The sequence below is a fragment of the Enterobacter cloacae complex sp. P18RS genome, assembly GCF_014982105.1.
Classification (GTDB): Bacteria; Pseudomonadota; Gammaproteobacteria; order Enterobacterales; family Enterobacteriaceae; genus Enterobacter; species Enterobacter hormaechei_C.
Map to the genome: position 1 here is coordinate 229,246 of NZ_JADCKV010000006.1, position 55,662 is coordinate 284,907.

Sequence of the window (55,662 nt, forward strand, 5' to 3'; positions counted from 1 at the left end):
GTTAGCGAAACCACGGCTGCCCAGACGCGCTGCGTTACGCATTTCGCCATAAATAGCTGCCAGGTAGATGTTGTTCGCGTCATATTTCAGGCCGGTTGCCCACTGTTCAGCTTTGTCACCTTTACCCCATTCCAGCGTCTGCTGGTTGTTGGTACGGTCAGCTGCACCATAAGCACCCACAATGCCGAAACCGTCGAAATCATAGCTCAGAGAGGTTGCCCAGCCGTCACCGTTGGAACGTACTGCGTCATCACGTTCATTTTTGCCCAGGTACTGAACACCAAAGTTCAGACCGTCAACCAGGCCGAAGAAGTTGCTGTTACGGTAAGTCGCCAGACCACCCGTACGGCCTGCGAAGAAGTTATCGCTCGCGCCGGTGTCGCCGCCGAATTCAGGCAGCATATCGGTGATGCCGATTGCGTCATAGACCAGACCGTAGTTACGACCGTAGTCGAAGGAGCCTGCGTCACCAAATTTCAGACCTGCGAATGCCAGACGGGTTTTGTTGCCGTTCTGTGCATCGCCACCTTCAGAGTTGTTACCCTGGAAGTTGTATTCCCACTGACCGTAGCCAGTCAGCTGATCGTTGATCTGAGTTTCACCTTTGAAGCCCAGACGCGCGTAAGTGTTGTCGCCATCGTTGCCCGCGTAATCAGAGAAGTAATGCAGGCCAACTGCTTTCCCGTAAAGATCTAATTTGTTGCCGTCTTTGTTATAGATTTCAGCAGCGTTTGCTGCACCGGCTACCAGCAGGGCAGGGACTACCACTGCCAGGATATTGCGCTTCATCATTATTTATTACCCTCATTGGTTTTTTTATGACACTCGCCACTGCCGCCAATAAATTCTGTCAATAAATATTTCCGGAACTATTGATGAGAGTTAGGTGTCTTTATGTGTCTGACAGGCATCTTTCCATTCATAGAACCGTTTCGCTACACTGAAAGTGCTACAATCTTCAAGATTCAGTTACCAAAAGAAAATATGTGTAACTAAATATGTATTTTTGGGAACTTTGTGAAGCACCTCAAATTTCAGTGCCGCCTGGCGAATTAAACATCCGCTTTATTCTTATATATATGATTTCCTTATGTTTAATTTAGCTAAAGGCCTTTCGTATAAACAGAAGTTAAACGGCTCATTTTTTCTTATGATCGACAAAAGCCATCCAGATGGCTGTGAAATTGGTTGTTTTTTATGCTATTACGTAAGAATTGTTTTAAGCGCAATAAGAATGGGGTTATTTTTTTGTCTCAGGATATTTCGTGGAAACAAAACGTAACAGGTAGAGGTAATAGCGGGGTTGTGGTTTAAAGACGCTTACTTCTGACTGACGAAAACTGACATTGCAGGATAAAATAATGGCCAGCATTTGCTGGCCATTAATGATTTGGTCGGTTAGAAACTTGCGTTACGCGGTGTGCGTGGGAACGGAATCACATCACGTACGTTCTGAACACCTGTTACGTAAGCAATCAGACGTTCGAAGCCCAGGCCAAAGCCGGAGTGCGGAACGGTGCCGTAGCGACGGAGATCGCGATACCAGCTGTAGTCCGCCGGGTTAAGGCCCATCTCCTGCATACGCGCGTCCAGCACATCCAGGCGCTCTTCACGCTGGGAGCCACCGATGATCTCACCGATGCCCGGCGCCAGGACATCCATCGCGGCAACGGTTTTACCGTCTTCGTTAAGGCGCATATAGAATGCCTTAATGTCTTTCGGATAGTTTTTCACCACAACCGGTGCTTTAAAGTGCTTCTCTGCCAGATAACGTTCGTGCTCGGAGGAGAGATCCACGCCCCAGTAAACCGGGTTTTCGAATTTCTCACCGCATTTTTCCAGGATAGCGACCGCGTCGGTGTAATCCACCTGCGCGAAGTCTGCGGAGACGAAGCGCTCAAGACGGGCGATGGCGTCGTTATCGACACGCTCAGCGAAGAATTTCATGTCGTCTGCGCGCTCTTCGAGAACGGCTTTGAACACGTATTTCAGCATCGCTTCTGCCAGGGCTGCCGCGTCATTCAGATCGGCAAAGGCCACTTCCGGCTCCAGCATCCAGAATTCCGCCAGGTGACGGCTGGTGTTGGAGTTTTCCGCACGGAAGGTTGGGCCGAAGGTGTAGATCTTAGACAGCGCACAGGCGTAGGTTTCGCCGTTGAGCTGGCCGGAAACCGTCAGGAAGGCTTCTTTACCAAAGAAGTCTTTGTCGTAATCGACTTTACCTTCCGGCGTACGCGGCAGGTTTTCCATATCCAGCGTTGAAACGCGGAACATTTCACCTGCGCCTTCGGTATCGGAAGCCGTGATCAGCGGAGTAGAAACCCAGAAGTAACCTTGCTCGTCAAAGAAGCGATGCAGCGCCTGCGCCAGCGTATGACGCACGCGGGCAACCGCACCAATCAGGTTGGTGCGCGGACGCAGGTGCGCGACTTCACGCAGATATTCGATGCTGTGACGCTTCGCAGCCATCGGGTAGGTGTCCGGATCTTCAACCCAGCCGGTCACTTCCACCGAGGTCGCCTGAATTTCGTAGCTCTGACCCTGGCCCGGAGAGGCCACCACAACACCGGTGACGATCACGGAACAGCCGGTTGTCAGGTGCAGAACGTCATCATTGTAATTGGGCAGAGAATTATTAATGACGGCCTGTACAGGATCAAAGCAGGAACCGTCATAGACGGCGAGGAAGGAGATGCCAGCTTTAGAATCTCGGCGAGTACGCACCCATCCGCGCACGGTGACCTCCTGGTCAACGGCGACACGGCCCTGGAGTACGTCGGCTACAGGCACAACGCTCATAATATTCTCTCTGTTAATAGTCGGAAAAAATAAACACTTGTCCGCCCTTATAGGGGGGATATCTATGTTACCTGCCATCCGCTATCAGACAAGTAAATTTCACCGTCTTAAGAGAAGAAATAAGAAATTAATAAGAGAAGGGGAGCCATGAAGGCTCCCCCGAAGCCGTTAGCTGGCTTTTTTAACCTGAGGCAGATCGAAGGCTTTACGTAATGCGCGGACAAACGCTTTGTCATGGCAGATGGTTTTGCCCGGACTGTCGGAGAGCTTCGCGACCGGCTTACCGTTACATTCCACCAGTTTTATGACGATGTTCAGCGGTTTCACCTGAGGAATATCACAGGTTAACCGCGTACCAATCCCGAAACTCAGGTTCACCCGCGATGAGAAATGGCGATAAAGGTCGACGGCTTTCGCCAGGTCAAGGTTATCGGAGAAGACCAGCACCTTACTCATGGGGTCGATGCCCAGTTTTTCGTAATGGGCGATGGCTTTCTCACCCCATTCAACCGGGTCCCCGGAATCATGGCGCAAACCCTGGTAGCGTTCGGCAAACTCAGGGCCAAAGTCGCGCAGGAACGCGTCCATGGTAATGCAGTCGGTAAGGGCAATACCCAGCCGATCCGGGTATTCCTCTAGCCACGCGGCGAGGGCGGCGCGCTGGCTGTTGGCAAGGTCAGGGCTGATCTGCTGGTGCGCCTGGAACCATTCGTGTGCCTGGGTGCCCATAGGCGTTAAATCAAGGCGACGTGCCAGATCGTAGTTACTGGTGCCAACGAACCACGGCTCCTGTTGCAGACGTCTGACAATGGCTTCCTGAACCTCGCGAGAGAAGCGGCGGCGCGTGCCAAAGTCCATCAGACGGAATCGGGACATATCCAGCCCTTCGGTCAGTCTGGAAAACTCAACGAGTTTATTCTCCAGAGCGGCAACCGCCTGCGTCACACCGGTTTCAGGGGAGCGATAGCGGTGGGCCAGCTCGCTGATTACGGCCAGAAGCGGCACTTCCCACATGATCACCTCACGCCACGGGCCGGTCAGACGAATGTCCAGCTTGCCGTTATCATTGGTGACGGTGACCTGTTCCGGGTTATAGCGGAACTCACGCAGCCAGTTCAGATAATCCGCTTTAAAGAAAGGCAGGCCTGAAAGCCACTGATATTCGTCATCGGTGAGCGCCAGATGCTGCATGGCCTCGACCTGTTCACGAATGGAATCTGCGTAGATACCCAGCAAGTCGTCACCCCGGCAGCGAAATTCCGCCGCAACATGGACATCATGATAGTGGTGAAACACGGCTTGCTGCATATGCAGCTTGTACGCGTCGGTATCCAGCAACGTATGCAGAACCGGAGAAGCGAATTGAGTCATAGGTGCGCTGTAGCATCCTCTCACGGGAGCGTTTAGTACAATAAACAACTCCGGAGTATACCCTGTTTAGTGATTTATTGAACCCCGATCACAACATAAGCACACTTTATGGTCGAGAGCATTTCGTGCCCCGTGTTATAAAAATGTAGCTAAAAAGGGCGTTGTGCCTGAAAAGATGAACATTCTGCATAGCGCGTTTTACACAACAGGAATATATTGAATCGTTACTCGACAAACGATGCATAAGGTTTTCTATGACACAACAGCCACAAGCTAAATACCGCCACGACTATCGTGCGCCGGAATACCTGATAAGCGATATCGATCTGACTTTCGACCTGGATGCCACAAAAACCGTGGTGACGGCGATAAGCCAGGTGACGCGCCAGAGCGCGACTGCCGTGCCGCTGCGTCTGGATGGTGAAGACCTGACGTTGGTTTCCCTGCATATTAACGATGAAGCCTGGTCAGACTATAAAGAAGAAGGCAACCAGCTGGTCATCGACAACCTGCCGGAACGCTTTACCCTGCGCATCGTGAATGAAATTAGCCCTGCCGCCAATACCGCGCTGGAAGGACTTTACCAGTCAGGCGTAGCCCTGTGTACCCAGTGTGAAGCCGAAGGTTTCCGCCACATTACCTGGTATCTGGATCGCCCGGACGTCCTGGCGCGCTTTACCACCAAAATTATTGCCGACAAAACGCTGTACCCGTACCTGCTTTCCAACGGCAACCGGATTGCTGAAGGGGAACTGGAGAATGGCCGTCACTGGGTACAGTGGCAGGATCCGTTCCCGAAACCCTGCTATCTGTTTGCGCTGGTGGCGGGAGATTTCGATGTCCTGCGCGACACCTTTAAAACGCGCTCTGGCCGTGAAGTCGCGCTGGAGCTGTTCGTGGACCGTGGCAACCTTGACCGCGCACCGTGGGCAATGACCTCCCTCATCAACTCCATGAAGTGGGATGAAACGCGCTTTGGCCTCGAATATGACCTCGACATCTATATGATCGTTGCGGTCGATTTCTTCAACATGGGCGCGATGGAGAATAAAGGCCTTAACATCTTTAACTCTAAATACGTGCTGGCGCGTACCGATACCGCCACGGATAAAGATTACCTCGATATCGAACGCGTTATCGGCCACGAATATTTCCATAACTGGACCGGGAACCGCGTCACCTGTCGCGACTGGTTCCAGCTGAGCCTGAAAGAGGGCTTAACCGTCTTCCGCGATCAGGAGTTCAGCTCCGATCTGGGATCGCGGGCGGTGAACCGCATCGACAACGTGCGCACCATGCGTGGTCTGCAATTTGCAGAAGATGCCAGCCCAATGGCGCACCCGATCCGCCCGGATAAAGTCATTGAGATGAATAACTTCTACACCCTGACGGTGTATGAAAAAGGCGCTGAAATTATCCGTATGATCCACACCCTGCTGGGTGAAGAGAATTTCCAGAAAGGGATGCAGCTTTACTTTGAGCGTCACGACGGCAGTGCGGCCACCTGCGACGATTTTGTTCAGGCGATGGAAGACGCCTCTAACGTCGATCTGTCTCATTTCCGCCGCTGGTACAGCCAGGCCGGTACGCCGATCGTGACGGTCAAAGACGACTACAACCCGGAAACCGAGCAGTACACGCTGACCATCAGCCAGCGCACGCCGCCAACGGCCGAGCAGGAAGAGAAACATCCGCTGCACATTCCATTCAGCGTTGAGCTGTACGACAACGAAGGCAACGTGATCCCGTTACAGAAGGGCGGCCACCCGGTGCATAACGTGCTGAACGTGACCCAGGCAGAGCAGACCTTTATCTTCGATAACGTCTATTTCCAGCCCGTTCCTGCCCTGCTGTGCGAATTCTCCGCGCCGGTGAAACTCGAATATAAGTGGAGCGATCAGCAGCTGACGTTCCTGATGCGTCACGCGCGCAACGATTTCTCGCGCTGGGATGCGGCACAAAGCCTGCTGGCGACCTACATCAAGCTGAACGTCAACCGTTACCAGCAGGGCCAGCCGCTGACGTTGCCGGTTCATGTGGCAGACGCGTTCCGTGCCATCCTGCTGGATGAGAACATTGACCCGGCGCTGGCGGCTGAAATTTTGACGCTGCCTTCTGCGACTGAAATCGCCGAGCTGTTTGACATCATCGACCCGATTGCCATCGTCGCCGTGCGTGAAGCGCTGACCCGCACGCTGGCGACCGAACTGGCAGATGAGTTCCTCGCCATTTACAACGCCAACAAGCTGGACGCGTATCGGGTGGAACATGCGGATATCGGTAAACGTTCCCTGCGCAATACCTGCCTGCGCTATCTGGCGTTTGGTGAGGCAGAGCTGGCGAACACGCTGGTCAGCAAGCAGTACCACGAAGCCGATAACATGACGGATGCCCTGGCCGCGCTGGCCGCAAGCGTTGCCGCCGAGCTGCCGTGCCGCGATGCGCTGATGCAGGAGTACGACGACAAGTGGTATCAGGATGGTCTGGTGATGGACAAGTGGTTCATCCTTCAGGCCACCAGCCCGGCAGCCGATGTACTCAGCAAAGTACGCAGCCTGCTGAAGCACCGTTCGTTCACCATGAGCAACCCGAACCGCGTCCGCTCTCTGATTGGTGCCTTCGCCAGCAGCAACCCGGCCGCGTTCCATGCCGAAGACGGCAGCGGTTATCAGTTCATGGTTGAAATGCTGACCGAGCTGAACAGCCGTAACCCGCAGGTGGCGTCTCGTCTGATTGAGCCGCTGATCCGCCTGAAACGTTACGATGCGCAGCGTCAGGCGAAAATGCGCGCCGCGCTTGAGCAGCTGAAAGGGCTGGAAAATCTGTCTGGCGATCTGTACGAGAAGATTGCTAAGGCGCTGGCCTGATGTAAAAAAGCCCGGTGGCGCTACGCTTACCGGGCCTACGTGGGGTCGCGGGGCATCGGTTTTCTCCCTCTCCCACAGGGAGAGGGCCGGGGTGAGGGCATCAGGCATTAGCCTTTATCCGCTGAATCTCCGCTTCCCCACGTTTCATCACCCGATCCAGTACTTCGGCTTCCAGCTCCGCCAGTCTGGCCGATCCCACGCGGCGAGGACGTGGAATATCTACCGTCAGATCCAGACCAATTTTGCCCTCTTCTATTAACAGCACCCTGTCTGCCATTGCCACGGCTTCACTGACATCATGCGTCACCAGCAGTACCGTAAAGCCGTGCGTCTGCCAGAGGGTTTCAATCAGATCCTGCATCTCGATCCGCGTCAGGGCATCAAGCGCGCCGAGCGGTTCATCGAGCAGCAACAGGCCGGGACGGTGAATCAGCGCGCGTGCCAGCGCTACGCGCTGCTTTTGTCCACCCGACAGGGCCGCAGGCCACTCTCCCGCGCGATTCTCCAGCCCTACCGCTGCGAGTGCCTGCCGGGCGTCCTCCCGCCAGCTGCCCTTCAGGCCCAGCCCGACGTTATCCATCACCGTTTTCCACGGCAGCAGACGCGCGTCCTGAAACATCATGCGCGTATCATCCTGAATCGTGGCCAGCGGCGTAGTGCCTGCCAGAATGTCACCGCTGTTTGGCGCTTCCAGCCCGGCTAAAAGACGCAGCAGGGTACTCTTGCCGCCACCGCTGCGGCCGACAACGGCCACGAACTGTCCGGCAGGAATATGCAGATCCAGTGCATTCAGAATGGTGTTGTCGCCGTAGCGTTTGGTCACGCCGTTCAGCAGTAACGGTGTTCCCTGGTTCAGTCGTGCAGTATTCATGCTTTCGCCTCCTGAGCGGTGTAGGCCGGGTTCCAGCGCAGCCAGCTACGTTCCAGCCACTGGGCGCTGACGTCCGCAAGTTTGCCGAGCAGGGCATAAAGGATAATGGCAACCACCACCACGTCCGTTTGCAGGAACTCGCGGGCGTTCATCGCCAGATAACCAATGCCGGAGTTAGCCGAAATGGTTTCCGCCACGATCAGGGTTAGCCACATCAGGCCGAGCGCAAAACGCACCCCAACCATAATGGAGGGCAGGGCGCCCGGCAGGATCACATGGGTAAACAGGGCAAAACCTGACAGGCCATAGCTGCGGGCCATCTCCACCAGACCGCGATCGATATTACGGATCCCATGCCAGGTATTGATATAAATCGGGAATAACGTTCCCAGCGCCACGAGGAAAATTTTGGCGCTCTCATCAATGCCAAACCACAGGATAACCAGCGGAATAAGCGCCAGATGCGGCACGTTGCGCAGCATCTGAACGGAGGTATCCAGCAGCCGCTCACCCCAGCGTGACAGGCCGCTGATCAGCCCCAGCGTCAGGCCGATGCTTCCGCCAATCGAAAAGCCAATTACCGCGCGCCAGGAGCTGATGGCAAGATGTTGCCACAGCTCACCGCTGGCGCTTAGCGACCAGAACGCTTCCACAACGCCCTCCGGAGAGGGCAAAATGCGGCTCGACAGCCAGCCAGTTGAAGACGCCAGTTGCCAGACGAGGACAATGCCGACGGGCAGAAACCACGGCGCGGCGCGCAGCAGCCATTTTTGTGCGGTTGCAGACATGGTGGCTCCTTAGCTTTGCGCGACTTTTCTCGGGATAAACGCGTTCGCCACGGCTTCGCCCTGCAACTGAAGCTGACGTGGCTGCGGAATTTCCGGGATAGCGACATCCAGGTGCGGGAACAGCAGTTCACCCACCTTGTACGCCTCCTCCAGATGTGGGTAGCCAGACAGGATAAAGCTGTCGATCCCCAGCGCCGCATATTCATTAATGCGTGCCGCTACGGTTGGACCGTCGCCGACCAGTGCCGTGCCGGCGCCGCCGCGCACCAGACCTACCCCGGCCCACAGGTTCGGGCTGATCTCAAGGTTTTCACGCTTGCCGTTGTGCAGGGAGGCCATCCGATGCTGGCCCACGGAGTCGGTTTTGGCAAACGCTGCCTGTGCTTTAGCGATAGTGTCGTCGTCCAGATGAGCGATCAGACGGTCGGCGGCTTGCCAGGCCTCGTCGTTTGTTTCGCGGACGATCACGTGCAGGCGAATGCCGAAGCGTACCGTACGGCCATGTTCTGCGGCTTTAGCGCGTACCTGAGCAATTTTCTCTTTCACCAGCTCCGGTGGCTCGCCCCAGGTCAGATAGAGATCGACCTGCTCAGCCGCCAGTTCCTGCGCCACGTCCGACGATCCGCCGAAATAGAGAGGAGGGCGCGGCTGCTGTACCGGCGGGAAGTAGAGCTGCGCATCGCGAACGTGGATATGTTTCCCTTCGAAGGTGACAGTTTCCCCTTCCAGCAGACGTCGCCAGACGCGGGTGAACTCTGCGGAGGCTTCATAGCGCTCGGTATGATCGAGAAAGACGCCATCGCCCGCCAGCTCCTGCGGATCGCTGCCCGTCACCAGGTTGAACAGCGCACGGCCGTTGGAAAGCCTGTCCAGCGTTGCCGCCTGACGCGCCGCGACGGTGGGCGACACCACGCTCGGGCGCAAGGCTACCAGGAATTTCAGACGCTGGGTGACGGGGATCATTGACGCGGCAACCAGCCACGCATCCTCACACGAGCGGCCCGTCGGGATCAGTACCCCGGTAAAACCGATGCGGTCTGCCGCCTGGGCGATCTGCTGTAGATAGCCGTGATCGACCGGGCGGGCGCCTTCTTCTGTGCCAAGATAGTGTCCATCACCGTGGGTGGGTAAAAACCAGAAAAGATTCAGACTCATGATTTTTTTCCTTCAATGCCAGCGGGTTGCCAGATGCGTTCGCGAATATTCACCTGCTTTGGAACCAGGCGGTTTTGATAAAAGAGGTCTGCCGTTTGCTGCTGGAGAGCGGCAACGTGGGCGTCAATCGGTGCTATGGTGGTGGGAGGACGGTGGTCAAGATAGGTGGCGATCACCGGTTCAGGCAGGCCCATGGTTTTTGCCAGCAGCGTGATGCTCTGCTGACGCTGGCTTTGGGTCAGCGCATCGGCCTGAGAGAAGGTATCCAGCACCTGCTGAATAAATGCGCCATTTTTCTCAGCGTAAGGACGTGCCGCCAGGTAGAACGAACCGGTCTGCTTCAGGGTGGTGCCGTCTTTCAGCACCCGCACACCGCCCTGCAACAGTGCGGCGGAGTAGTACGGATCCCAGATAGCCCAGGCATCAACATTTTTTTGCTGAAACGCCGCGCGCGCATCGGCAGGCGTCAGGTAAACGGGCTGGATATCGGTGAATTTAAGGCCGGCCTCCTGCAACGCGCGCAGCAGCAGGTTGTGCGAGCTGGAACCTTTCTGGAAAGCAACCTTACGGCCTTTGAGGTCGGCGACGCTTTTGATCTCACTGTTTTCCGGCACCAAAATAACCTCTGCCTTCGGCTTGGCGGGCTCAACGCCAACGTAAACCAGATCCGCCCCGGCAGCCTGCGCAAAGATTGGCGGGATATCGCCGGTGCTGCCTAAATCAATACTCCCGACGTTCAGCGCCTCCAGCATCTGTGGTCCGGCAGGGAACTCGACCCATGAGAATTTGGTCTCCGGGAAACGCTTCTCAAGCAACGCATGGCTTTTCGCCAGCACCATGCTGACGCTGCCTTTCTGATAACCGATACGCAGGCTCTCCGGCGCTTTCTCCGCCGCCTGAGCCAGCGACGCCACTGCCAGCAGACCTGCCAGCCCGATACGGGTAACTGTTTTAAACATGCGCCACTCCTTGTGATTGATGAAATGCTGCCGCGTGGCGATCCCGACGGTTCAGGGCGTGCCAGAAGGTTTCGAGCGCACTGTCGAGGCGGGTTTGCAGATTCGGCGTGAAATGGGGTTTATGCTGGTAGTCGATTATCTGTGAGTCGTCAGCGAAGACGCCATGCAGGATCTCCTGCGCTTTCAGCGCGTTCAGAACCGGCTTGAGGGCATAATCCACCGCCAGTAAATGGGCTACCGTACCGCCTGTGGCCAGCGGCAGGACGACCTTACCGTCCAGCGCGCGTTCGGGCAGCAGATCGAGCAGCGTTTTCAGTGCGCCGGAAAAAGAGGCTTTATAAATCGGTGTCGCGACGACCAGCCCGTCAGCACTCTTAAGTTGTTCGATCAGGGTTTTCAGCGCCGGGCTGTCGAAACGGGCGTAGAGCAGATCTTCAGGCGCGAAATTGTGCAAATTCCAGTGACACACTTCGACATCCAGAGCATAAAGCTTTTCGCGAGCGTATTCCAGCAGTGCGCTGGAGCGAGAGGGGAAGCGGGGGCTTCCGGCCAGGGTAATGACGCGCATGGTTGCTCCTTATAACTAATTGTTTGCTTTTATCTAACATTCATAACAATTTCAGGAGTGTGACATTGCGTGGTTATTCCACTAAATGATTTATCCTCAGGATGAATGCAGAAAAATGCATAAGAAGCGAACCGATAAGTAAACGATTGCGTTTTACGTGGCTTTTTTTGCCACAGGTCAATTCCCTTTCCGGGCGGAATCGCACATAATCCCCTCCCGGTTTGCACACCGGGAATCCAGGAGAGTTCATGTACTACCCCTTCGTTCGTAAAGCCCTTTTCCAGCTCGATCCTGAGCGCGCTCATGAATTTACATTTCAGCAGTTACGCCGTATTACAGGAACGCCTCTGGCCGCGCTGGTGCGTCAAAACGTGCCGGAAAAACCAGTTCAGTGCATGGGCCTGACTTTCAAAAATCCACTGGGCCTGGCGGCCGGTCTGGACAAAAATGGCGAATGCATTGATGCACTCGGTGCGATGGGCTTTGGCTCGATCGAAATCGGGACGGTGACGCCGCGTCCGCAGCCGGGAAATGACAAGCCACGTCTGTTTCGCCTGGTTGAAGCCGAGGGGCTGATCAACCGCATGGGCTTTAATAACCTTGGCGTCGATCATCTGGTTGAGAACGTTAAGAAAGCCCATTTTGATGGCGTGCTGGGTATTAATATTGGCAAAAATAAAGACACGCCGGTCGAGCAGGGTAAAGATGACTATCTGATTTGTATGGAAAAAGTCTATGCCTATGCCGGTTATATTGCGGTGAATATATCTTCGCCTAACACCCCAGGGCTGCGTTCATTACAATATGGCGAAGCGCTCGACGATCTTCTTAGCGCCATTAAAAATAAACAAACGGCGCTACAGGCGATCCACCATAAATATGTTCCGGTCGCGGTTAAGATCGCCCCGGATCTTTCGGCAGAAGAATTGATCCAGGTTGCCGACAGTTTAGTTCGCCATAATATTGATGGTGTGATTGCAACCAATACAACACTCGATCGCTCTCTCGTTCAGGGAATGAAAAACTGTGACGAAGCGGGTGGATTAAGTGGCCGTCCGGTACAATTAAAAAGCACCGAAATTATTCGCGCACTCTCCGCAGAATTAAAAGGTCAGCTGCCGATTATTGGCGTGGGTGGCATTGACTCTGTCATCGCTGCACGTGAGAAGATGGCGGCAGGTGCATCGCTGGTGCAAATTTATTCCGGCTTTATTTTTAAAGGGCCGCCGCTGATTAAAGAAATCGTCACGCATATCTAATCTTTTCTCTTAATCAGACAACCAGGGCTTTATTTCCAGCCCTGGTTGTTTTATATTCCGTCATTGTTGCTTATTTAAACATTATAGTCTTTTATTACTAGTGTTATAAGCGAAGCGGCAAACAGGACATTTTTAGTACAGGACGTTTAGGGGACGGGAGAGAAACATGCGAATTAAACCTGACGATAACTGGCGCTGGTATTTTTGTGACGAGCATGACCGTATGATGCTCGACTTAGCCAATGGCATGTTGTTTCGCTCTCGTTTTGCGCGCCGAATGTTAACGCCAGACGCGTTTGCTCCCTCAGGCTTTTGCGTTGACGACGCTGCACTCTATTTCTCTTTTGAAGAAAAATGCCGCGAGTTCGATCTCTCCAAAGAACAGCGCGCTGAACTGGTACTAAATGCGCTGGTGGCGATCCGTTTCCTGAAACCGCAAATGCCGAAAAGCTGGCATTTTCTCGCCCACGGCATGTGCTGGACCCCGGCTATCGGCGATGCGGCGAGCGTCAATCTGAGCGATACCGAAGAAGAGGTGAATTTGCTGGTGGTTGAACCCGGTGAAAACGCTGCGCTCTGTTTGCTGGCCCAACCCGGCGTGACCATTGCCGGGCGAGTTATGCAGTTAGGTGATGCCATCAAAGTGATGAATGACAGGCTGAAGCCACAGCTGCGCGTTGATTCCTTCAGCCTTGAACAGGCAGTTTAAGCTTCCAGCTGTACGGATGTTTTCGGGACACAGCTACAGCACAGGATCGTGCCGTCACTGCCAATCGCAGATTTCTTCAGGGCACTTACTTCACCATCGACCAGTTTAATGCGACAGCATCCGCAAATCCCCGCGCGACAGGAATACGGTACGCGGATACCTGCCTGCTCCAGCTGTTCCAGTAGCACCTGCTGATTGTTACCACGGATAACCTTGCCTTCCCAGTGAATATCCACCGCGGAAGCGACGTTGGTGACAACGTCAACCATCTCTTCTTCCTGACCTGCGCCGTACACCCTGGCAGGCCCGCGGGTGAGAATTTCGACCTCGTCGCCCACGCGGATCACGCCGCTGGAGCGGGGGATCAGGTTCTGGCCGAAGTCGACATCGCCGTTATCCTGCGCGGTACGAAATGACTGCAAGGTTTTCAGCGGTTCGCCGGAAGGGTGTTTCTGACCTTTCTCCGGGCTGACGGTGGTAAAAATACAGCGGCTGCACGGCTTCACGACATCAAAAATAACGCTGCCGATGCGGATCACTTTCCAGGTATCTTCATCCCAGGCATTCGCTCCGGTCACCACCAGATTCGGGCGAAACTGCTCCATCTGCACGCTGGCTTTGCAACGATTTTGTAAATCACGCAGCGAGGCCTCGCTGGTCAGCAGGAAGGGAAAACCATCCGCGAAGGAGAGAGGAACCGCATCGTGGCGCTTCACGCGACGGGTCAGCGCAGGCCCAACCCAGCGCAGCTGAACGTCACGGGAGAAAAAGCCGCTCAGCCACTGGTTAATGTTATCCGGCGCGATACGCGCGGTAAAATGATTGCCCCACACTTCCGTTGGCGCATCAAGCGGCGCAAAATCAGCAAAGCGGATCACGACGCTTGAACCGTCCGGCGCAGTCAAATGCAGCCCGTCATGAAGCGGGGAAGGGGTAAAGCGAACCATCTGCGGGAACTGACGTGCGGTGATAAACGTACCGTCAGGCTCGGTGACCATAAAAATACGATCGAAGGCGAATCCGCTCATATCGGCCAGCGCGTGAGAGACGCCGATGCCGCGCATGGATTTCACCGGATGAATAAAAAGCCTGGATAACGTCGCCACTGCACACTCCCGCTAAAGAAAATAAGCCTTCAACTTTATGACATACACGCCATATTAGCTATAATGCGCGACAATTTTCTATGAGTAAAAGTGACGATATGAATTCTCTGTTTGCCAGTACGGCCCGTGGGCTGGAAGAGCTGTTAAAAACTGAACTGGAAGCCCTGGGCGCGAAAGAGTGCCGGGTGGTTCAGGGTGGTGTCCATTTTGAGGGCGACACGCGGCTTATTTACCAGAGCCTGATGTGGAGCCGTCTGGCGTCGCGCATCATGCTGCCGATGAAAGAGTGCAAGGTCTACAGCGATCTTGATCTCTACACCGGCGTACAGATGATCGACTGGACAGAGATCTTCACCCCGGACGCTACCTTTGCGGTGCATTTCAACGGCGTCAACGATGAGATCCGCAACAGCCAGTACGGTGCCCTGCGCGTTAAGGATGCCATTGTGGACTGCTTCACGCGTCGCAATAAAGAACGTCCGAACGTTGACCGTGAAAACCCGGATCTGCGTATCAACGTCTGGCTGAACGGCGATACGGCCAGTATTTCCCTGGATCTGAGTGGCGCAGGCCTGCATCTGCGCGGCTATCGCGATCGCACCGGGATGGCGCCGATCAAAGAAACGCTGGCTGCCGCTATCGTGATGCGCTCCGGATGGCAGCCAGGTACGCCGCTGCTCGATCCGATGTGCGGTTCCGGTACGCTGCTGATTGAAGCCGCGATGCTGGCCACCGACCGTGCGCCAGGGCTGCACCGCGGCCACTGGGGCTTCAAAGGCTGGGCGCAGCACGATGAAGCCATCTGGAAAGAGGTCAAAGACGATGCGCAGACCCGCGCCCGTAAAGGGCTGGCGGAGTACACCTCTCACTTTTACGGTTCGGACAGCGACGCACGGGTGATTGAACGCGCGCGCAGCAACGCCCGTCGTGCCGGTATCGGCGAGCTGGTGACCTTCGAGGTGAAGGACGTGGCGAATCTGACCAATCCGCTGCCAAAAGGCCCGTACGGTACGGTGATCAGCAACCCGCCGTATGGTGAGCGTCTGGACAGCGAGCCGGCGCTGATTGCACTGCACAGCCTGCTGGGCCGCAACATGAAAGCGCATTTCGGCGGCTGGAACCTCTCCCTGTTTAGCGCCTCGCCGGAGCTGCTGAGCTGCCTGCAATTGCGTGCCGATCGCCAGTTCAAAGCGAAAAACGGCCCGCTGGACTGCGTGCAGAAAAACTACCATCTGGCAGAGGTAGCGGCGGATAGCAAACCGTCAGGCGTGGCGGAAGATTACGCCAACCGCCTGCGCAAAAACCTGAAGAAATTTGAGAAGTGGGCGAAGCAAGAAGGCATCGAATGTTATCGCCTGTACGACGCTGACCTGCCCGAGTACAACGTGGCGGTTGACCGCTATGCGGACTGGGTGGTGGTTCAGGAATACGCCCCGCCGAAAACTATCGATGCGCAAAAAGCGCGTCAGCGTATGCTGGATGTGATTGCGGCCACCATCGCCGTACTCGGCATTTCGCCAAACAAGCTGGTGCTGAAAACCCGTGAGCGTCAGAAAGGTAAAAATCAGTATCAGAAGTTGGGCGAGAAAGGCGACTTCCTCGAAGTGGGCGAATATAACGCGCGCCTGTGGGTTAACTTGACCGACTACCTTGATACCGGCCTGTTCCTCGATCACCGTATCGCCCGCCGCATGCTGGGCCAGATGAGCAAGGGGAAAGACTTCCTGAACCTGTTCTCCTATACCGGCAGCGCCAGCGTTCATGCGGGGCTTGGCGGCGCGCGTAGCACCACCACGGTAGATATGTCCCGGACTTATCTGGAGTGGGCAGAGCGCAACCTGCGTCTTAACGGCTTAACCGGCCGTCAGCATCGCCTGTTACAGGCCGACGTGCTGGGCTGGCTGCGCGATACCGACGAGCAGTTTGACCTGATCTTTATCGATCCGCCGACCTTCTCTAACTCCAAGCGTATGGAGGATAGCTTTGATGTTCAACGCGATCACCTGCGCCTGATGACCGACCTGAAGCGTCTGCTGCGTAAAGGCGGCACCATTATGTTCTCGAATAACAAGCGCGGATTCCGCATGGATCACGACGGCCTGGCCGAACTGGGACTGAAAGCACAAGAAATCAGCCAAAAAACGCTGTCTCAGGACTTTGCCCGTAACCGTCAAATCCACAACTGCTGGCTGATCTCCGCGGTCTGAAAGGAAAAATAAATGTCTTTAATTAGTATGCACGGCGCGTGGCTCTCTTTCAGCGACTCACCGCTTCTCGATAATGCAGAGCTGCATATCGAAGATAACGAGCGCGTCTGTCTGGTGGGCCGTAACGGCGCAGGTAAATCGACGCTGATGAAAATCCTCAACCGTGAGCAGGGGCTGGATGACGGCCGTATTGTTTACGAGCAGGATCTGATCGTCTCTCGTCTGCAACAGGATCCGCCGCGTAACGTCACCGGCAGCGTGTACGATTTTGTGGCCGAAGGGATTTCAGAGCAGGCGGAATACCTCAAGCGTTACCACGAGATTTCGCATCTGGTGATGACGGACCCGAGCGACAAGAATCTCAACGAGCTGGCAAAAGTGCAGGAGATGCTCGATCACCACGGCCTGTGGCAGCTGGAAAACCGCATTAACGAAGTGCTGGCCCAGCTTGGCCTGGAAGCGGATATGGAGCTGTCGGCGCTCTCCGGCGGCTGGCTGCGTAAAGCGGCGCTGGGTCGTGCCCTGGTGAGCGGGCCTAAGGTGCTGCTGCTGGACGAACCGACGAACCACCTGGATATCGAAGCGATTGACTGGCTGGAAGGGTTCCTGAAAACCTTTAACGGTACCATTATCTTCATCTCCCACGACCGTTCGTTCATCCGCAACATGGCCACGCGCATTGTCGATCTCGATCGCGGCAAGCTGGTGACCTATCCGGGCGATTACGATACCTATCTGCTGGAGAAAGAAGAAAACCTGCGCGTGGAAGAGCTGCAAAACGCCGAGTTCGACCGCAAGCTGGCCCAGGAAGAAGTATGGATCCGTCAGGGCATTAAAGCGCGTCGTACCCGTAACGAAGGGCGCGTTCGCGCCCTGAAGGCGATGCGCCGCGAACGTAGCGAACGCCGCGAAGTCATGGGTAGCGCCAAAATGCAGGTGGAAGAGGCGTCCCGCTCGGGCAAGATTGTCTTCGAAATGGAGAACGTGAATTATTCGGTTGACGGCAAAGTGCTGGTGAACGATTTCTCCGCTCAGGTTCAGCGCGGCGACAAAATTGCGCTGATCGGCCCGAACGGGTGCGGTAAAACCACGCTGCTGAAACTGATGCTCGGTCAGCTCCAGGCTGACAGCGGTCGTATCCACTGCGGTACCAAACTGGAAGTGGCGTACTTCGACCAGCACCGCGCCGAGCTGGATCCAGACCGTACGGTGATGGATAACCTCGCCGAGGGTAAACAGGAGGTCATGGTTAATGGCAAGCCGCGTCACGTGCTGGGCTACCTTCAGGACTTCCTGTTCCACCCGAAACGCGCTATGACGCCGGTGCGCGCGCTGTCCGGGGGAGAACGTAACCGTCTTTTGCTGGCGCGTCTGTTCCTGAAACCCAGTAACTTATTGATTCTCGATGAACCGACTAACGATCTGGATGTCGAAACGCTGGAACTGCTGGAAGAGTTGATTGATGGTTATCAGGGAACCGTAATGCTGGTCAGCCACGATCGTCAGTTTGTCGATAACACCGTGACCGAGTGCTGGATCTTCGAAGGCAAAGGGCGCATCGGGCAATATGTGGGCGGCTATCATGACGCGCGTGGACAGCAATCGCAGTCGCTGGCGCAAAAACAGGCGAAGACCAAAAATGTCGCTGAACCTGTTGTTGCAAAGGCAGAAACTGTCAAAAAGTCTCCTGCTAAAATGAGTTATAACTTGCAGCGCGAGCTGGAAGGGCTGCCGCAGCGTCTGGAAGAGCTGGAAGCTGCACTGGAAGCACTGCAAATCCAGGTCGCTGATGCGTCATTCTTTACGCAGCCTCACGACTATACTCAGAAAGTATTGGCTGAACTCTCCCAGGCTGAACAGGCGCTGGAAGAGGCATTTGAGCGCTGGGAGTACCTTGAGTCTCTGAAAAACGGCGCATAAACAGGGATAATCTATGTGTGACCAGCACCATGCCGATCGGCATATATTATGCTCGCAATGCGATATGCTCGTGGCGTTGCCAGAGCTTGGTCACGGACATAAGGCTGCCTGCCCGCGCTGCGGCGCTACGCTGACGACCGAGTGGGACGCGCCAAGGCAGCGTCCTACGGCTTATGCGCTGGCAGCCTTATTCATGTTACTGCTCTCCAATCTCTTCCCTTTCATCTATATGAAAGTGGGCGGGATGACCAGCCAGGTGGATTTACTGGAAATACCAGGCGTGATGTTCTCGGAAGATTACGCCAGCCTTGGCACCTTCTTTCTTCTTTTCGTGCAGATCGTCCCGGCTTTTTGCCTGGTCGTCATTCTGCTGCTGGTCAACCGCGTCAGGATGCCCACTGTCCTTAAAATCAAACTCGCGCGGATCCTGTTCCAGTTGAAAAGCTGGGGGATGGCGGAAATTTTTCTCGCGGGTATCCTGGTCAGCTTCGTGAAGCTGATGGCCTACGGCGATGTGGGGATTGGCAGCAGCTTTATTCCGTGGTGTCTGTACTGCGTGCTACAACTGCGCGCGTTCCAGTGCGTGGACCGACGCTGGGCCTGGGACGATATTGCCCCGGCGCCGACGCTCTCGCAGACGGTAAAGGTGGGCGTACCGGGTATCCGTCAGGGGCTTCGCTCCTGCTCGTGCTGCACCGCCGTGCTGCCTGCGGATGTCGAGGTGTGTCCGCGCTGTGAAACAAAAGGTCACGTTCGGCGTAAAAATAGCCTGCAATGGACCATGGCGCTGCTGGTGACCTCTGTCATGCTCTATCTGCCCGCCAATATCTTGCCGATCATGATCACCGATCTGCTCGGCGACAGAATGCCCTCGACCATACTGGCCGGGGTGATTTTGCTGTGGAGCGAGGGGTCATACCCTGTTGCAGGCGTCATATTCCTCGCCAGTATTATGGTTCCGACCTTAAAGATGATTGCCATTGCCTGGCTTTGCTGGGATGCAAAAGGGCACGGTAAGCGAGACAGCGAGCGTATGCATCTGATTTATGAGGTCGTGGAATTTGTTGGCCGCTGGTCGATGATTGACGTGTTCGTGATTGCGGTTCTCTCAGCGCTGGTGCGTATGGGGGGGCTGATGAGTATTTATCCCGCTATGGGAGCGCTGATGTTTGCGTTGGTCGTCATTATGACCATGTTTGCGGCCATGACCTTCGACCCTCGTTTATCGTGGGATCGTGAGCCCGATTCAAGCCATGAGGAAGAGTAAGAGCATGGAAAATAAGAGTGGAGAGGCTAAAGTGCAGAAGGTCAGAAACTGGTCGCCGGTGTGGATTTTCCCCATCGTGACCGCGCTGATCGGTGCATGGATCCTGTTTTATCATTACAGCCATCAGGGACCGGAAGTCACGCTAATTACCACCAATGCAGAGGGGATTGAGGGCGGAAAAACCACCATCAAGAGCCGCAGCGTGGATGTGGGTGTCGTGGAAAGCGCGACCCTGACGGATGATTTAACCCATGTTGAAATCAAGGCCCGCCTGAATGCCGGCATGGAAAAACTGCTCCATGAAGATTCTGTTTTTTGGGTAGTGAAACCGCAGGTCGGGAGAGAAGGCATCAGCGGCTTAGGGACGCTATTGTCCGGGGCTTATATTGAACTCCAGCCCGGCAACAAAGGCGCCCAGCCAGCAAACTATCAGCTGCTGGATTCACCGCCGCTTGCGCCACCGGATGCAAAAGGGATCCGCGTTATTCTGGACAGCAAAAAAGCGGGCCAGCTCTCGCCGGGCGATCCGGTGCTGTTCCGTGGATATCGCGTCGGTTCGGTTGAAACAAGCACCTTCGATCCGCAAAAACGGACCATCAGCTATCAGCTTTTTATCAATGCGCCTAATGATCGCCTGGTGACCAGCAACGTTCGCTTCTGGAAAGACAGCGGGATCGCGGTGGATCTGACCTCTGCGGGGATGCGCGTTGAGATGGGTTCACTCACCACGCTGTTTGGTGGGGGCGTCAGTTTTGATGTGCCGGAAGGTATCGATCTGGGACAACCGGTGGCGGAGAAAACCGCCTTCAGGCTGTTTGACGATCAAAAAAGCATTCAGGATGCGCTCTATACCGATCACATCGACTACCTGATGTTCTTTAAGGACTCTGTACGCGGCTTGCAGCCTGGGGCGCCAGTTGAGTTCCGCGGTATCCGTCTGGGGACCGTGGGACAAGTGCCTTACTTTGTTCCGGGACTCAAGCAGATGCTTGATGATGATTATCGTATTCCGGTGCTGATCCGCATTGAGCCTGAGCGTTTGATTAACCAGATAGGCGAGGACCAGGATATTGGGGAGCATATCAGCGATCTGATGAATCGCGGTCTGCGTGGCTCGCTGAAAACTGGCAACCTGGTCACAGGGGCGTTATATGTCGATATGGACTTCTATCCAAAAGCGCCACCAATGACGGGGATCCGTGAATTTGGCGGCTACAAAATCATTCCTACGGTCAGCAGTGGCCTGGCGCAGATCCAACAGCGCCTGATGGAAACACTGGATAAGATCAACAATCTGCCGCTGAATCCAATGCTTGAGGCCGCGACGGGATCACTGCATCAGAGCCAGGCGACGATGCAACGTCTGCAAACCACGCTGGATAATATCAACAAGATCACCGCCAACCAGTCCATGCAGCAGCTGCCGCAGGATATGCAGAAAACGTTGCGCGAACTGAATCGCAGTATGCAGGGCTTCCAGCCGGGCTCAGCGGCTTACAACAAGATGGTGGCGGATATGCAACGTCTTGATCAGGTTTTACGCGAGCTACAGCCCGTTCTGAAAACGCTCAATGAAAAGAGCAACGCGCTGGTGTTTGAAGCGAAAGACAAAAAGGATCCTGAGCCTAAGAGGGCGAAACAATGAAAAAATGGCTAATCATCGCAGGCGCACTGGTATTAACGGCCTGTAGCTCTGGAAGCGATAACAAAAGCTACTACCAGTTGCCGTTAAGCGCGCAATCCGGTGCGCAGAGTAGCAGCTCGCAGGGCAGCCGTCTGCTGTGGGTTGAACAGGTTGCCGTGCCAGATTATCTGGCGGGCAACGGGGTGGTCTACCAGACCAGCGATGTGCAGTACGTTATCGCCAACAATAACCTGTGGGCCAGCCCTCTGGATCAGCAGCTACGCAATACGCTGGTGGCGAATCTGAGCAGCCAGCTTCCTGGTTGGGTAGTCGCCTCGCAGCCTCTGGGAAGCGATCAGGACACTCTGAATGTTAACGTGACGGGATTCCATGGCCGCTATGATGGTGCGGTTGTTATCAGCGGGGAGTGGCTCTTGAATCATCAGGGCCAGCTGATTAAGCGTCCTTTCCATCTGGAACTGAAGCAGCAGAAAGATGGCTATGACGAAATGGTGAAAGTGCTTGCGCAGGGGTGGGCACAGGAGTCGGCTGCTATCGCAAGAGAGATTTCCCGGCTGCCATAAGTAAAATTCATCGACGAAAGCCGCACTCAGCTTCTTGCTGATTGCGGCTTTTTTTTCGTTTTATGTTCAGTTTGTTACTTGTCCCGCGTCACATTTTTTGTACAAACGATCTTCCATGTAGCTCACAAATATGACACCCGTATGAATTTTGAACGTTGACGCTGACGCCGATTCGGGGTATTCGTTAACTGTGCTTGCACATATTGCAATCACTGTTTTCTTTCCACCAGACAAAAGAATGAGGGAAACGAGGCATGAAGAGACAGAAACGAGATCGCCTGGAAAGGGCTCATCAACGTGGTTATCAGGCTGGCATCGCCGGACGTTCAAAAGAAATGTGTCCCTATCAGGCACTGAATCAAAGGTCCCAATGGCTAGGGGGCTGGCGAGAAGCCATCGGAGACAGGGCAGTACTTGCTTGATACCGTCTCTTTAAAAAGAAACCTCCGCAATGCGGAGGTTTCGCCTTTCTGGAAGGGGCTAAATGCCGTTATCAGAAAGCGGAGGTATCCTGGAACAGACCCACTTTCAGGTCGTTCGCAGTATAGATAAGACGACCATCTACCAGCACTTCACCGTCCGCCAGGCCCATAATCAGGCGGCGGTTAACGATGCGTTTGAAATGGATACGGTAGGTGACTTTCTTCGCGGTAGGCAGAACCTGACCTGTGAATTTCACTTCGCCTACGCCCAGCGCACGGCCTTTACCTTCACCGCCAAGCCAGCCCAGATAGAAGCCAACCAGCTGCCACATGGCATCGAGGCCCAGGCAGCCAGGCATTACCGGATCGCCAATAAAGTGGCAACCGAAGAACCACAGGTCCGGGTTGATATCGAGTTCTGCTTCTACGTAACCCTTATCAAAGTTGCCGCCGGTTTCGGTCATTTTCACGACACGGTCCATCATCAGCATATTTGGGGCCGGTAACTGCGGGCCTTTCGCACCAAACAGTTCACCGCGACCAGAGGCAAGAAGGTCTTCTTTAGTATAGGATTCGCGTTTATCTACCATGTTCTCAGTAAGCCTTATTTTAGTGAAGGACGCAGGATAGCTAACACGTGTACGCTGAACAAGTCCGATCAGTTAGCACTAAACCAACTTAACCAGCGTAACGGCCACGGATAACGATGACGAGGATCCTGCTGTGTCGCCTGAGCTATACGTTCCTGAATGGTCTGCATCAGGGTTGTCTGGCCTTCGCCGTCCCAGACCAGGTTTGTCAGTAAGGGTAGAGCATCCTCAACCCCTTCGATGGCCCAGACGGCGAATTGTTCCTGCTCTACCGCATCCAGAATCGCCTGGCTCAGGCTCAAATGGCGAGCGTTAGGTGCCGGAATAATCACGCCCTGTTTGCCGTTTAAACCGCGCTGCTGGCAGATAGCGAAAAAGCCTTCGATTTTCTCATTCAGTCCACCCACCGGTTGGGCACGACCAAACTGATCCACGGAACCGGTAATCGCAATATTCTGATTAATCGGTACGTCTGCAAGCGCGCTGATCACGGCGCACAGCTCCGCCATCGAGGCGCTATCGCCGTCGACTTCACTGTAGGACTGTTCAAAGGTCAACGAGGCAGAGAAGGGGATCTGCTGCTCCAACTGAAGTTCAGACATCAGGAATGCCTGCATGATCATCATGCCTTTGGCATGAATGTTTCCGCCCAGTTCGGCCTTGCGTTCGATATCGGTAAATTCGCCGTCGCCAATGTGCACGACACAGCTGATACGGGAAGGCTCGCCAAAGGCGCGTGGGTGTCCGGGGAACTCGATGACGGACAAGGCGTTGATTTGCCCGATACGTTCGCCTTCGGTCTCCACCAGAATCTGTTCCAGCAGAATTTCATCCTGCATACGGTCAGCAAGATAACCTTCACGCCATTCACGCTGGGCCAGCATCTGGCTAAGCTGCTCGCCGGTAAACGGACCGTTGCCGCTGATAACGCCCACTTCACGCAGCTGTTTACCGATCCAGAGCGGGCAGAGCGGCAGGGTTTCCTGATCGCCAGTGTAGCGTACGGCCTCGCGGATTAAGCCCGGCCACGCATCCTCGGCAGGCGAGGGCAGCGCGAAACGTTCCGCCACGGCCATAACCCACTGACACCACTGCGCCATGTCATCGGCATCGGCGATCTGAATATTGTCTTCAAATTCACTGTAAACCGCCTGCTCCGCGAGTTCTGGCTCCATTTCCTGGAAATCAGCCAGAGATTCACGGTCACCCGTCAGCACGACGGTCAGCGACAGCGGCATAGACGGAATGGAAACAGGCAGCGGACGTGAATCATCGTAGCCTACCCAGTCAAAACGTTGCTGCGTCACCACCGTTTTCAGGCGCATCCACAGCAGAGGCTGTGCAAGCAGGGTGCGAAGGGAGATGAGCAACACACCACCGTTCGCGCGGTGTACCAGACCGGGTTGCAGTGACACATCGCCATTGAACTGACGAAGGCAGCCGAACAGCTGTTCTGCTTCCACCCAGTTGGCGGTGATCACTTCGCCTTTTGCAGCGAATTGTCCGTCTGCCTGCGTGGCAGGTTCGAAGGTCACGTCACGTCCGGCAATATGGTACTGGCCACCAAAAACGGCATTCGTTTTTGGATGCAACTGGCGCATGGCATCACCGAGAAGCGTCAGATACTCGGCTTCTTCCGGGGCTTTGAGCAGCATGAAAGGAGATGTAGCCCATGGGGATGACATCTGCTCCAGCGCGTAATGCAAACGCGGTTGTGTATCGCTAAGTATGAATTCGTGTTCTTTTGTGAGGTCTGGCTGTGCAAACAGCTCCTGATAGCTCTCGGTATCCGGAACCAGGTCACGCCATGCAAGTTTCGTAATGGTCAAAGTTGATGTTTTTTAGTCAGAAGTAAAACCGTGGAGTATACCGTAAGCGGCGCACTCTGCCCAATCAGGATTCGGGTTTTCGTCATGCGGATCGCCTGCGGCGTTTCACAGGATATGATTTCTTTTCAGCAGATTGCCAAAAAACTGATATTCTGAACTGAGTTACACGGTAACACTGAGATCGCAATGAAATATCAACAACTGGAAAACCTCGAAAGCGGCTGGAAATGGAAGTACCTGGTCAAAAAGCACCGTGAAGGGGAGCTGATCACCTGCTACATCGAAGCCAGCGCGGCACAAGAAGCTGTGGATATGTTGCTGACCCTCGAAAACGAACCGGTACAGGTCAACGGCTGGATTGAGAAACACATTAATCCGGCCTTGTTAAACCGGATGAAGCAAACTATCCGTGCTCGTCGTAAACGGCATTTCAATGCCGAGCATCAGCACACCCGTAAGAAATCGATCGACCTGGAGTTCATGGTCTGGCAGCGTCTGGCCGGGCTTGCGCAGCGGCGCGGAAAAACCCTGTCGGAAACGGTGGTGCAGCTGATTGAAGATGCCGAGCACAAAGAGAAGTATGCCAGCCAGATGTCGACGCTGAAGAACGATCTACAGGCACTGTTAGGTAAAAAATAAGCTTTTTACTTTTCTTCAGATAATAAAAAACCCCGCATCGCGGGGTTTTTTTATAAGACGATAACTTATGCCGCAGGCTGAGTTACAACGTCTTTGATACCTTTAACTTCGATCTCTACGCGACGATCTGGTGCCAGGCAGTCGATCAGTGCAGCGCGTGGTTTCACGTTGTCACAGGTAGAACCGGTAACTGGGTTAGATTCGCCCATACCACGTGGGGAGATCTTGTTAGCTGGGATACCTTTAGATACCAGGTAATCAACTACAGACTGAGCACGTTTCTCAGACAGACCCTGGTTGTAAGCGTCAGAACCGATACGGTCGGTGAAGCCCAGAACCACTACAGAACCGTCTTTAGGATCCAGGTTGCTCAGCTGGGTGTACAGCTGATCCAGTGCCTGCTGACCTTCTGGTTTCAGGGTAGCTTTGTTGAAGTTGAACAGAACGTCAGACTTCAGAGTGAAGTGCTTGGTCTGTACTTCTGGAGCTGGAGCCGGAGCTGGAGCTACGACTGGCGCATCTTCCTGCTGACCGAAACGGTAAGAAACACCAACGCTCAGCATGCCGTTGTCTGGACGAACGCCAACGGTAGCACCGTCACCGATGTTGTTAACCCACTGGTATTCCAGACGGGTAGCGATGTCACGGGTCATTGCCCACTCAACGCCACCAGCGAATACTGGGGAAACACCAGTGTCGTGGTCGTCACCAGCGATGCTGTTGCTGGAGTCTGCACGCCATACCATGCCGCCCAGACGGGTGTACACGTCCAGATCGTCAGTCACTGGGTAACCCAGTTTAGCGGTCAGCTGTACGCCTTGAGCTTTGAAAGCGCCATTTACGTTGTCGCCTTTGTAAGGCATACGACCTAACCAGTCGTAACCCATTTCAAAGCCAACATACGGGTTAACCTGATAGCCACCGAACGCACCTGCACCCAGCTGGCTCTCGTGAGTAGGGCCATCGTTGTTCAGGCTGCTGTTGTACCAACCGGTGTCATGGAACTGAGACCAGCCCAGTTTACCACCTGCATACCAGGTATTATCTTTCGGAGCGGCCTGCGCTACGGTAGCGAAGCCAGCCAGTGCCACTGCAATCGCGATAGCTGTCTTTTTCATTTTTTGCGCCTCGTTATCATCCAAAATTTGCCATGAATATCTCCATCGGAGGAATCACGGTTAAATCCTTCACCGGGGGGCGTGGTCAAATATAAACCTACCGATATCTTCGGCTTAGGCCGAGCACCCCTGGCGATGTAAAGTCTACAACGTAGCTGAAAACTTACAAGTGTGAAGTCCGTCAGGCATATGAAAAAAAAAGTTCCGTATACCTAATATTTAACAATTTTTGAACGAATTTTGTGCAGTAAAATTAACGAGAACCGCGTCAGACAAGCCTTGCCGCAGTTTTGGCGCGTTGAACTTTTTTTGCATACTGCGGTCGAAAAAAATTCCAGGAAAACTCTTAAAATGACTCAATGGTACACATTTGAGTGAATTTTTAGCCCGGGATGTTGTCCTCTGCGATAGGAATCTCCACGAACCGGCCGCATGATGAAACCCATCGCGTTACCTTCTTCAGCCGCTTCAGTCAGACGCAAATGTTCCTCTTGCGACAGATCTTCAGGCAACCATCCAATCACGACGCTATAGTTCCCGGTACGTAATGCCCGGACCATCGACTCGACCGTATCGCAAGGGGAGAGTTGATTAATCTGCATCACCTTCGCTAACGGCAGGCCAGCCGACTGAACCCATTCACGACTTAATTTTTGCTGTGGCGTCAGCCAGAGCTGCCAGCGAGACTGTTGCCCGAGCTGCTGCAAAAGCGGCAGGAGTAAGAGTTGTGTTAACAGCGGCTGGTCTTCACGGTAAACCACTTCACTGATAAGCCCTGTCGATACACGCCCGATAGAATTCTGCGCAGCATTGCCTGCGGCAGAAGTGGAAGGTGTTAAGTGATTTGCATAGCCTGAAGTGTACATATTCATTCCAGCCCTGTAGTTACTGTATGGATATACAGTAACCCCTGTGTGCATAAAGATCAACCTCATTTTCGGAAAGCGACTCGCAAATTTCATCCATTCCTGGTGAACCTGAAAAAATCATCTTGCCCAACGGCAATAAGTTGCCTATTTTCCTGCTAACGGATCCGTTAGTAAGAAATATCGTGTTTACTGTATGATTTTTAATGGAATTATCATGAAAAAGATATCTTATGATCGGATTTATCAATCTCAGGAATACCTCTCTCCGCTGGGCGAAATTCACCATCGCGCCCTGTTTGGCGGTTATACCCTGGCCGTGGATGAAGCGGTGTTCGCGATGGTGTCTGACGGCGAGCTGTACCTTCGCGCCTGTGAGCAAAGTGCAAAATACTGTGTAAAAAACGCCTCCTCTTTTCTGACCCTGATGAAACGAGGACGGCCAGTGCTGCTTAATTACTACCGTGTGGATGAAGGTCTGTGGCAAAACAGGGAAAAGCTGCTTCAGCTCTCCTCGTTTGCGCTCGATGCCGCCAGGAAAGAGCGCTACCAGCGCCATCAGCGTAATCGGCTTAAGGATCTGCCGAACCTGACCTTTCAGATTGAGGTCCTGCTTATGGAGGCGGGCATTACCAATGAAGAGACGCTACGACAGTTGGGGGCGAAGACGAGCTGGCTGAAAATGCGCTCTAAGAATAAAGCGCTGAGTATCCGGGTATTGTTCGCGCTTGAAGGCGCCATCGAAGGGTTACATGAAGCGGCACTCCCGGCGGATATTCGCCGGGAGCTTATGGAGTGGTTTAATGCGCTGCCTGAGTCGCAGGGCCATCATTCCGCCAGGTAGCGATCTTCTGTCGCAGCCTACAAATTTCCGGCAGCAAAGCGATAAGCAGGCCAATTTGCTGTAGGACCAGCGGAGCTTTGTTGTCGGTGCCAGGATCAAGGTGAGCGATACGTTGCACCAGTTCATCCAGTGCCTGGTGAACCCGTGGCTCATCCGCAGGTTGATGATGAAGCGCATCATCAACGTAGCAAACGGCGTCGTCCAGCAGCGCCAGGATGCCCGGATTTGTCAGTTTCTCACGGTGGGCGCCAAGGGTAGAGATATAGCTGGTGAACGTGTGGTTCAGACACAGCAGGCGGAAGGCTGTCTCCCGGATTTCTGCCGTGGCGCGCGGCTCAGTTGACATATTCGAGACAACGGAAGCCAGCTCTGCGTCCGTGTTATGCGCATCGCGACGGGCAATCCGATAGGCCAGACGGTTATCGCGACCCTGATGGTATTGCTCAAGAATAGCATCCAGATAGCGGCAGTTAGCGTTCATCGCTCTGTCGGACACGCGCGGTAAGTTACGAAAACGCCAGTCCGGCCAGATAAAGCTCACCGCCGCCCAGGCAATGGCGCAGCCGATTAGCGTGTCGATAACGCGAGGAAGGGCCACTTCAAAGCCTTCACCCAGCAGATTGAAGCAGAGCAGCACCAGCAGCGTGATGAACATCGTGGCGTGGGCGTACTGCACATTGCGGAAGGCGAAAAACAGTACACCGGTAATCACAATCAGGATCAGTTGCCCTTCTACGGATGGCACAAAGTAGAGCACCGGCAGCCCGATGGCGACCCCGACTAATGTCCCGACAATACGCAGCGCGAGCCGATGGCGGGTAGCGTTATAGTTCGGCTGGCAGACAAACAGGCTGGTCAGCAGGATCCAGTAACCGTGGTGCAATCCTGTTATCTGGATAAACGCGTAGCCGACGCACAGAACCAGCGACATCCTTACCGCATGGCGAAAGAGGGCGGATTCCGGCGTAAAATGACGGCTCAGGCGCAGCCACATATCGCTGAAACCGTTGAGACTGTCGTCGGCAAGCTGGTTGTCGGCGTCATTGCCCGGCATTGCCATCGCCTGTTCAGACTCAATGGTGGCGAGCTGAGCATCGATGGCTCTCAGGTTGTTGAGCAAGAATCCCAGGGCTTTGAACTGTTCCGGCGATGTCCCACTGGCCTGAACGCGATCGAGGGCCGCATCCAGATGACTGAATGCGCGTTCAAAGCGAGGATCGTGCTGATAGGGCGTGCGCAGCAGTATTGAGCGCGCAAGTTGCTGGCAGGCCTGAGACTGCATCGACAGCAGGCGCTGGAAACGGAACATCACGTCGCTGTAGCGGAATTTCTCGCGCAGGTCAGCGTACTGCACATGCGAGGAGCTGGCGCGCTCGTGAATATCCTGGGCGACAAAGTAGTAGTGCAGTGTGCGCCGGGTACCGCGCTGACCGCGATCGCCGCGCAGACGGGTGAGCAGAGACGCTTTGGTCTGATTCAGCGTGGCGACCAGCTGGCCATTTGCCAGCGCCAGATCGTACAGGGGCGCCTGGCTGTCCTCTTCAATATCCGGATCAAACAGCCGGGATTTCAGCTCCAGATAGTGGGCCAGCTGTTCGTAACTGCGGGCAATGTTGTCCTGTAAGGCACGAACCGGAAAAATAAGATGTCCGGTTAAGGTCAGCAGGTTATACCAGATAGCGCCCAACAGCAGCAGGACCGGTTGCTGATACCACTGATCGTAAAGAGAGACTCCCAGCATGGTGTAAATGGCAATCAGCAGGGCGCCAAACGCGATAGTGGCGTAGCGTTGCCCGAGGCCGCCGAGCAAAATGAAGCCGCTGGTGGACACCGTCAGCCCTAAGGCAAACAGCCAGGGCCAGGGGAAAAGCAGCTCAACGGAGGCGGAAGCAATAAAGAAGCAGACCAGCGTAATGACCAGATTACGCAAACGACCGGCCAGGCGGTCGTCGAGATCCGCCAGCGCGCCGGCCACCACCCCAAGCGTGAGGGGGATGGTGAGCTTCACATCATTTAGCCACCACGGCAGAGCGACGGTGCCGCAGAGGGCGATAAAGATCCTGACGTTATACAGCCAGTTACTGTTCCACGTATAGCGACGAAGCAGGGGGCTTAGCATGAGTGCGGCCAGTCCTTATTACTGAAAACGGCGACGGGCGTTGGCTTCACGCGCGGCTTGCGCGACTTCGACCGGGACAACACGGCGTCCTACCGGCCACAGGGCGATGGTAGCAATTTTGAAATTAGCGATGCCAACCGGAATGCCTATAATCGTGATGCACTGGGCGATACCGGCGAAGATATGCATCAGACACAACCACCAGCCAAAGAAGATCAGCCATAAAATATTCAGCAGCGTGCCGCCGGTATTCATGAAGGCATTTTTTCTTTCCGGCTCCAGCTCATCCACGTGTACGGCTTCATTTCCATAAGGAACGAGGGACAGTTTGGTGATTTCCCAGCAGGAGCGCGTCAGCGGAAGGGTGAAGATGAGCACGATGCTCACCAGAGTGGCAAAAAGCCAGGAAAGGGTGGTGGCAAAACCGCCAAGGACAAAATTCAACACATTCAGAACGGTACGCATAAACCCTCATTTCCTTCGATATGATTAACGCCCGGTGATTGTAACGTTTTTTTGGGCTGGAGCACCTTAAAACTGGCAGTTAAACTGTCTGACAAATTATGACCTCGTGGATCCGGCAGGATATGGAACTGAAAGCAACTTCAATGGGCAAACGCCTGGCGCAGCACCCTTACGACAAGATTGTCCTGCTCAATGCAGGAGTGAAAGTCTCCGGTGAACGCCACGAATACCTTATTCCGTTTAATCAGCTACTGGCCATTCATTGTAAACGAGGGCTGGTATGGGGGGAGCTGGAGTTCGTCCTGCCGGAAGACAAAGTGGTGCGACTCCACGGGACCGAGTGGGCGGAAACCCAACGCTTCCACCATCATCTGAACACGCGCTGGCAGCAGTGGAGCCAGGAGATGAGCGTGATTGCCGCACAGGTTCTGCAACAGGTGCTGGACGATATCGCGCTAAGCAATACGCAGCAGAAGTGGCTGACGCGCCAGCAAACCGCCGGGCTTCAGCAAAAAATCGCCCAGGCGCTGACGGCATTGCCTTTACCGGTGGCGCGGCTTGAGGAATTTGAGAACTGCCGCGACGCGTGGCGGAAGTGCCAGGCCTGGCTGAGCGATATCGAGAAAAGCCGTCTGGCGCATAACCAGGCCTGGACTGAGGCGATGCTTACGCAATATGCCGACTTCTTCAGTACAGTGGAGTCATCGCCCCTCAATCCTGCCCAGGCGCGCGCCGTGGTGAATGGCGAACAGTCTTTATTGGTGCTGGCAGGTGCCGGGAGCGGCAAAACGTCGGTGCTGGTGGCGCGCGCGGGTTGGCTTCTGACAACGGGCGAGGCGGTTGCAGACCAGATTTTGCTGCTGGCCTTTGGTCGCAAGGCTGCGCAGGAGATGGATGAGCGCATTCAGGCGCGTTTGCATACCCAGGATATCTCGGCGCGCACGTTCCACTCCCTCGCTTTACACATCATTCAACAGGGCAGCAAAAAAGTTCCTGTTGTCAGCAAGCTGGAGAACGACGCTCAGGCTCGCCAGGCGCTGTTTATCAAGGCATGGCGTCAGCAGTGCAGTGAAAAAAAGGCGCAGGCGAAAGGCTGGCGTCAGTGGCTTGAAGAGGAACTCAACTGGGAGGTGCCGGAGGGCAGCTTCTGGCAGGATGAAAAGCTGGCGCGCCGGCTTGGCTCTCGTCTCGACCGGTGGGTAAGCCTGATGCGCATGCACGGCGGCTCTCAGGCGGAGATGATAGAAAGCGCACCGGAGTCGATCCGCGCTGTGTTTTCTAAACGGGTTAAGCTGATGGCGCCGATGCTGAAAGCGTGGAAAACCGCGCTGAAAGACGAAAACGCGGTCGATTTTTCGGGGCTGATCCATCAGGCCATTATCATTCTGGAGAAAGGGCGCTTCGTCAGCCCGTGGAAACACATTCTGGTGGATGAGTTTCAGGATATCTCGCCGCAGCGCGCTGCGCTGCTTTCGGCGCTGCGGGCGCAGAATAAACACACGTCGCTGTTTGCCGTGGGCGATGACTGGCAGGCTATCTACCGTTTCAGCGGGGCGCAACTATCCCTCACGACGGCCTTCCACCACTATTTTGGGGAAGGCGATCGCAGCGATCTGGACACCACCTACCGCTTCAACTCGCGGATTGGCGAAATAGCCAACCGTTTTATTCAGCAGAACCCGCACCAGCTGTCGAAACCGCTTAACAGCCTGACGTCGGGGGATAAAAAGGCCGTCACGCTGCTGGCGGACGATCAGCTGGAACCGCTGCTGGATAAACTGAGCGGCTATGCGAAACCGGATGAGCGCATTCTGGTGCTGGCGCGTTATCACCACCTCAAGCCGACGGCGCTGGAAAAAGCGGCGACGCGCTGGCCAAAACTTCAGCTCGATTTTATGACCATTCACGCCAGTAAAGGGCAGCAGGCCGACTACGTGATTGTGGTGGGGCTAAAAGAGGGGAGCGACGGTTTCCCTGCACCGGCGCGGGAATCCGTGATGGAAGAGGCGTTATTACCTGTTCCGGAAGATTTCCCGGATGCAGAGGAGCGGCGTTTACTGTACGTGGCGATAACCCGCGCGCGCCATCGCGTGTGGCTCTTGTTCAACAAAGAGGAGCCGTCGGTGTTTGTCGATATTTTGAAAAGTATTGACGTGCCGGTGGCGAGAAAGCCGTAACGCGCCGGGCAAATTCTATAGGCCCGGTAAGCGCAGCGCCACCGGGCAAAAAACTACTTCAGTCTCTCCGCAAGATAACGCTGATAATCCGGGATCAAAATCTCCACCGGATCGTTAAACTGCGGCGATTCAATGATGAAATCTGCCGTTGAAAGATTGGTGGCTACCGGAATGTTCCACACCGTCGCCAGACGCAGCAGCGCTTTAACGTCCGGATCATGCGGAACCGCGTTCAGCGGATCCCAGAAGAAAATCAGAACGTCAATTTTACCTTCTGAAATCTGAGCACCTACCTGCTGGTCACCCCCCATCGGGCCGCTCAGCATGGCATTCACTTCCAGACCGGTTTCGCGGTGGATCAGGTTGCCGGTTGTTCCCGTGGCAGAAAGGGCATGATGCTGTAAAAGAGGCTGATGGCGACGAACCCAGTTAAGCAGCATTTGTTTACAGTGATCGTGCGCAACCAGAGCAATGTGCTTGCGCGCCGGAAGTGTGCGTGTTGTCAGTTCCATAATCTTATCCGTGAGGTTACCTCGCTACACGATGACGGGAACTGGCTGATGCTGCAAGAGAAAGGACGAAAAAATGTGGCTTACGACGAAGGTTGTTGCTTCGCCCATTGCAGAAAACGGGCGCGCGTGTCCGGATCGGCATTCTGGAACCAGAACTTGAGGCGTTGCTCAGTAAGGGTCTGCGACTGAGGGGGGAGTACATCCAGCTCCGATACGCCCGAAAGCAGGGTACTGTCATCCGCCATCATGGTGGCGAACTGGGGCAGCGAGGCGCGCCTGCTGGCCCTGTTGTAGGTCTCGGTGTCCGCTTCATAGTCTGTTCCCTTTGACCTTTTTGTCAGCGCCAGAATATCCAGTTTTACCGGGATGGGCATGGAGTCCCCGTCCACCAGTTCAATGCGCGGCGAGGCATCAAATGCCAGTGACTCCTTTTCTGTCTCAAGGCGCGGGAGACGAAAATTGACCTGGCTGATAAGCTGGGTATTAAAGCTGGCCACCAGCGGAGGAGAAATGTACACCTGCTGTTCGTTGTCGGCGAGGCGAATGGTCTTTTCCACCCGAAAAACCACCTGATGAGGGCCGTTATCCAGCTCGATACTGTCTGCACCCCGCAGCAGGGAGCTGGAGACTTTTTTCCCGTCCAGCACCAGCAGGTCAATGTCGGTTGAGAGTCTGAGGGTGGTTGCGAAAACACAAACCGGCATGATTAACGCAACCATAGCCCAGGCAATGCCGGTTTTCATAGCAGACTCCTGTAGACAAACTACCCGGTAAGAATGTATCAAAAGTTTTCGACAAACACGTTTACTAACATATAGACATATTCTGCCGTTTTGCCCTCATACTTCTGTATGGGATGCGTGGTTGAGATGTCCGCTTTGACGTACACTTTGAAAAAAGCCAGGAGGAAGAGCATGAAAGAGAACGACATTGTCGAGATTCTGACGTCCACGCGCACTATCGCGCTGGTCGGCGCGAGCGATAAACCGGATCGCCCAAGCTATCGGGTCATGAAATACCTTCTGGATCAGGGTTATCACGTGATCCCGGTCTCGCCGAAGGTGGCGGGGAAAACGCTGCTGGGCCAGCATGGCTATGCGACGCTCGCGGACGTGCCGGAAAAGGTGGATATGGTGGACGTTTTTCGTAATTCAGAGGCGGCCTGGGGCGTGGCGCAGGAGGCGATTGCCATCGGCGCGAAAACGCTGTGGATGCAGCTGGGCGTGATTAATGAGCAGGCGGCCGTGCTGGCGCGCGATGCCGGGCTGAAGGTGGTGATGGATCGCTGTCCGGCAATCGATATTCCCCGTCTGGGGCTGGCAAAATAAAAAAAGCCCGTTTGACGGGCTTTTTTACACCTTCAGTTGCGCAGTCTTGGTGCCTGTAACTGTTTGCGGATGGTCTGAGCAAGCTCGTCCATAGTGGGTTGTTCCGGATGCTCATCCTGTAGTTCACCACTCAGCTGCGCTTCGGCAAGATAGGTATGGACAGGCTGACCATCGTCGCCCTCCATAACCACATGATACCAGGGCGCGGCGCGAAGCTCTGCGTCAACGGCCAGATCGTCTGCTGACGGTTCATCAAGGGAATACTCCGGGTCGATATCCACGACCACACCCAAATATCCAAGCAAGGTGTGGCGGACCTGCTGGCCGATACCGAATTTGCTGGCAATCATAGTCACCTCCCGGGAAACATTACATACACACTATGTGCGGGCAATATTTCTCTTTTCAAGTTACATGACGCGACAGGCAAACCCTTTCAGATACAGCCCTTCCGGGTAGGTAGCGATCACCGGGTGATCGGCGGCCTGACGGAACTGCTCTATAAATTGTACATCACGACCCGCATCTATTGCGGCATCGGCGATGATTTTTTGGAATAAATCTGTCGTCATCAGGCCAGAGCAGGAGAATGTCAGCAGCACGCCGCCCGGGTTCAGCAGCTGGATCGCCAGCATGTTGATGTCTTTATAGCCACGGCAGGCGCCCATCAGCTGGCTTTTGTTTTCAACAAACTTCGGCGGGTCCATCACGATGACGTCAAATTTCTCGCCCTGGTCGCGGTATTTACGCAGCAGTTTGAATACGTCGTCGCGCACAAACTCCGCTTTGCTCAGATCCAGCTTATTCAGCTCAACGTTCTGCTTCGCCACGTCCAGCGCTTCCTGTGAGGTGTCGACGCTCACCACCTGAGCACAGCCGCCCATCAGGGCAGAGACCGCAAAGCCGCCGGTATAAGAGAAGCAGTTCAGCACGCGTTTATCGGCAACGTACTGGCGCGTTGCCAGACGGCTGTCACGCTGGTCGAGGTAATAACCGGTCTTATGGCCGCCCTGGATATCCACCAGCAGCTTCATGCCATGCTCTTCAATAGGCAGCAGGGCAGGCGGCAGTTCGCCGGTGACCGGGCCTTGCGTCAGCTCCATGCCCTCTTTTTTACGTACCGCCACGTCGCTGCGGTCGTAAATGGCACATTCCGGGAACAGGGTTTGCAGGGCGCTAATCAGCGCGGCACGCTGGTATTCCGCCCCGGCGCTCAGCAGCTGCAACACCAGAAAATTGCCGAAGCGGTCAATGGTCACGCCCGGCAGCCCGTCGGACTCTCCGGCAATCAGACGATAGCTGTCCAGCCCGTCACGCTTTGCCAGCCACTCGCGCCACTGCTGCGCCTGTTGCAAACGACGGACAAAGAAGTCGATATCGATGGTTTCTTCTTTATCGAACGTCCAGACGCGCGCGCGGATCTGAGATGCTGGCGAGTATGCGCCGCGTGCTAACCATTTCCCCTGATGGTCAACAATATCGATGGTTTCACCGAGGCTGGCTTTACCTTCCATGCGGGCAACCGCGCCGGAAAAGACCCAGGGATGACGGCGCAGTAATGACTTCTCGCGCCCTTTGGCTAACACTAAACGTACACTCATAATTTGCTATTCTGTCGATTCGAATGAAATGGCCGCCATTTTCCCGACTTCAGTGAGGAAATGCAACGCGCCAGTCGGATAAGGAGAAGGATGATGTCAAATGTTTGCACCATTGCCTGGGTTCATGGCCTTGTACAGGGCGTCGGATTCCGCTACAGCACCCAGCGCGAAGCCCTTCAGCTCGGGCTGACAGGGTATGCGCGTAACATGGATGATGGCAGCGTGGAGGTTGTGGCCTGCGGTGAGGCGGATCGGGTTGAGAAGCTGGTGGCGTGGCTGAAAGCGGGCGGACCGCGCAGCGCGCGGGTTGATAAGGTGCTAACGGAACCGCATCAACCCGACCGGGAATACGCTAACTTCAGTATTCGCTATTAAATGCATTTTACCGGCTTTGGCAGGCCGGCGATTTTAGTCGCCTGTTTAGCCGGGCCTTTCGGAAACAGGCGATACAGATAACGGCTGTTGCCTTTCTCTTCGCCAAATTTATTCGCCATGGCTTTGACCAGCATGCGGATAGCCGGCGAGGTGTTGAATTCAAGGTAAAATTCTCGCACGAAGCGCACCACTTCCCAGTGTTCCGGGGAGAGGGTGATTCCTTCGTTTTCCGCAATTTTCTCCGCCAGCGCTTCGCTCCACTGGCTGCTCTCTTTCAGATAACCGTCGTTATCGGTTTCGATCTCTTTGCCTTCAAAACTCAACATATTCATTCACACGTTAGTCAAAAACCGCCTCAGTCTACCAAAAAAACAAAGCCCCGCATAAGCGGGGCCCTGTTCACAGCACGGTGAGTTAATCGCGGCTGGCGAAGCCCAGGATGCTCAGCAGGCTGACAAAAATGTTGTACAGCGACACATACAGGCTCACAGTGGCGCGGATATAGTTCGTCTCACCGCCGTGAATGATGTTGCTGGTTTCATACAGGATTGCGCCGGATGAAATCAGGATAAACACCGCGCTGATTGCCAGATGCAGCGCAGGCAATTGCAGGAAGATGTTCGCCAGCATACCGACCAGCACAATCACGATACCTGCCATCAGCATACCGCCAAGGAAGGACATGTCCTTACGGGTGGTCAGCACGTAGGCCGAGCAGCAGAAGAACACCAGCGCGGTACCGCCCAGCGCCATACCAATCACGTCGCCCATTCCGGCAGACAGATAGGCATTCAGGATTGGCCCCAGAATGTAGCCCAGGAAGCCGGTAAAGGCGAACGCGGAGAGAATACCCACCGGTTTATCCGCGGTTTTGTAGGTCAGGAACATCAGACCGTACATACCCACCAGCGTGAGGATCAGGCCCGGAGAAGGCAGCATCAGTACGGTGCTGGCCGTCGCGGTGATCGCCGAAAACGCCAGCGTCAGGCTGAGCATGAAATAGGTATTGCGCAGCACCTTATGGGTGCTGAGTAGCGATGTGCGGTCGCGTGAAGAAGTAATTATACGATCCATGAGTCACTCTCTTATGACAGATGTAATTAGCGCAAAGAATAGGAAACGGCGCGGCAGACGCAAAGTGGTTTTACCCATCTTTACTCAGCCCCTTAGGGATTATGCTGGTTTTTTATTCTGGCAAAGCCTTTGTACTCAGAATGAAGTGCGGTTTGTAGGGCGTATTCAGATCAACCTCTTATAGGTCACTGAAAAATATTGCGTTATTTCCCTAAGGCCGCTAAGAGTTATTTCCGGATCGTCATAAAAACAGACAATAAGGCGAAGGAAATGAAACCACAAACACGCACGCACTTTACACTCTCTTTGTTAACCGCAGGGATCCTGTGCGCCAGCACGGCAACCTGGGCGGCTAACGTGCCGGCAGGAACCCAGCTGGCAGATAAGCAGGAACTGGTCAGGAACAACGGCAGTGAACCCGCCTCGCTCGACCCGCATAAAGTCGAAAGCGATGTCGAATTCAATATTATCAGCGATTTATTCGACGGGCTGGTCAGCGTCTCTCCGGCAGGTGAAATCCAGCCGCGCCTGGCGGAGAAATGGGAAAATAAAGACAACACCGTCTGGACGTTCCATCTGCGTCCGGGCATTACCTGGAGCGATGGAACCCCCATCACCGCGGAAGATATTGTCTGGAGCTGGCAGCGACTGGTCGACCCGAAAACCGCCTCTCCGTATGCCAGCTATCCCGGCAGTATGCGTATCGTCAACGGCACTGATATCGCAGAAGGCAAAAAAGCGCCCGAGTCGCTGGGGGTGAAAGCCATCAATGACAGCAAGCTGGAAGTGACGCTCACGCAACCCAACGCCGCTTTCCTGGCGATGCTGGCTCACCCGTCTCTGGTGCCGATAGATAAAGTCCTGGTGGGCCGTTTCGGTGATAAGTGGACCAAACCGGAGCACTTTGTCAGCAGCGGGGCCTATAAACTGTCACAGTGGGTGGTTAACGAACGCATTGTGGCGGTGCGTAACCCGAAATACTGGGATAATGAACATACCGTCATCAACAAGGTGACCTATCTGCCCATTTCCTCTGAAGCTGCTGACGTCAACCGCTACAAAGCGGGCGAAATCGACATTGTTTACACGGTGCCGATCAACCAGTTTGCTCAGCTGAAGAAAACGCTGGGGAGCGAGCTGGACGTTTCACCGCAGCTTGCCACCTATTATTATCAGTTCAACACCACCCGGCCGCCGTTCAACGACGCCCGCGTGCGCAAGGCGCTGAACCTGGCGCTGGATAAAGACATCATCGCCGGGAAAGTATTAGGGCAGGGCCAGCGCCCGGCATGGCTGATCAGCCAGCCGGATATTGGCGGCGTCAAGCTCCAGAACCCGGATTACGCCAGCTGGCCGATGGATAAACGCATTGCCGAGGCGAAAAAGCTGCTGGCCGAAGCCGGATTTAACGACAGCCATCCGCTCAGCTTTAATCTCCTCTATAACACCTCGGAATCGCACCAGCGTATTGCCATTGCCGCCAGCTCAATGTGGAAGAAGAACCTCGGCGTGGAGGCGAAGCTGCAAAATCAGGAGTGGAAAACCATGCTTGATACCATGCACACCCATAACTTTGACGCGGTACGCTACGCCTGGATTGCAGATTACGACGATGCGGCAACCTTCCTGAACAACTTCCGTACCGGGGACAGCCAAAACACCACTCAATACAGCAATCCGGACTACGATCGGGCACTGGTGAACGCGGCGAAATCGAAAACGGCGGAGGAGCGCGGTAAATTCTACCAGCAGGCAGAAGATCTGCTGGGACGGGATGTACCGGCGATCCCGGTCTATCATTACGTGCGCACGCACCTGGTGAAACCGTGGGTAGGGGGCTTCACGCCAGACAAGCTCGGGTACTACTACACCAAAGATATGTACATCAAAAAGCACTAACGATCCGCGGTGGATATTATGCTGCCAAAACGGCCAATCTGTCGTCTATTCAACCGATTAAACGCATTTTGGCTATTTTTAAAGCGAACGAATGCGCGCACTCTTTACAGCGCGCGGTGAGGTGTTTATAGTTCGCCTCACTTAGGAAGCGTGGCCGAGCGGTTGAAGGCACCGGTCTTGAAAACCGGCGACCCGAAAGGGTTCTAGAGTTCGAATCTCTACGCTTCCGCCAAATTCGAAACCCCTGCGATAGCAATATCGCAGGGGTTTTTGTTTTTGCGCCAGTCTTCCGTCATGCCACCATGTTGTAGCTTATCGTGATCCCGGCGTCGGCCTTGCAGACCTGAGCTTTTACGCACCAGGTGTCCTCGATGTTTGCCGGCGTCAGAACCGCTTCGGGCGCGCCCGTGGCGGCGATCTGCCCGGCCTTCAGGAGGATCAGACGCTGGCAATAATTGGCCGCAAGATTGAGATCGTGCAGTGCAACCACCACCGTAAGCGGCAGCTGTGAAACGAGCCGCATCAGCTCCAGCTGGTGCTGAATGTCCAGGTGGTTTGTCGGTTCATCGAGCAACAGCACCTGCGGCTGCTGGGCCAGCGCGCGGGCTATCTGGCTTCGCTGGCGCTCTCCGCCAGACAAAGAGTGCCATCGCCGCTGGCGTAAGCGGCATAACTGCATCAGGCCAATCGCCTGCTCAACCGCAGCCTCATCGTCGCGCGAGGTTCTCTGGAATGTTTTCCGGTAGGGCGTACGCCCCAGTCTGACAATGTCCTCAACGGTCAGTTCTCCGTCGACCTCAGCATGTTGCGGGACAAACGCCATGTGCTGCGCGCGTTTTTTCAGCGGCATCATGCCGAGCGTTGTGCCATTAAGCGCCACGCGTTCGCTGAGTCGTGGAAACAGCCCGGCGAGACAGCGCAGCAGCGTCGACTTGCCCGAGCCGTTTGGCCCTAACAGGCCGATAATCTGCCCGGATGGCAGGTCGAGATCGATATCCTTAAGCACCGTCTGCGCTTGTCGGGTTACGGTTAACCCGGCCACAGTAATATTCATGGATGCTCCTTTCGGTTTTGATAAAGCAACGCCACAAAGACGGGGGCGCCTACCAGCGCAGTCACCACCCCGATGGGCAGAACCTGGTGCACAATCAGCGTGCGTGAGACGATATCGGCGAGGATCATAAAGTGGGCGCCGATAAGAAACGTCAGCGGGATAGATAGACGATGGCCCGGCCCACATAGCATGCGCGTTACATGGGGAATGACCAGCCCGACAAACCCCACTGCGCCCGTGGCGCTCACCAGCGTTGCGGTAACAATGGCACAGGTCAGCAATAAGACAATACGCACGGCGGTAACCGGGATCCCCAGCGTGGTGGAGACCTCATCCCCGAAGGTGAAGGTGTCCAGCGCCCGTGAAAAGAGCAATACCACCAGTAAACCCGCCAGCGTAACGGCCAGCGCCAGCAGCGCGTCAGGCCAGCGCACGCCGCTCAGACTCCCCAGCAGCCAGAACATGACGCTACGGGACTGCTCGGCATTGGCGGACGTGCTGACGACGTACGCGGTCATGGCGTTGAAGAGCTGGGTGCCCGCAATACCAGCCAGTAAAATGCGCGACGGGCTTTCGCTCATCCCGTTTGTAATCACCATGATGAGCGCAAAGGCGGCGCACGAGCCGACAAACGCACCGCTGCTCACGCCAATTACGCTCCCCCCGATGCCGAGAAGCATCACGCAGACGGCCCCCAGCGATGCGCCCGCGGAAATCCCCAGCAGATAAGGCTCAGCCAGAGGGTTACGCAGGATCGACTGCAACACCAGCCCGCACAACGCCAGGCCGCCGCCGTTGCACGCGGCCATTACTGCCCGGCTCATGCGATATTGCCAGACGATACCTTCCTCCGTTTGCGGCAACGCATAAGAGGTCAAACCCAGTCCGTTGAGGATCGCTTTCCCGGTACTGGCATACGACACCGGCATATCACCGATACTGGCGGCAAAGACCAGCATCAGCGGCAGCGCCATGGCACCTGCTGCCAGTAAACCCTGCTGGCGGCGGTCAAAAGCGAAATGACTCATTGTTCATCCCGGAAAGTAGCCAGCCGATCGCTGATAAGCTCAACCGCATCGACGTTACGCAATGAAGGGTTTAACGACATCGCTGGCACCACGATGATGTGGTTGTTCCTGACCGCAGGCATGTTCTTTGTCACCGGGTCACTGCGCAAGAACGCTTTTTTTACCTCTACGTCATCGGCAGGGTAGAGCCTGCGGGACATCCCGGCGATAACAATCACGTCCGGCTGCGATCGGGCTATATGTTCCCACGTTACAGAGGGCCATTCGTCGTGAGAGTCAATAATGTTCTTCAACCCCAGCGTGCGGCTGATCCAGCCAGGCGCGCCGTAATTCCCGGCCACCCAGGGATCGCCATTCAGACGGCTGCTGGAGAACCAGAATACAACGCTAAACGGTTTCGCGGAGGCGCGCGCCTGGGCCTTTTTAATACGCTCCGCCAGCGCACGATTGAGCTGCTCACCTCGCGCGGAAACATCAAAAATCGTCGCCAGATCTGTCACTTCCCGTGTAATTTCCGCCAGTGAAAACGGCGCGCTACGTGCTCCGTCTGCGTTTGAGGTTTCCGTTACCGTTTTATCCGTGCAGTCGGCAGGGGAGATCCACGTATTAATCCCCAGCGACGCAAACTGCTCACGGGTTCCCACTTCTCCCTGCGGACCAATGTGCCAGTGATACTGTGCGAGAACGAGTTCAGGTTTCTGCCCTGCCACGGCCTCAAAGGAGGGGGAATTATCCGCAAGCCTGGGGAGGTTTTTCCCGGCATCCTCCAGCGGGGCCGGGAGCTTGCCGAACCAGACTGACGTCGCGGCGATCGTTTTCTCCAGCCCCAGTGCGAGCAGTAATTCTGTTTCATGCTGACCCACGGTCACGACGCGCTGAGGAGCCTGCGTAAAGGTCTGCTTAACGCCGCAATTTTCAATCGTGAGGGGCCAGGTGGTTGCGGCGAAAGCGGCAGGCGCCATGGAGAGCAGTGAAGCCAGAAATAACCCATTTTTAAGTAACATAGAACGCAATCCGAAATTGTTATGTTATAACATAATACATATATTGTGACTGAGAGCAACACGCTCACCGTCGCTTGTTGCAGAAACGAAAGGCTGGACTATTCTCAACATACCCACCTGGCATTCGCGGGTTGCCTGAAAAATAACAAGATTTCTGACCTGGGGTAGTAAGGATGAAAAAGATCCTGCTCGCGTTTGCGTTCTGTTTTGCCGCCCTGAGCGCCTTCTCATCGTATGCCGCAGAGCCCCGCCAGGCGCCTACGGAGCAGGAGCGCGCCCGAACGGTCTACATCTTCCATCAGCCCATCGTCATGCTCCAGGCGAAATTTGGCCTGACCACGCCGGAAGAACGCGTTTTACGCATCCGCAACACCCTGCGCAATTTTACCGAGGCGGATGTGCGTGAGCCGCTCAGCATCGTTCCCGTGACCCGCTATAACCAGCAGGGACGGCTGATAGTGATGAACGGGAAACCTGTGATGCTGCTGACGGAAGGGGATTTGGACGAAGGGGACGATCTTACCCTCGATCAGGCCGCACAGCGCGTGCTGGCGCGCATGGAAGCGCAGAGAATGGCGCTGCGCGATCAATACGATACCGGCTGGCTGGCGCTGTCGACGGTAAAAACTGCCGCTGGCCTGCTGGGGCTGTTGCTGCTCTGCTATGGCGCGTGGCGTTCCTGGCGCTGGTTCCGGCGCGTCTACCGTCGGCGTATTGTGGAGAATCGCAGCCGGGTGCCGCAAAGCTGGCGGCGGTACATTGGCGCAATTGAGATTCGGCTTTACGCCTTGCTGATGTTCCTGCTGGGGTTGATCGGCTTTTACGTCTGGCTGAGCTGGGCATTCAGTCTGTTTCCGTGGACGCGGGTGTGGGGCACGTCGCTGGGAGACTGGACGCTTCGCGTGGTGCAGCAAATCGCCCTGGCGATTGTCTCGGCCTTGCCGGGGCTGACGATTGTGCTGATCATTTTCCTCATTACCGCATTTATTCTGAAGCTTCTCAGGATGGTGCTCAATCAGGTGGAGGCTGGTCGTCTGCAACTTCCCGGCGTACATCCGGAAACCGTGGGGGCTACCCGTAAGCTCATTTCCGTTGCCGTCTGGCTATTTGCTCTCTCCGCCGCCTGGCCGTTTCTTCCCGGTGCAAACTCGCTGGCGTTTAAAGGTATTAGCGTCTTCTTTGGCCTGATGTTAACGCTGGGCTCGGCAGGGGTGATGAACCATGCCATGAGCGGTCTGGTCCTGATTTACTCCCGCGCTCTGCGCAAAGGCGATGTCATTCGGGTGGCGGATAACGAAGGCAAGGTCAGTGAAATTGGCATGCTGGCGACCAAAATTATTACCCGGGAAAATTATGTCGTTACCGTGCCCAACGCGGTGGTGGTGAGCGGTAAGATCACCAATCTGAGCGCGCTACAGCCCGATGGCAGCCTCAATCTGACGGTCAGCGTCACGATCGGTTATGACACCCCATGGCGTCAGGTGCATGCCATGCTGGAGCTGGCCGCGAAACGGGCAAAAGGGATTGACCTTTCCGAGCCGCCGCTGGTACGCCAGTTAGGGTTAATGGACTGGTATATCGCTTACGAATTGCAGGTCCGTCTGCTGCCCGAACAGTCCCTCGCGGTTGCCCGCAATGAACTGCATAGCCAGATACAGGATGTGTTTAACGAATTTAACGTGCAGATCATGTCCCCGAATTTTGTTATGCAGCCAGAGGGCAGCGTAATGGTTGCCAAAGAGAACTGGTATACCGCGCCAGCCAAACCCCCTCAGGTCGAAACGTGACGGCCCGGTTTTTTGTGGCAAGGCAAAATGTTACAGCTTTTAATCGACGATCGCCGATTTTACACGGGTCATCGCCAGAATGTTTTTTGAGCGCATATTTAATTTCTCGAGGATCCTCACGCGGTAGGTGCTGGTCGTTTTTTGTGACAGTTGCAGCTTTTTCGCGATCTCATGGTTTTCCAAATGAAACAGCTTCAGCACGTCATATTCGCGTCGCGTAAAGGAGTGTGTTCTGAGCGCCCGGTAAAAGCGCATCAGCTGCTGAAAAGGGTGAGCAGTAAAATGCATCGACGAATAGATAATATTATCGATTCTCACCGCGCGGTTGGCTTCTATCTCATGCATCAGGACAATGTAATCACGCTTAACTTTTTTGACCTGCCGAATGGTTTTATTGCGTAACTTATCCTGTTCAATCGCAATGATAAAATCCATCGCCTGATCGACCCCATCAAGATTGTGAATATCCGCGTCATCGCGAATCAAATGGGTTGATGTCAGGGAGCTTGATACACCATGGCAAAGGTAATAGTTATCACTGATAAATAAAAAATTCATAATCGTCGTTAAATAAAGTCATGGCTAATCTCTTATCGCAGTGATCTACGGTTAATGGGTGTTGTGCGAAAAAGAGTCTAAATGACCACCCGCGAATCTAATAAACGTTATGAATGTAAAAATAAATGTTTACATTTTAGCCAGTCGATGGCGAAGAAATCAGCGGGACGGAAGGGGAGGACGGAAGACGTGTAATGTTATGCAAATTCGTGCTTTACATCATGCTCAGAGATGTTTATAGTGCGCCTCACTTTGGAAGCGTGGCCGAGCGGTTGAAGGCACCGGTCTTGAAAACCGGCGACCCGAAAGGGTTCTAGAGTTCGAATCTCTACGCTTCCGCCAAATTCGAAAACCCTGCGATAGCAATATCGCAGGGTTTTTTCGTTATTCCAGCCCCAGCGTATACTGCGCGATTTTGAAGTAGATAATCAGCCCGGTGCCGTCGATTAGCGTGGCGATAAACGGTGCGGAGACCACCGCCGGATCGATTTTGCAGCGTTTCAGTACCATCGGGATCACCGACGAGACGATGGCGCTCCACAGCGTAATGCAGACCAGCGTCAGGCTGACGATGAGCGTGATTTCCATCCCAATACCCATCATCCAGGCGCGAACGCAGCCCGCCAGACCCAGCGTGGCGGCAATCATTAACGAGGTGCTGATCTCTTTGCGCAGCACGCGACCCACATCGCGAAGGTGGACTTCACCCAGCGCCATGGCGCGCACCAGCGTCGAGGTGATCTGCGTCCCGCTGTTTCCGCCGGTGCCAATCAGCAGCGGAATAAAGAACGCCAGCGCGATGGCAGATTCCAGCGCCTCTTCAAAATGCTGGATCACCGAACTGGTATACGCTTCCGCAACAAACAGCAGCAGCAGCCAGACGGAGCGTTTCTTCCACAGGCTGAAGGCGCTGGTTTCCAGATAGGGCTTCTCCAGCGGCAGCGTCGCCCCCTGAAGCTGGGCATCTTCAGTAACATCATCTTCCAGCAGATGGGCGATTTCACGCTCGGTAAGGCAGCCCACCAGCTTGCCGTGGGTCACCACCGGCACTACATCCGCACCCGCGTGCGCCAGCAGCCCGGCGACATCCGCCCGCTCATCTTCCGGTTTGAGCTGAATAAAATCCGATATCATCAACCCCTTAACAGGCTGCACGGTGTCCGTGGCCTGCAATAATTTGCGTACGGCGATTAAACCTGCGAGGCGACCGTTATCTTCGATAAAAATATGCGACGGAATATCATCATCTTTTAATTTTTCAAAGAACTGCTCGCGTGCCAGAGCTACGCATAATGAAATATCGATAACGATAAAATCGGTATTCATATATTGCGCGATGGCGCTGTCATTAAAAGCCAGGTTTTGGTTGTGAATAGCGTAAGACATAGTAAATTCCCTTTGAATAATAAAATCTCTCAGGGGCGAGCAAGACAGGGCATGTCGGAAAGGAGATCCCCACGTCCTGGGTTCAGCACTGTACACCGTATCCCACAAGGGAAGTTATACTGACAAAGCCTTGATTCGACAGTGCCTGTTTTACCCTGTGCCGGTTCTCTCGAACCCACCAGAGCGATAACGTGTATTTGTACAGGAGCCTCGCCATAACGAGATCGTTGTAAAACGAGAGGGATAATACGCCTGTTTAAATTTAGTGCTCAGAAAATTAAATAATGTTTAAGAACGGTTTAGGTAAATCTTATTAATAAAATGTTGAGGGTTTATTTAAGGTTATTCATTTTAAATGGAGAATTAAATTATTAACGGTGGAGGGGAAAATGGCATGGGTTGATAACCTGCTGAATCATTTTGCGCTGTATCCGGCACATCTGTTTGTGCTGTTATTCGTGATGGTGCTGAGCAAATCGACGGTGCTGATCTCCTCCGTGCTGCCGCCTGCGTCGGTGATGCTGCTGGCGGGTATTACCGTCAGCCAGGGGAGCATGCATCCTGCGCTGACGTGGCTCGCCGTAGTGATGGGGGCAACGGCAGGTTCGATGCTGAATTACCATATCGGCCAACTGATGGGGCATACCCGGATGGTCACGCGCTTCACCTCAAAGCATGCCAATAAGTTCCTGCGGGTCCAGCATCAGTTGCAAAAGAACGGGGTCATCGTGCTTTTTACGTCGCGCTTCCTGGCGGTATTGCGTTACATCGTCCCGCTGGCGGCCGGGATGCTCAGGCTGAACGCCGTCAAGGTCTACGCCGTCAGCCTGCTTTCCGCCTGTGCGTGGGCGGCGCTGTATGTCGGCGCGGTCACCGGCATCAGCGCCTTTTGAATTACAGGCTCCCCATTCCGCCGTCCACCAGCAGTTCCGTTCCCACCGTGTAGCTCGACTCGTCGGAGGCCAGATAAAGCGCGGCTTTTGCCAGCTCGGTCGTCGAGCCCATTCTGCCCAGCGGCACCAGCTTAATGACCTCTGCCATCATCGCGTTAAGCGCCTCGTCGCTTAAGCCCGTTTTCGTAAACGCCGGGGTTTCCACCGGACCGGGACTCAGACCGTTGACGCGGATCCCGCGCGGCAGCAGCTCCGCCGACAGTGTACGCGCCAGCGACAGCAGGGCGGCCTTGCTCGCGGCATACGCGCTGCTGGTGGGCAGGCCGATGCGCGCGCTCACGGAGCCGCAGAGGATCACCGAGGATGGGTTATTCAGCAGCGGCAGCAGCGCCTGAATTAAAAAGAACGGTCCCTTCAGGTTGATGTTCATCAGACGGTCCCAGGCCTCTTCCTGCCAGACTTCCAGCGGCGCGTGCGTTACGTCTCCGGCGTTGAGAAAGACCGCATCCAGGCGTGGCCAGCGGGCGGTGAGGGTCTCCGCCAGCGCTTTTTGCGACGAAATATCGCCTGCGTCGGTTGGGATCACCCAGGCCTTATCGCCCAGAATGCGCTCTGCTTCGGCGAGGGTATCCGGGTTGCGTCCGGTCACGGCGACGCGCGCCCCTTCGGCGATAAACGCCTGCGCGGTGGCGAGACCGATACCGCTGGTGCCGCCGGTAATCAACGTATACTTATCGGTTAAACGACCCATGTTCTTCTCCTGAAATGTCTCTGGAGAAAGCACTATAGAAACGTTAGTATCGAAAGGAAACCAGGTACCAAATGGATACTAACGAGGCAAGAGGTGTGAAATGGCAGAGCTGCTGGAAGCGTGCTGCGAAAAAAAATCTGAGGCGTATACCTGCCCGATGACGCAGTTTGTGAATCTGATTTCCGGTAAGTGGGCGATCCCCATTCTCTATCGCCTGATTGTGTTCAATACGCCCGTTCGCTTTGGCGATCTGCTGCGGGCCGCTGCCCCTATCACCCAGAAAGAGCTGACAAAGCAGCTGCGCCTGTTTGAGCAGCGCGGGCTGGTGACGCGAACGGTCTACCCGGAGATCCCGCCGCGCGTGGAGTATCAGATCACCGAGCTGGGGCTAACCCTTCAGGACGCACTCTCGCCGCTGGCCGCCTGGATGAGCGAATACGGCGACCAGCTTCAGCGTTAGGCTACTGTTTTACGTAGCGCGGATCCCCGCTTCATCGGTGAGATAGGCCACCAGAATATCGACTGCGACCCCGTAGCGCGCGTCGCGAACAATCAGCAGCGACCACCAGTCGCCGATAATATCCAGCGAACGGGCGACGGGGCAGGTGCTCTCTTCAAGGCGGGTACGTTTCACAGCGAATTCTCCGGTGGGGTATGGTTTTTTTATAAAACTCATCGGCACACGCCGTAAGCACGTTAATCATCAGTTTGAGAAATGCTTCCCGAAAAACCTGTCACGGATCTGTCACACTCAGGGCGACATTAAAAACGTGTGAGGAATTAGGGATGAGAAAAGCACTACTCGCAGTTGCCGTGGCAGGTACCCTTTCCGTGACCTTTGGCGCACAGGCGCAGGACACGCCGGACGGCTATCAGCTGGAACAGGTGCTCATCATGAGCCGCCACAACCTGCGCGCGCCGCTTGCCAATAACGGCAGCGTGCTGGAGCAGTCCACGCCGAAGCAGTGGCCGGAGTGGGACGTCCCGGGTGGACAGCTCACCACCAAAGGCGGCGTACTGGAAGTGTATATGGGTCACTATATGCGCGAGTGGCTGGCAGAGCAGGGGATGGTGAAGACGGGTGAATGCCCGCCAGCGGATGCCGTCTATGCCTACGCCAACAGCCTCCAGCGCACCGTGGCGACCGCGCAGTTCTTTATCACCGGCGCGTTCCCCGGGTGCGATGTTCCTGTGCATCACCAGGAAAAAATGGGCACCATGGACCCCACCTTCAATCCGGTCATTACCGATAACTCCCCTGAGTTTCGCGAGAAAGCGCTGAAAGCGATGGAGACGGAACGGCAGAAAATGCAGCTGGATGAAAGCTACAAACTGCTGGAACAGCTGACAAACTACAGCGACTCGCCGTCCTGCAAGGAGAAAAAAGTCTGCTCCCTGACGGAGGCGAAAGATACGTTCAGCGCCGATTATGAAAAAGAGCCGGGCGTCTCCGGGCCGCTGAAGGTGGGTAACTCGCTGGTGGATGCGTTCACGCTACAGTATTACGAAGGCTTCCCGACAGACCTGGTGGCCTGGGGGGAAATCAAAACCGATCAGCAGTGGCGCGTGCTGTCGAAGCTGAAAAACGGCTATCAGGACTCGCTGTTTACGTCGACGGAGGTGGCGCAGAACGTGGCTAAACCGCTGGTGAAGTACATTGATAAAGCGCTGGTGACCGACCAGGCAAAAGCGCCAAAAATCACCCTGCTGGTGGGGCACGACTCTAACATCGCCTCGCTGCTGACCGCGCTGGACTTCAGGCCTTATCAGCTGCACGACCAGCAGGAAAGAACCCCGATTGGTGGTAAAATTGTCTTCCAGCGCTGGCATGACAAAAACACTAATCAGGAGCTGATGAAAATTGAGTATGTCTACCAGAGTTCAGAGCAACTGCGTAACGCCAGCGTACTGTCGCTGCAATCCCCTGCGCAGCGCGTGACGCTGGAACTGAAGGGCTGTCCGGTGGATGGCAACGGCTTCTGTCCTGTCGATAAATTCAATGCGGTGATGAACAACGCGGCGAAATAGAAGATAACCCCCCGCGCGGGCGGGGGGAACGTTCAGACGTTTTTACGTTCGATGGTTTGCTCGCCCCAGAACAGCGAATCTTTGTCGGTTTTTTCAAAGGCGCGAACCAGTACTTCATCGTTGCCTTCTTCCCAAATCTGCTCAGCCAGCTTTTCGTCATAATTGGCGACTTCAAAGATGGCTTCGGCAATCTCCGGAGAGGTATTGCGTAAACTTGCCCATTCGCCCACGTGGTGAGCTTTGGATTCTTGAGTTGGCATACTTGTCCTCCTGTTGGGTTAGCCGTTCAGTTTTTTGGCAAGACCCGCGACGTATTCACCCTGATAGCGGGCGATTGAAAGTTCTTCATTGCTTGGCTGACGTGAACCATCGCCACCGGCAATGGTGGTCGCACCATACGGTGTCCCGCCACGAACCTGGGAAACATCGAACAGTTCCTGCGCGCCGTAGCCAATCGGCACAATCACCATCCCATGATGGGCAAGAGTAGTCCAGGTGGAGGTGATCGTCTGCTCCTGGCCGCCGCCCGTGCCAGTAGAGCTGAACACGCTGGCCAGCTTGCCGTATAACGCGCCGGAGGCCCAGAGCCCGCCCGTCTGGTCGAGGAAGGTGCGCATCTGGCCGGACATATTGCCGAAGCGGGTCGGGGTGCCGAAGATAATGGCATCATAGTCCGCGAGCTCCTGCGGGGTGGCGACCGGGGCGTTTTGTGTTTTCCCCCCGGCTTTGGAGAAGGCTTCCGCCTGCATGGTTTCCGGTACGCGTTTAACCACGACCTCAACGCCGTCTACTCTGTTTGCGCCTTCTGCTACTGCGTGAGCCATGGTTTCAATGTGTCCATACATGGAATAATAGAGCACCAGAACTTTTGCCATTTTGCATCACTCCTCGTTGGTTTTTCTTACAGCGGATCGCTGCGTTCCTTTAAAGATATGACATCACAGCCAGACTGCAAAAATGAACGGCATTTCTTTGATATATAACAATATCTTTTGGTTACGCGCCTTGTAGCAAAATGAAACAACTTTCGCGGCGCGGATTTTTCAAAATATAAGAATGGCTTATGAATAACTTCCCCGATATTTCATACGAAAGGCTGAGATCATGTTGCAGAATATTACCTCTCGCTTGCCGGATAGCCGCATTACACTAAGCTTAGTTTCACGCGGCACAGATAAAGGCACTGTCCTTGAGCCGCGAGGTGAAAGAATCCTCTTTTACTGAATGCAATATGATGTCTAATGTTTCACACTCTGGAGGTTAGAGATGGCAAACCATCGTGGTGGTTCAGGTAATTTCGCTGAAGACCGTGAAAGAGCATCAGAAGCAGGTCGTAAAGGTGGCCAGTCTAGCGGGGGCAACTTCAAAAATGACCCTCAGCGCGCATCAGAGGCTGGTAAAAAAGGGGGTAAAAATAGCCACGGCAGCAATAAGTAGTACGCCGGGTTAACGCCCTGCCGCCGGGTTTCCCGGCGGTTTTTTTATGTCAGCTACATTGAACTGTCATCAAAGGCATCGCACACTACAGGATTAATTCTTCGTGCTGGTGTCCCATGTCCGTTTCCCGTTTTACCTTCTCCATTAAGCCTCAGGAAGCGATCCTGATTTTGATCACCATGTTCTGGGGCGGAACCTTTCTTGCCGTTCAGTACGCGGTCACGATGAGCGATCCGTTTTTCTTTGTAGGGCTGCGCTTTGCAACCGCGGCGATTGCCGTGGCGCTTATTTCGCTGAAAACCCTGCGCGGATTGACCCTGAGAGAGCTTAAGGCGGGTGTCGCCATTGGTGTGGCGATTGCCATGGGCTACAGCCTGCAAACGTGGGGGCTCCAGTCTATCTCCAGCAGTAAATCCGCCTTCATCACCGCCATGTACGTACCGCTGGTGCCGCTGTTGCAGTGGCTGTGCCTCGGCAGAATGCCGGGCCTGATGTCGTGCATTGGCATCGTGCTGGCGTTCATCGGCCTTATTTTATTAGCCGGGCCGGAAAATAATCTGCTGGCGCTGGGGCCGGGGGAGATCATCACTCTGGTGGGGGCCGTCGCCATTGCGGCAGAAATTATCCTGATTAGCGCCTGGGCAGGAAAAGTGGACGTCAAGCGGGTGACGGTGGTGCAGCTTACCACCGCGTCGCTGGTGGCGTTCGCGACGATGGTGCCGGCAGGGGAGTCCGTCCCGCCGATGTCTACCGGGCTTATCGTCGTGGCGCTGGGGCTGGGCATTTTCAGCGCCATTATCCAGGTCACCATGAACTGGGCGCAGCGCAGCGTATCCCCAACTCGGGCGACGGTCATTTATACCGGTGAACCGGTATGGGCGGGTATTTTCGGGCGACTCGCCGGGGAACGTCTGCCCCTGCTGGCGCTGGTGGGCGCGGCGTTTATTATCGCCGGGGTGCTGGTGAGCGAGTTGAAGTTAAAAAAACGACGTAAGGCGACTGCCGGATTGAGCGCTGAACAAGGGGCAGATAGCTAATAACGCGCAGCCTGCCCGTTTAGCCCGGCGGCGCTTCGCTTGCGCGGGCCTACTTGCCAATTGTAGGCCGGGTAAGCGTAGCGTCACCCGGCAAGAAAGCGGCACGTATTTCAGGTGGAGGGGGTGATGGCTTTTCCTTGCGGTACATCCCTTTTCCGGCGGCTCAGCAGGGCATTGAGCAGGATCGCGCCGAAGGTCGCCGTGCCAATCCCGCCCACCGTAAACCCGCCCAGCGTCAGGGCGAAATCACCCGCCCCCAACACCAGCGTTACCGCCACCATGATCAGGTTACCGTTCTGGCTCAGATCAACATGATTCTGCACCCAGATACGTGCCCCTGCCACGGCAATCAGACCAAATACCACAATCGAGGCGCCGCCAATCACGGGGGCCGGGATGGTGTGGATCAATGCGCCGAATTTTGGGGAAAAGCCGAGCAGCATCGCCATCACCGCCGCCGCCACGAAGACCAGCGTCGAGTAGACTTTGGTCACTGCCATCACGCCGATGTTTTCCGCGTAGGTGGTCACGCCGCTGCCGCCGACCGAGCCGGAGAGCATGGTCGCCAGACCGTCTCCCACAAACGCCCGCCCCATATACGGATCCATATTGCGCCCGGTCATTCCCGCTACGGCTTTCAGGTGGCCCAGGTTTTCAGCCACCAGAATCACCGCGACAGGCGCGATGAGCATCATCGCCTGAGCGTTAAAGGTGGGTGAGGTTATCTGCGGCAGGCCGAACCAGGCGGCCTGGTGAATCAGTGTGAAATCAACCGGTTTGCCGAGACCGAACACGTTCGCCAGCAGCGCGTAGACCAGACAGGCCGCAATCAGCCCGACCAGGATCAGCAGCCGTTGGATCATGCCGCGCGTAAAGACCGCCACCACGCCGATGCACAGCACCGTTATCACCGCCATCCAGCTTTCAAATGGTGAGCCGGATACGCTCTTCACCGCAATCGGCGCGAGGTTCAGGCCTATCGCCATCACCACCGCCCCGGTGACGACGGGGGGCATCATCCGCTCGATCCAGCGCGTGCCGACTTTCATCACCACCAGACCGGTCAGGGTGTAGACCAGCCCACAGGCGATAATGCCGCCGAGGGCCACGCTCAGGTTGGGGTTAATACCTTGACCGTTAAACCCGGTCGCTGCAATGACCACCCCCACGAAGGCGGCGCTGGAGCCCAGATAGCTGGGCACACGCCCGCCGGTGACAAAAAAGAACAGCAGGGTACCCATACCCGACATCAAAATGGCGAGGTTAGGATCCAGCCCCATCAGCATGGGCATCAGCACCGTCGCACCAAACATCGCGACCGCATGCTGCACGCCCATCACCATTGTCTGCCCGAGCGGGAGCCTTTCATCCGGCGCGACCACGCCTTCTTCTGTGGAGGTCGATTTCAACTGCCAGTGGGGAAGTCCGAACATGATCTGTCTCCTGAATGCGGATTAACAGGCGGGTCGCATAAGTGCGTGATAGCCGCGGTCGAACCACACCAGCCCTTGCGGCGCCGGGTGGCGTACGATGGATACGATGTCGCAAAACAGAATGTCGTGAGTGCCAACGCTCACCACCTGGCTGATGCGGCAGTCGAACGAGGCCAGCGCATTTTCCAGACGCGGGCAGCCCGTGTCGCCTGTCTGCCAGCGGGCAGCGGCAAAGCGGTCCGCCATCGGCGTTTTCCCGCCAAACAGGTTGGATAAAGGCTCCTGTCCGGCACTCAGCGTGTTAACGCACAGGGTGCGGTTCTCGCTGAAAATCGGCCAGACCGACGCGCCGCGGTTCAGGCACACCAGCAGGGTAGGCGGGGAATCCGTGACGCTGCATACCGCGCTGGCGGTGAAGCCCGCCAGGCCTGCCGGGCCGTCGGTGGTAATGATATTGACCGCTGCGCCGACGCAGGCCATAGCGTCGCGAAAGGTTTGTTTATCCGGTGTCATCACGTTCGCTCCTTACGCCAGCCCGCAGGCATCGTCAAAGGCCAGACGCGGCAGGCGTCCGTAAAGTTTGGTCGTATCGCCATAGCCGATGTTAATCAGCAGATTGCTTTTGAGTAGCGTGCCCGTGAAAAAGGCCGCGTCCACTTTTTCCCGGTCAAAACCCGACATCGGCCCGGTGTCCAGCCCGAGCGCGCGGCAGGCGAAAATCAGGTACGCGGCCTGCATTGATCTGTTGCGAAAGGCGGTCTCTTCCGCCAGCGCGGGGCTGGAGGTAAACCAGCTTCTGGCATCGCCGTGTGGGAACAGTTCAGGCAGGCGCTCATAAAACTCGCTGTCCCAGGCGACAATCGCCGTGACCGGGGCAGTGAGCGTTTTCTCAAGGTTGCCGCTGGAGAGCGCCGGGCGCAGCTTCTCTTTTCCTTCCGGGCTTCGCACAAACACAATGCGCGCCGGGGAGCAGTTGGCGGACGTCGGCCCCCATTTCATCAGGTCATAAATCTCGCGCAGCGTCTCGTCACTGACCGGTATATCCAGCCAGCCGTTATGGGTACGTGCGCCGGTAAACAGCGTTTCCAGCGCGGCGGGCGTGATGGCTTCGCTCATTCAAGCTCCTTACAAAGCGGGTTCTGGGTTGTGCAGCAGGCTGGCAAGCCCGTTCAGCAGCAGAGTGTTAAAGATGTCCGGCGCGGTCACATTGCAGGCATGCCCGCCCTGGCGCATGACCGTTTTGCGGGCGTGCGGGAGGGCGGCGTGCAGTTCAGCGGAGCAGACGGACGGCACCAGCAGATCGTCGGTGGAACAGATAATCTGTACGGGGCAGCGAACGCGTGCAGCGTGGCGG

54 protein-coding genes, 2 tRNA genes, 1 pseudogene and 1 riboswitch (2 of these 58 cut by a window edge) are annotated in these 55,662 nt (G+C 55.3%); of the genes and pseudogenes, 23 read left to right on the plus strand and 34 right to left on the minus strand.

The window, feature by feature from the left end; translation table 11 throughout:
- From ompF to pncB, 3 genes are all read right to left on the minus strand, one after another.
- Positions 1 to 792, minus strand: partial view of a porin OmpF gene (gene ompF / locus INF61_RS03400; RefSeq protein ID WP_017384819.1) — the 5' portion only. Its footprint begins 267 nt before the window's first position; 792 of the gene's 1,059 nt are visible here — the first part of the coding sequence; the start codon lies at positions 790 to 792; its stop codon lies off the left edge, out of view.
- A gap of 606 nt (positions 793 to 1,398) precedes the next feature.
- Positions 1,399 to 2,799 (minus strand): asparagine--tRNA ligase, encoded by a 1,401-nt coding sequence (gene asnS / locus INF61_RS03405; protein ID WP_015570955.1) that lies wholly within the window; start codon positions 2,797 to 2,799, stop codon positions 1,399 to 1,401.
- A gap of 168 nt (positions 2,800 to 2,967) precedes the next feature.
- Positions 2,968 to 4,170: a nicotinate phosphoribosyltransferase gene (gene pncB, locus INF61_RS03410; protein ID WP_015570954.1), complete on the minus strand. Its 1,203-nt coding sequence runs from the start codon at positions 4,168 to 4,170 to the stop codon at positions 2,968 to 2,970.
- 254 nt (positions 4,171 to 4,424) lie between these two features.
- On the opposite strand from pncB, the gene pepN reads away from it, so the two are divergent.
- Positions 4,425 to 7,037 carry an aminopeptidase N gene (gene pepN, locus INF61_RS03415; protein WP_193547524.1) on the plus strand — a complete coding sequence of 871 codons (2,613 nt, stop codon included), beginning with the start codon at positions 4,425 to 4,427 and terminating at the stop codon, positions 7,035 to 7,037.
- Between the two features lie 100 nt (positions 7,038 to 7,137).
- Here pepN and ssuB read toward each other — a convergent pair whose 3' ends face one another.
- The 5 genes from ssuB to ssuE are packed head-to-tail and all read right to left on the minus strand — an operon-like array spanning position 7,138 to position 11,378.
- Positions 7,138 to 7,908 carry an aliphatic sulfonates ABC transporter ATP-binding protein gene (ssuB, locus tag INF61_RS03420; protein ID WP_015570909.1) on the minus strand — a complete coding sequence of 257 codons (771 nt, stop codon included), beginning with the start codon at positions 7,906 to 7,908 and terminating at the stop codon, positions 7,138 to 7,140.
- Positions 7,905 to 8,696, minus strand: coding sequence for an aliphatic sulfonate ABC transporter permease SsuC (ssuC, locus tag INF61_RS03425; protein ID WP_003858185.1), 792 nt, complete (start codon positions 8,694 to 8,696; stop codon positions 7,905 to 7,907). The genes ssuB and ssuC overlap by 4 nt, the downstream gene beginning before the upstream one ends.
- Positions 8,697 to 8,705: 9 nt before the next feature.
- A complete protein-coding gene (ssuD, locus tag INF61_RS03430) occupies positions 8,706 to 9,851 on the minus strand; it encodes an FMNH2-dependent alkanesulfonate monooxygenase (RefSeq protein ID WP_017384817.1) in 1,146 nt (381 codons plus the stop codon).
- On the minus strand, positions 9,848 to 10,810 hold the full coding sequence (locus INF61_RS03435; protein WP_033487277.1) for a sulfonate ABC transporter substrate-binding protein: 963 nt from the start codon (positions 10,808 to 10,810) through the stop codon (positions 9,848 to 9,850). Before INF61_RS03435 ends, ssuD begins: the two co-directional genes overlap by 4 nt.
- Positions 10,803 to 11,378 (minus strand): NADPH-dependent FMN reductase, encoded by a 576-nt coding sequence (ssuE, locus tag INF61_RS03440; RefSeq protein WP_193547525.1) that lies wholly within the window; start codon positions 11,376 to 11,378, stop codon positions 10,803 to 10,805. Before ssuE ends, INF61_RS03435 begins: the two co-directional genes overlap by 8 nt.
- 248 nt (positions 11,379 to 11,626) lie before the next feature.
- On the opposite strand from ssuE, the gene pyrD reads away from it, so the two are divergent.
- Positions 11,627 to 12,637 (plus strand): quinone-dependent dihydroorotate dehydrogenase, encoded by a 1,011-nt coding sequence (gene pyrD, locus INF61_RS03445; protein ID WP_015570907.1) that lies wholly within the window; start codon positions 11,627 to 11,629, stop codon positions 12,635 to 12,637.
- A gap of 166 nt (positions 12,638 to 12,803) precedes the next feature.
- Positions 12,804 to 13,346, plus strand: a complete 543-nt coding sequence (gene zapC, locus INF61_RS03450; protein ID WP_015570906.1) for a cell division protein ZapC — start codon at positions 12,804 to 12,806, stop codon at positions 13,344 to 13,346.
- Here zapC and INF61_RS03455 read toward each other — a convergent pair.
- Positions 13,343 to 14,452, minus strand: a complete 1,110-nt coding sequence (locus INF61_RS03455; RefSeq protein ID WP_017384813.1) for a YcbX family protein — start codon at positions 14,450 to 14,452, stop codon at positions 13,343 to 13,345. The two genes, zapC and INF61_RS03455, sit on opposite strands and share 4 nt — an antisense overlap.
- Positions 14,453 to 14,550: 98 nt before the next feature.
- Here INF61_RS03455 and rlmKL point away from each other — a divergent pair, with 98 nt between their 5' ends.
- The 6 genes from rlmKL (at position 14,551) to rmf (ending at position 22,476) form a co-directional block, all read left to right on the plus strand.
- A complete protein-coding gene (rlmKL, locus tag INF61_RS03460; RefSeq protein ID WP_045338054.1) occupies positions 14,551 to 16,659 on the plus strand; it encodes a bifunctional 23S rRNA (guanine(2069)-N(7))-methyltransferase RlmK/23S rRNA (guanine(2445)-N(2))-methyltransferase RlmL in 2,109 nt (702 codons plus the stop codon).
- A gap of 12 nt (positions 16,660 to 16,671) precedes the next feature.
- A complete protein-coding gene (locus INF61_RS03465; RefSeq protein ID WP_023296269.1) occupies positions 16,672 to 18,579 on the plus strand; it encodes an ABC transporter ATP-binding protein in 1,908 nt (635 codons plus the stop codon).
- A 13-nt stretch (positions 18,580 to 18,592) separates the two neighbouring features.
- Positions 18,593 to 19,846, plus strand: coding sequence for a membrane integrity-associated transporter subunit PqiA (pqiA, locus tag INF61_RS03470; RefSeq protein WP_017693685.1), 1,254 nt, complete (start codon positions 18,593 to 18,595; stop codon positions 19,844 to 19,846).
- Positions 19,847 to 19,850: 4 nt separating this feature from the next.
- Positions 19,851 to 21,491: an intermembrane transport protein PqiB gene (pqiB, locus tag INF61_RS03475; protein ID WP_015570901.1), complete on the plus strand. Its 1,641-nt coding sequence runs from the start codon at positions 19,851 to 19,853 to the stop codon at positions 21,489 to 21,491.
- Positions 21,488 to 22,054 (plus strand): membrane integrity-associated transporter subunit PqiC, encoded by a 567-nt coding sequence (pqiC, locus tag INF61_RS03480; RefSeq protein ID WP_015570900.1) that lies wholly within the window; start codon positions 21,488 to 21,490, stop codon positions 22,052 to 22,054. The genes pqiB and pqiC overlap by 4 nt, the downstream gene beginning before the upstream one ends.
- Positions 22,055 to 22,308: 254 nt before the next feature.
- Positions 22,309 to 22,476 (plus strand): ribosome modulation factor, encoded by a 168-nt coding sequence (gene rmf, locus INF61_RS03485; RefSeq protein WP_003858162.1) that lies wholly within the window; start codon positions 22,309 to 22,311, stop codon positions 22,474 to 22,476.
- A 71-nt stretch (positions 22,477 to 22,547) separates the two neighbouring features.
- Here the strand turns inward: rmf and fabA are convergent, their stop codons facing one another.
- Together fabA and INF61_RS03495 are read right to left on the minus strand one after the other, a co-directional pair.
- Positions 22,548 to 23,066 carry a bifunctional 3-hydroxydecanoyl-ACP dehydratase/trans-2-decenoyl-ACP isomerase gene (gene fabA / locus INF61_RS03490; protein WP_000227926.1) on the minus strand — a complete coding sequence of 173 codons (519 nt, stop codon included), beginning with the start codon at positions 23,064 to 23,066 and terminating at the stop codon, positions 22,548 to 22,550.
- 68 nt (positions 23,067 to 23,134) lie between these two features.
- Positions 23,135 to 24,895, minus strand: coding sequence for a Lon protease family protein (locus INF61_RS03495; RefSeq protein WP_193547526.1), 1,761 nt, complete (start codon positions 24,893 to 24,895; stop codon positions 23,135 to 23,137).
- 186 nt (positions 24,896 to 25,081) lie between these two features.
- Here INF61_RS03495 and matP point away from each other — a divergent pair, with 186 nt between their 5' ends.
- Complete coding sequence (gene matP, locus INF61_RS03500) at positions 25,082 to 25,534, plus strand: macrodomain Ter protein MatP (RefSeq protein WP_006809347.1); 453 nt, start codon at positions 25,082 to 25,084, stop codon at positions 25,532 to 25,534.
- Positions 25,535 to 25,599: 65 nt separating this feature from the next.
- Here matP and ompA read toward each other — a convergent pair whose 3' ends face one another.
- Together ompA and sulA are read right to left on the minus strand one after the other, a co-directional pair.
- Complete coding sequence (ompA, locus tag INF61_RS03505; RefSeq protein WP_017694761.1) at positions 25,600 to 26,652, minus strand: porin OmpA; 1,053 nt, start codon at positions 26,650 to 26,652, stop codon at positions 25,600 to 25,602.
- A gap of 356 nt (positions 26,653 to 27,008) precedes the next feature.
- Positions 27,009 to 27,518, minus strand: coding sequence for an SOS-induced cell division inhibitor SulA (gene sulA / locus INF61_RS03510; protein WP_026094322.1), 510 nt, complete (start codon positions 27,516 to 27,518; stop codon positions 27,009 to 27,011).
- A gap of 217 nt (positions 27,519 to 27,735) precedes the next feature.
- Here sulA and INF61_RS03515 point away from each other — a divergent pair, with 217 nt between their 5' ends.
- The gene (locus INF61_RS03515; RefSeq protein ID WP_017384804.1) at positions 27,736 to 28,362 is read left to right on the plus strand and encodes a TfoX/Sxy family DNA transformation protein; all 627 of its coding nucleotides are present in this window, start codon (positions 27,736 to 27,738) and stop codon (positions 28,360 to 28,362) included.
- Here INF61_RS03515 and yccS read toward each other — a convergent pair.
- A complete protein-coding gene (yccS, locus tag INF61_RS03520) occupies positions 28,319 to 30,481 on the minus strand; it encodes a YccS family putative transporter (protein WP_015570895.1) in 2,163 nt (720 codons plus the stop codon). The genes INF61_RS03515 and yccS overlap by 44 nt on opposite strands.
- A gap of 18 nt (positions 30,482 to 30,499) precedes the next feature.
- A complete protein-coding gene (locus tag INF61_RS03525; RefSeq protein WP_015570894.1) occupies positions 30,500 to 30,946 on the minus strand; it encodes a YccF domain-containing protein in 447 nt (148 codons plus the stop codon).
- A 122-nt stretch (positions 30,947 to 31,068) separates the two neighbouring features.
- Between INF61_RS03525 and helD the strand changes: the two genes are divergently transcribed.
- Positions 31,069 to 33,123, plus strand: a complete 2,055-nt coding sequence (gene helD / locus INF61_RS03530) for a DNA helicase IV (protein WP_193547527.1) — start codon at positions 31,069 to 31,071, stop codon at positions 33,121 to 33,123.
- Positions 33,124 to 33,176: 53 nt separating this feature from the next.
- On the opposite strand, the gene mgsA is transcribed toward helD, so the two are convergent.
- Positions 33,177 to 33,635, minus strand: coding sequence for a methylglyoxal synthase (mgsA, locus tag INF61_RS03535; RefSeq protein ID WP_003858146.1), 459 nt, complete (start codon positions 33,633 to 33,635; stop codon positions 33,177 to 33,179).
- Positions 33,636 to 33,715: 80 nt separating this feature from the next.
- Positions 33,716 to 34,378: a DUF2057 family protein gene (locus INF61_RS03540; RefSeq protein WP_045344706.1), complete on the minus strand. Its 663-nt coding sequence runs from the start codon at positions 34,376 to 34,378 to the stop codon at positions 33,716 to 33,718.
- Positions 34,379 to 34,549: 171 nt separating this feature from the next.
- Here INF61_RS03540 and INF61_RS03545 point away from each other — a divergent pair, with 171 nt between their 5' ends.
- Positions 34,550 to 34,963, plus strand: coding sequence for a CoA-binding protein (locus INF61_RS03545; protein ID WP_045344705.1), 414 nt, complete (start codon positions 34,550 to 34,552; stop codon positions 34,961 to 34,963).
- A 32-nt stretch (positions 34,964 to 34,995) separates the two neighbouring features.
- Here INF61_RS03545 and hspQ read toward each other — a convergent pair whose 3' ends face one another.
- Together hspQ and rlmI are read right to left on the minus strand one after the other, a co-directional pair.
- On the minus strand, positions 34,996 to 35,313 hold the full coding sequence (gene hspQ, locus INF61_RS03550) for a heat shock protein HspQ (RefSeq protein WP_003858136.1): 318 nt from the start codon (positions 35,311 to 35,313) through the stop codon (positions 34,996 to 34,998).
- Positions 35,314 to 35,373: 60 nt separating this feature from the next.
- Complete coding sequence (gene rlmI, locus INF61_RS03555; RefSeq protein ID WP_015570890.1) at positions 35,374 to 36,564, minus strand: 23S rRNA (cytosine(1962)-C(5))-methyltransferase RlmI; 1,191 nt, start codon at positions 36,562 to 36,564, stop codon at positions 35,374 to 35,376.
- Between the two features lie 93 nt (positions 36,565 to 36,657).
- Here rlmI and yccX point away from each other — a divergent pair, with 93 nt between their 5' ends.
- A complete protein-coding gene (gene yccX, locus INF61_RS03560) occupies positions 36,658 to 36,939 on the plus strand; it encodes an acylphosphatase (RefSeq protein WP_023296278.1) in 282 nt (93 codons plus the stop codon).
- On the opposite strand, the gene tusE is transcribed toward yccX, so the two are convergent.
- Entirely contained in the window at positions 36,936 to 37,265 is a 330-nt protein-coding gene (gene tusE / locus INF61_RS03565) for a sulfurtransferase TusE (protein ID WP_003858129.1), read from the minus strand. The two genes, yccX and tusE, sit on opposite strands and share 4 nt — an antisense overlap.
- An 88-nt stretch (positions 37,266 to 37,353) precedes the next feature.
- The gene (gene yccA / locus INF61_RS03570) at positions 37,354 to 38,013 is read right to left on the minus strand and encodes an FtsH protease modulator YccA (RefSeq protein WP_003858127.1); all 660 of its coding nucleotides are present in this window, start codon (positions 38,011 to 38,013) and stop codon (positions 37,354 to 37,356) included.
- A gap of 270 nt (positions 38,014 to 38,283) precedes the next feature.
- On the opposite strand from yccA, the gene INF61_RS03575 reads away from it, so the two are divergent.
- Complete coding sequence (locus INF61_RS03575) at positions 38,284 to 39,912, plus strand: ABC transporter substrate-binding protein (protein ID WP_193547528.1); 1,629 nt, start codon at positions 38,284 to 38,286, stop codon at positions 39,910 to 39,912.
- 144 nt (positions 39,913 to 40,056) lie between these two features.
- Positions 40,057 to 40,144 (plus strand) — tRNA-Ser (locus INF61_RS03580).
- 60 nt (positions 40,145 to 40,204) lie between these two features.
- Here the strand turns inward: INF61_RS03580 and INF61_RS03585 are convergent.
- Genes INF61_RS03585 through INF61_RS03595 form a run of 3 tightly spaced genes read right to left on the minus strand, consistent with a single transcriptional unit; the run spans position 40,205 to position 42,998 of the window.
- The gene (locus INF61_RS03585; protein WP_032671209.1) at positions 40,205 to 40,966 is read right to left on the minus strand and encodes an ABC transporter ATP-binding protein; all 762 of its coding nucleotides are present in this window, start codon (positions 40,964 to 40,966) and stop codon (positions 40,205 to 40,207) included.
- Entirely contained in the window at positions 40,963 to 41,994 is a 1,032-nt protein-coding gene (locus INF61_RS03590; RefSeq protein WP_017384785.1) for an iron ABC transporter permease, read from the minus strand. The genes INF61_RS03585 and INF61_RS03590 overlap by 4 nt, the downstream gene beginning before the upstream one ends.
- Positions 41,991 to 42,998, minus strand: coding sequence for an ABC transporter substrate-binding protein (locus tag INF61_RS03595; protein WP_193547529.1), 1,008 nt, complete (start codon positions 42,996 to 42,998; stop codon positions 41,991 to 41,993). Before INF61_RS03595 ends, INF61_RS03590 begins: the two co-directional genes overlap by 4 nt.
- 173 nt (positions 42,999 to 43,171) lie before the next feature.
- Here INF61_RS03595 and INF61_RS03600 point away from each other — a divergent pair, with 173 nt between their 5' ends.
- Complete coding sequence (locus INF61_RS03600; RefSeq protein WP_193547530.1) at positions 43,172 to 44,785, plus strand: mechanosensitive ion channel domain-containing protein; 1,614 nt, start codon at positions 43,172 to 43,174, stop codon at positions 44,783 to 44,785.
- Positions 44,786 to 44,824: 39 nt separating this feature from the next.
- Here the strand turns inward: INF61_RS03600 and INF61_RS03605 are convergent, their stop codons facing one another.
- Positions 44,825 to 45,343 carry a LuxR C-terminal-related transcriptional regulator gene (locus tag INF61_RS03605; protein ID WP_086524390.1) on the minus strand — a complete coding sequence of 173 codons (519 nt, stop codon included), beginning with the start codon at positions 45,341 to 45,343 and terminating at the stop codon, positions 44,825 to 44,827.
- 254 nt (positions 45,344 to 45,597) lie between these two features.
- On the opposite strand from INF61_RS03605, the gene INF61_RS03610 reads away from it, so the two are divergent.
- A tRNA-Ser gene (locus INF61_RS03610) sits at positions 45,598 to 45,685 on the plus strand.
- A gap of 42 nt (positions 45,686 to 45,727) precedes the next feature.
- On the opposite strand, the gene INF61_RS03615 is transcribed toward INF61_RS03610, so the two are convergent.
- On the minus strand, positions 45,728 to 46,729 hold the full coding sequence (locus INF61_RS03615) for a magnesium transporter (protein WP_015570882.1): 1,002 nt from the start codon (positions 46,727 to 46,729) through the stop codon (positions 45,728 to 45,730).
- Between the two features lie 60 nt (positions 46,730 to 46,789).
- A riboswitch (M-box (ykoK) riboswitch) is annotated at positions 46,790 to 46,959 on the minus strand.
- A 159-nt stretch (positions 46,960 to 47,118) separates the two neighbouring features.
- On the opposite strand from INF61_RS03615, the gene INF61_RS03620 reads away from it, so the two are divergent.
- Positions 47,119 to 47,622, plus strand: a complete 504-nt coding sequence (locus INF61_RS03620; protein ID WP_193547531.1) for a DedA family protein — start codon at positions 47,119 to 47,121, stop codon at positions 47,620 to 47,622.
- 1 nt (position 47,623) lies between these two features.
- On the opposite strand, the gene INF61_RS03625 is transcribed toward INF61_RS03620, so the two are convergent.
- A complete protein-coding gene (locus INF61_RS03625; RefSeq protein WP_015570880.1) occupies positions 47,624 to 48,373 on the minus strand; it encodes an SDR family oxidoreductase in 750 nt (249 codons plus the stop codon).
- A gap of 100 nt (positions 48,374 to 48,473) precedes the next feature.
- On the opposite strand from INF61_RS03625, the gene INF61_RS03630 reads away from it, so the two are divergent.
- A complete protein-coding gene (locus INF61_RS03630; protein WP_017384779.1) occupies positions 48,474 to 48,833 on the plus strand; it encodes a helix-turn-helix domain-containing protein in 360 nt (119 codons plus the stop codon).
- Positions 48,834 to 48,899: 66 nt separating this feature from the next.
- Here the strand turns inward: INF61_RS03630 and INF61_RS22800 are convergent.
- A pseudogene (locus INF61_RS22800) lies at positions 48,900 to 49,007 on the minus strand (winged helix-turn-helix transcriptional regulator); the annotation flags it as partial.
- A 152-nt stretch (positions 49,008 to 49,159) separates the two neighbouring features.
- Between INF61_RS22800 and agp the strand changes: the two are divergent.
- Positions 49,160 to 50,401: a bifunctional glucose-1-phosphatase/inositol phosphatase gene (gene agp, locus INF61_RS03640; protein ID WP_192969376.1), complete on the plus strand. Its 1,242-nt coding sequence runs from the start codon at positions 49,160 to 49,162 to the stop codon at positions 50,399 to 50,401.
- Between the two features lie 32 nt (positions 50,402 to 50,433).
- On the opposite strand, the gene INF61_RS03645 is transcribed toward agp, so the two are convergent.
- Both INF61_RS03645 and wrbA read right to left on the minus strand, forming a co-directional pair.
- Positions 50,434 to 50,661: a YccJ family protein gene (locus tag INF61_RS03645; RefSeq protein WP_006809324.1), complete on the minus strand. Its 228-nt coding sequence runs from the start codon at positions 50,659 to 50,661 to the stop codon at positions 50,434 to 50,436.
- 18 nt (positions 50,662 to 50,679) lie between these two features.
- Entirely contained in the window at positions 50,680 to 51,276 is a 597-nt protein-coding gene (wrbA, locus tag INF61_RS03650) for an NAD(P)H:quinone oxidoreductase (RefSeq protein ID WP_033487263.1), read from the minus strand.
- Between the two features lie 391 nt (positions 51,277 to 51,667).
- Here wrbA and INF61_RS03655 point away from each other — a divergent pair, with 391 nt between their 5' ends.
- Together INF61_RS03655 and INF61_RS03660 are read left to right on the plus strand one after the other, a co-directional pair.
- Positions 51,668 to 51,838 (plus strand): general stress protein, encoded by a 171-nt coding sequence (locus INF61_RS03655; protein WP_001273664.1) that lies wholly within the window; start codon positions 51,668 to 51,670, stop codon positions 51,836 to 51,838.
- Positions 51,839 to 51,954: 116 nt separating this feature from the next.
- Entirely contained in the window at positions 51,955 to 52,875 is a 921-nt protein-coding gene (locus INF61_RS03660; RefSeq protein WP_017384777.1) for a DMT family transporter, read from the plus strand.
- 110 nt (positions 52,876 to 52,985) lie between these two features.
- Here INF61_RS03660 and rutG read toward each other — a convergent pair whose 3' ends face one another.
- The 4 genes in view from rutG to rutD are tightly spaced (at most 21 nt apart) and all read right to left on the minus strand, a layout consistent with a single transcriptional unit that may run on beyond the window.
- Complete coding sequence (rutG, locus tag INF61_RS03665) at positions 52,986 to 54,308, minus strand: pyrimidine utilization transport protein G (RefSeq protein WP_023296285.1); 1,323 nt, start codon at positions 54,306 to 54,308, stop codon at positions 52,986 to 52,988.
- Between the two features lie 21 nt (positions 54,309 to 54,329).
- Positions 54,330 to 54,821: an NADH-dependent FMN reductase RutF gene (rutF, locus tag INF61_RS03670; protein WP_015570873.1), complete on the minus strand. Its 492-nt coding sequence runs from the start codon at positions 54,819 to 54,821 to the stop codon at positions 54,330 to 54,332.
- A 12-nt stretch (positions 54,822 to 54,833) separates the two neighbouring features.
- Positions 54,834 to 55,424: a malonic semialdehyde reductase gene (locus tag INF61_RS03675; RefSeq protein WP_193547532.1), complete on the minus strand. Its 591-nt coding sequence runs from the start codon at positions 55,422 to 55,424 to the stop codon at positions 54,834 to 54,836.
- 9 nt (positions 55,425 to 55,433) lie between these two features.
- Positions 55,434 to 55,662, minus strand: partial view of a pyrimidine utilization protein D gene (gene rutD / locus INF61_RS03680; protein WP_193547533.1) — the 3' portion only. The gene runs 572 nt beyond the window's last position; only the last 229 of its 801 coding nucleotides appear in the window; its start codon lies off the right edge, out of view; it ends in the stop codon at positions 55,434 to 55,436.

What these genes read in the sequence shown, in the direction of transcription:
- ssuE (WP_193547525.1), bottom strand. Translation starts at nt 11,378, where the DNA reads ATGCGCGTCATTACCCTGGCCGGAAGCCCCCGCTTCCCCTCTCGCTCC.
- INF61_RS03620 (WP_193547531.1), top strand. Translation starts at nt 47,119, where the DNA reads ATGGCATGGGTTGATAACCTGCTGAATCATTTTGCGCTGTATCCGGCA.
- rlmI (WP_015570890.1), bottom strand. Translation starts at nt 36,564, where the DNA reads ATGAGTGTACGTTTAGTGTTAGCCAAAGGGCGCGAGAAGTCATTACTG.
- ompA (WP_017694761.1), bottom strand. Translation starts at nt 26,652, where the DNA reads ATGAAAAAGACAGCTATCGCGATTGCAGTGGCACTGGCTGGCTTCGCT.
- INF61_RS03595 (WP_193547529.1), bottom strand. Translation starts at nt 42,998, where the DNA reads ATGTTACTTAAAAATGGGTTATTTCTGGCTTCACTGCTCTCCATGGCG.
- matP (WP_006809347.1), top strand. Translation starts at nt 25,082, where the DNA reads ATGAAATATCAACAACTGGAAAACCTCGAAAGCGGCTGGAAATGGAAG.
- INF61_RS03585 (WP_032671209.1), bottom strand. Translation starts at nt 40,966, where the DNA reads ATGAATATTACTGTGGCCGGGTTAACCGTAACCCGACAAGCGCAGACG.
- pqiB (WP_015570901.1), top strand. Translation starts at nt 19,851, where the DNA reads ATGGAAAATAAGAGTGGAGAGGCTAAAGTGCAGAAGGTCAGAAACTGG.
- ssuC (WP_003858185.1), bottom strand. Translation starts at nt 8,696, where the DNA reads ATGTCTGCAACCGCACAAAAATGGCTGCTGCGCGCCGCGCCGTGGTTT.
- INF61_RS03525 (WP_015570894.1), bottom strand. Translation starts at nt 30,946, where the DNA reads ATGCGTACCGTTCTGAATGTGTTGAATTTTGTCCTTGGCGGTTTTGCC.
- INF61_RS03605 (WP_086524390.1), bottom strand. Translation starts at nt 45,343, where the DNA reads ATGAATTTTTTATTTATCAGTGATAACTATTACCTTTGCCATGGTGTA.
- INF61_RS03630 (WP_017384779.1), top strand. Translation starts at nt 48,474, where the DNA reads ATGGCAGAGCTGCTGGAAGCGTGCTGCGAAAAAAAATCTGAGGCGTAT.
- asnS (WP_015570955.1), bottom strand. Translation starts at nt 2,799, where the DNA reads ATGAGCGTTGTGCCTGTAGCCGACGTACTCCAGGGCCGTGTCGCCGTT.
- INF61_RS03600 (WP_193547530.1), top strand. Translation starts at nt 43,172, where the DNA reads ATGAAAAAGATCCTGCTCGCGTTTGCGTTCTGTTTTGCCGCCCTGAGC.
- INF61_RS03540 (WP_045344706.1), bottom strand. Translation starts at nt 34,378, where the DNA reads ATGAAAACCGGCATTGCCTGGGCTATGGTTGCGTTAATCATGCCGGTT.
- INF61_RS03515 (WP_017384804.1), top strand. Translation starts at nt 27,736, where the DNA reads ATGAAAAAGATATCTTATGATCGGATTTATCAATCTCAGGAATACCTC.
- rutF (WP_015570873.1), bottom strand. Translation starts at nt 54,821, where the DNA reads ATGACACCGGATAAACAAACCTTTCGCGACGCTATGGCCTGCGTCGGC.
- pncB (WP_015570954.1), bottom strand. Translation starts at nt 4,170, where the DNA reads ATGACTCAATTCGCTTCTCCGGTTCTGCATACGTTGCTGGATACCGAC.
- yccX (WP_023296278.1), top strand. Translation starts at nt 36,658, where the DNA reads ATGTCAAATGTTTGCACCATTGCCTGGGTTCATGGCCTTGTACAGGGC.
- sulA (WP_026094322.1), bottom strand. Translation starts at nt 27,518, where the DNA reads ATGTACACTTCAGGCTATGCAAATCACTTAACACCTTCCACTTCTGCC.
- INF61_RS03545 (WP_045344705.1), top strand. Translation starts at nt 34,550, where the DNA reads ATGAAAGAGAACGACATTGTCGAGATTCTGACGTCCACGCGCACTATC.
- pyrD (WP_015570907.1), top strand. Translation starts at nt 11,627, where the DNA reads ATGTACTACCCCTTCGTTCGTAAAGCCCTTTTCCAGCTCGATCCTGAG.
- INF61_RS03465 (WP_023296269.1), top strand. Translation starts at nt 16,672, where the DNA reads ATGTCTTTAATTAGTATGCACGGCGCGTGGCTCTCTTTCAGCGACTCA.
- wrbA (WP_033487263.1), bottom strand. Translation starts at nt 51,276, where the DNA reads ATGGCAAAAGTTCTGGTGCTCTATTATTCCATGTATGGACACATTGAA.
- agp (WP_192969376.1), top strand. Translation starts at nt 49,160, where the DNA reads ATGAGAAAAGCACTACTCGCAGTTGCCGTGGCAGGTACCCTTTCCGTG.
- INF61_RS03435 (WP_033487277.1), bottom strand. Translation starts at nt 10,810, where the DNA reads ATGTTTAAAACAGTTACCCGTATCGGGCTGGCAGGTCTGCTGGCAGTG.
- pepN (WP_193547524.1), top strand. Translation starts at nt 4,425, where the DNA reads ATGACACAACAGCCACAAGCTAAATACCGCCACGACTATCGTGCGCCG.
- INF61_RS03675 (WP_193547532.1), bottom strand. Translation starts at nt 55,424, where the DNA reads ATGAGCGAAGCCATCACGCCCGCCGCGCTGGAAACGCTGTTTACCGGC.
- fabA (WP_000227926.1), bottom strand. Translation starts at nt 23,066, where the DNA reads ATGGTAGATAAACGCGAATCCTATACTAAAGAAGACCTTCTTGCCTCT.
- hspQ (WP_003858136.1), bottom strand. Translation starts at nt 35,313, where the DNA reads ATGATTGCCAGCAAATTCGGTATCGGCCAGCAGGTCCGCCACACCTTG.
- yccA (WP_003858127.1), bottom strand. Translation starts at nt 38,013, where the DNA reads ATGGATCGTATAATTACTTCTTCACGCGACCGCACATCGCTACTCAGC.
- INF61_RS03575 (WP_193547528.1), top strand. Translation starts at nt 38,284, where the DNA reads ATGAAACCACAAACACGCACGCACTTTACACTCTCTTTGTTAACCGCA.
- INF61_RS03590 (WP_017384785.1), bottom strand. Translation starts at nt 41,994, where the DNA reads ATGAGTCATTTCGCTTTTGACCGCCGCCAGCAGGGTTTACTGGCAGCA.
- pqiC (WP_015570900.1), top strand. Translation starts at nt 21,488, where the DNA reads ATGAAAAAATGGCTAATCATCGCAGGCGCACTGGTATTAACGGCCTGT.
- INF61_RS03625 (WP_015570880.1), bottom strand. Translation starts at nt 48,373, where the DNA reads ATGGGTCGTTTAACCGATAAGTATACGTTGATTACCGGCGGCACCAGC.
- mgsA (WP_003858146.1), bottom strand. Translation starts at nt 33,635, where the DNA reads ATGGAACTGACAACACGCACACTTCCGGCGCGCAAGCACATTGCTCTG.
- pqiA (WP_017693685.1), top strand. Translation starts at nt 18,593, where the DNA reads ATGTGTGACCAGCACCATGCCGATCGGCATATATTATGCTCGCAATGC.
- tusE (WP_003858129.1), bottom strand. Translation starts at nt 37,265, where the DNA reads ATGTTGAGTTTTGAAGGCAAAGAGATCGAAACCGATAACGACGGTTAT.
- rmf (WP_003858162.1), top strand. Translation starts at nt 22,309, where the DNA reads ATGAAGAGACAGAAACGAGATCGCCTGGAAAGGGCTCATCAACGTGGT.
- zapC (WP_015570906.1), top strand. Translation starts at nt 12,804, where the DNA reads ATGCGAATTAAACCTGACGATAACTGGCGCTGGTATTTTTGTGACGAG.
- ssuD (WP_017384817.1), bottom strand. Translation starts at nt 9,851, where the DNA reads ATGAGTCTGAATCTTTTCTGGTTTTTACCCACCCACGGTGATGGACAC.
- helD (WP_193547527.1), top strand. Translation starts at nt 31,069, where the DNA reads ATGGAACTGAAAGCAACTTCAATGGGCAAACGCCTGGCGCAGCACCCT.
- rutG (WP_023296285.1), bottom strand. Translation starts at nt 54,308, where the DNA reads ATGTTCGGACTTCCCCACTGGCAGTTGAAATCGACCTCCACAGAAGAA.
- INF61_RS03660 (WP_017384777.1), top strand. Translation starts at nt 51,955, where the DNA reads ATGTCCGTTTCCCGTTTTACCTTCTCCATTAAGCCTCAGGAAGCGATC.
- INF61_RS03645 (WP_006809324.1), bottom strand. Translation starts at nt 50,661, where the DNA reads ATGCCAACTCAAGAATCCAAAGCTCACCACGTGGGCGAATGGGCAAGT.
- ssuB (WP_015570909.1), bottom strand. Translation starts at nt 7,908, where the DNA reads ATGAATACTGCACGACTGAACCAGGGAACACCGTTACTGCTGAACGGC.
- rlmKL (WP_045338054.1), top strand. Translation starts at nt 14,551, where the DNA reads ATGAATTCTCTGTTTGCCAGTACGGCCCGTGGGCTGGAAGAGCTGTTA.
- INF61_RS03655 (WP_001273664.1), top strand. Translation starts at nt 51,668, where the DNA reads ATGGCAAACCATCGTGGTGGTTCAGGTAATTTCGCTGAAGACCGTGAA.
- yccS (WP_015570895.1), bottom strand. Translation starts at nt 30,481, where the DNA reads ATGCTAAGCCCCCTGCTTCGTCGCTATACGTGGAACAGTAACTGGCTG.
- INF61_RS03615 (WP_015570882.1), bottom strand. Translation starts at nt 46,729, where the DNA reads ATGTCTTACGCTATTCACAACCAAAACCTGGCTTTTAATGACAGCGCC.